The organism is Acidobacteriota bacterium (genome assembly GCA_012729555.1).
GTDB lineage: Bacteria > Acidobacteriota > UBA6911 > UBA6911 > UBA6911 > UBA6911.
The window spans coordinates 1-57,671 of sequence record JAAYCX010000013.1 but is presented as its reverse complement, the minus strand read 5'-3'; the positions used below and the strand labels follow the sequence as shown (position 1 = coordinate 57,671).

Annotated in this window: 45 protein-coding genes (1 of these 45 running past the window's edge); 12 read left to right on the top strand and 33 right to left on the bottom strand. The window is 63.7% G+C overall.

All coding sequences use genetic code 11. From position 1 onward, the window contains the following. The 3 genes in view from GXY47_04175 to GXY47_04165 are tightly spaced (at most 23 nt apart) and all read right to left on the bottom strand, a layout consistent with a single transcriptional unit that may run on beyond the window. On the bottom strand, positions 1-493 hold the 5' portion of the coding sequence (locus tag GXY47_04175; GenBank protein ID NLV30332.1) for a hypothetical protein. Its footprint begins 194 nt before the window's first position; only the first 493 of its 687 coding nucleotides appear in the window; it begins with the start codon at positions 491-493; the stop codon falls past the left edge of the window. Then, positions 486-1,361: an ABC transporter ATP-binding protein gene (locus GXY47_04170; protein ID NLV30331.1), complete on the bottom strand. Its 876-nt coding sequence runs from the start codon at positions 1,359-1,361 to the stop codon at positions 486-488. Before GXY47_04170 ends, GXY47_04175 begins: the two co-directional genes overlap by 8 nt. A 23-nt stretch (positions 1,362-1,384) precedes the next feature. Next, the gene (locus GXY47_04165) at positions 1,385-1,759 is read right to left on the bottom strand and encodes a GntR family transcriptional regulator (protein ID NLV30330.1); all 375 of its coding nucleotides are present in this window, start codon (positions 1,757-1,759) and stop codon (positions 1,385-1,387) included. A 164-nt stretch (positions 1,760-1,923) separates the two neighbouring features. On the opposite strand from GXY47_04165, the gene GXY47_04160 reads away from it, so the two are divergent. Together GXY47_04160 and GXY47_04155 are read left to right on the top strand one after the other, a co-directional pair. After that, positions 1,924-3,228, top strand: a complete 1,305-nt coding sequence (locus GXY47_04160) for a glycoside hydrolase (GenBank protein NLV30329.1) — start codon at positions 1,924-1,926, stop codon at positions 3,226-3,228. Positions 3,229-3,241: 13 nt separating this feature from the next. Next, complete coding sequence (locus GXY47_04155; protein NLV30328.1) at positions 3,242-4,585, top strand: NAD(P)/FAD-dependent oxidoreductase; 1,344 nt, start codon at positions 3,242-3,244, stop codon at positions 4,583-4,585. A gap of 18 nt (positions 4,586-4,603) precedes the next feature. Here the strand turns inward: GXY47_04155 and GXY47_04150 are convergent, their stop codons facing one another. Further along, positions 4,604-5,401 carry an aldo/keto reductase gene (locus GXY47_04150; protein NLV30327.1) on the bottom strand — a complete coding sequence of 266 codons (798 nt, stop codon included), beginning with the start codon at positions 5,399-5,401 and terminating at the stop codon, positions 4,604-4,606. A gap of 103 nt (positions 5,402-5,504) precedes the next feature. On the opposite strand from GXY47_04150, the gene GXY47_04145 reads away from it, so the two are divergent. Continuing rightward, the gene (locus tag GXY47_04145) at positions 5,505-6,089 is read left to right on the top strand and encodes an ATP-binding protein (protein NLV30326.1); all 585 of its coding nucleotides are present in this window, start codon (positions 5,505-5,507) and stop codon (positions 6,087-6,089) included. After that, entirely contained in the window at positions 6,086-6,901 is an 816-nt protein-coding gene (locus tag GXY47_04140) for a 4Fe-4S binding protein (GenBank protein NLV30325.1), read from the top strand. Before GXY47_04145 ends, GXY47_04140 begins: the two co-directional genes overlap by 4 nt. Positions 6,902-6,907: 6 nt before the next feature. Here the strand turns inward: GXY47_04140 and GXY47_04135 are convergent, their stop codons facing one another. The 4 genes from GXY47_04135 to GXY47_04120 form a co-directional block, all read right to left on the bottom strand. After that, entirely contained in the window at positions 6,908-7,393 is a 486-nt protein-coding gene (locus tag GXY47_04135) for a peroxiredoxin (GenBank protein ID NLV30324.1), read from the bottom strand. A 114-nt stretch (positions 7,394-7,507) separates the two neighbouring features. Continuing rightward, a complete protein-coding gene (locus GXY47_04130; GenBank protein ID NLV30323.1) occupies positions 7,508-8,293 on the bottom strand; it encodes a PhzF family phenazine biosynthesis protein in 786 nt (261 codons plus the stop codon). Between the two features lie 247 nt (positions 8,294-8,540). Beyond that, positions 8,541-9,797: a galactokinase gene (locus tag GXY47_04125; GenBank protein NLV30322.1), complete on the bottom strand. Its 1,257-nt coding sequence runs from the start codon at positions 9,795-9,797 to the stop codon at positions 8,541-8,543. 10 nt (positions 9,798-9,807) lie between these two features. Beyond that, complete coding sequence (locus tag GXY47_04120; GenBank protein NLV30321.1) at positions 9,808-11,346, bottom strand: solute:sodium symporter family transporter; 1,539 nt, start codon at positions 11,344-11,346, stop codon at positions 9,808-9,810. A 183-nt stretch (positions 11,347-11,529) separates the two neighbouring features. Between GXY47_04120 and GXY47_04115 the strand changes: the two genes are divergently transcribed. Then, positions 11,530-12,099, top strand: coding sequence for a hypothetical protein (locus GXY47_04115; protein ID NLV30320.1), 570 nt, complete (start codon positions 11,530-11,532; stop codon positions 12,097-12,099). Positions 12,100-12,106: 7 nt separating this feature from the next. On the opposite strand, the gene GXY47_04110 is transcribed toward GXY47_04115, so the two are convergent. The 13 genes from GXY47_04110 to GXY47_04050 form a co-directional block, all read right to left on the bottom strand. Next, a complete protein-coding gene (locus GXY47_04110; protein ID NLV30319.1) occupies positions 12,107-13,012 on the bottom strand; it encodes a type III secretion system chaperone in 906 nt (301 codons plus the stop codon). A gap of 96 nt (positions 13,013-13,108) precedes the next feature. Next, a complete protein-coding gene (locus GXY47_04105; protein ID NLV30318.1) occupies positions 13,109-14,866 on the bottom strand; it encodes a DEAD/DEAH box helicase in 1,758 nt (585 codons plus the stop codon). Between the two features lie 210 nt (positions 14,867-15,076). Continuing rightward, positions 15,077-16,291, bottom strand: a complete 1,215-nt coding sequence (locus GXY47_04100; GenBank protein ID NLV30317.1) for a transcriptional regulator — start codon at positions 16,289-16,291, stop codon at positions 15,077-15,079. Further along, entirely contained in the window at positions 16,291-16,590 is a 300-nt protein-coding gene (locus GXY47_04095; protein ID NLV30316.1) for a type II toxin-antitoxin system HigB family toxin, read from the bottom strand. The genes GXY47_04100 and GXY47_04095 overlap by 1 nt, the downstream gene beginning before the upstream one ends. An 87-nt stretch (positions 16,591-16,677) precedes the next feature. Continuing rightward, positions 16,678-18,714 carry a BREX system Lon protease-like protein BrxL gene (brxL, locus tag GXY47_04090; protein NLV30315.1) on the bottom strand — a complete coding sequence of 679 codons (2,037 nt, stop codon included), beginning with the start codon at positions 18,712-18,714 and terminating at the stop codon, positions 16,678-16,680. A 13-nt stretch (positions 18,715-18,727) separates the two neighbouring features. Further along, entirely contained in the window at positions 18,728-21,223 is a 2,496-nt protein-coding gene (gene pglZ / locus GXY47_04085; protein ID NLV30314.1) for a BREX-1 system phosphatase PglZ type A, read from the bottom strand. A 12-nt stretch (positions 21,224-21,235) separates the two neighbouring features. After that, a complete protein-coding gene (gene pglX / locus GXY47_04080; protein ID NLV30313.1) occupies positions 21,236-24,787 on the bottom strand; it encodes a BREX-1 system adenine-specific DNA-methyltransferase PglX in 3,552 nt (1,183 codons plus the stop codon). A gap of 117 nt (positions 24,788-24,904) precedes the next feature. Further along, the gene (locus tag GXY47_04075; GenBank protein NLV30312.1) at positions 24,905-26,560 is read right to left on the bottom strand and encodes an ATPase; all 1,656 of its coding nucleotides are present in this window, start codon (positions 26,558-26,560) and stop codon (positions 24,905-24,907) included. Positions 26,561-26,568: 8 nt separating this feature from the next. Beyond that, entirely contained in the window at positions 26,569-30,078 is a 3,510-nt protein-coding gene (gene brxC, locus GXY47_04070) for a BREX system P-loop protein BrxC (GenBank protein NLV30311.1), read from the bottom strand. A 15-nt stretch (positions 30,079-30,093) separates the two neighbouring features. Then, complete coding sequence (locus GXY47_04065; GenBank protein ID NLV30310.1) at positions 30,094-30,684, bottom strand: DUF1788 domain-containing protein; 591 nt, start codon at positions 30,682-30,684, stop codon at positions 30,094-30,096. Positions 30,685-30,701: 17 nt separating this feature from the next. Beyond that, positions 30,702-31,316 carry a DUF1819 family protein gene (locus GXY47_04060; GenBank protein NLV30309.1) on the bottom strand — a complete coding sequence of 205 codons (615 nt, stop codon included), beginning with the start codon at positions 31,314-31,316 and terminating at the stop codon, positions 30,702-30,704. Positions 31,317-31,365: 49 nt separating this feature from the next. Next, entirely contained in the window at positions 31,366-31,584 is a 219-nt protein-coding gene (locus tag GXY47_04055; GenBank protein ID NLV30308.1) for a hypothetical protein, read from the bottom strand. A gap of 110 nt (positions 31,585-31,694) precedes the next feature. Continuing rightward, a complete protein-coding gene (locus GXY47_04050) occupies positions 31,695-32,678 on the bottom strand; it encodes a WYL domain-containing protein (GenBank protein ID NLV30307.1) in 984 nt (327 codons plus the stop codon). Between the two features lie 303 nt (positions 32,679-32,981). Between GXY47_04050 and GXY47_04045 the strand changes: the two genes are divergently transcribed. Together GXY47_04045 and GXY47_04040 are read left to right on the top strand one after the other, a co-directional pair. After that, on the top strand, positions 32,982-33,821 hold the full coding sequence (locus tag GXY47_04045) for a hypothetical protein (protein NLV30306.1): 840 nt from the start codon (positions 32,982-32,984) through the stop codon (positions 33,819-33,821). A 190-nt stretch (positions 33,822-34,011) separates the two neighbouring features. Next, positions 34,012-34,533 carry a hypothetical protein gene (locus GXY47_04040; GenBank protein NLV30305.1) on the top strand — a complete coding sequence of 174 codons (522 nt, stop codon included), beginning with the start codon at positions 34,012-34,014 and terminating at the stop codon, positions 34,531-34,533. Between the two features lie 264 nt (positions 34,534-34,797). Here the strand turns inward: GXY47_04040 and GXY47_04035 are convergent, their stop codons facing one another. Beyond that, positions 34,798-35,805, bottom strand: coding sequence for a hypothetical protein (locus tag GXY47_04035; protein ID NLV30304.1), 1,008 nt, complete (start codon positions 35,803-35,805; stop codon positions 34,798-34,800). 339 nt (positions 35,806-36,144) lie between these two features. On the opposite strand from GXY47_04035, the gene GXY47_04030 reads away from it, so the two are divergent. Further along, a complete protein-coding gene (locus tag GXY47_04030) occupies positions 36,145-37,089 on the top strand; it encodes a hypothetical protein (GenBank protein NLV30303.1) in 945 nt (314 codons plus the stop codon). 125 nt (positions 37,090-37,214) lie between these two features. Continuing rightward, complete coding sequence (locus GXY47_04025) at positions 37,215-38,237, top strand: hypothetical protein (protein NLV30302.1); 1,023 nt, start codon at positions 37,215-37,217, stop codon at positions 38,235-38,237. Between the two features lie 52 nt (positions 38,238-38,289). Here GXY47_04025 and GXY47_04020 read toward each other — a convergent pair whose 3' ends face one another. The 3 genes from GXY47_04020 to GXY47_04010 form a co-directional block, all read right to left on the bottom strand. After that, complete coding sequence (locus tag GXY47_04020; protein NLV30301.1) at positions 38,290-39,198, bottom strand: hypothetical protein; 909 nt, start codon at positions 39,196-39,198, stop codon at positions 38,290-38,292. Between the two features lies 1 nt (position 39,199). Continuing rightward, positions 39,200-42,343: a DEAD/DEAH box helicase gene (locus GXY47_04015; protein NLV30300.1), complete on the bottom strand. Its 3,144-nt coding sequence runs from the start codon at positions 42,341-42,343 to the stop codon at positions 39,200-39,202. 116 nt (positions 42,344-42,459) lie between these two features. After that, positions 42,460-42,618: a hypothetical protein gene (locus GXY47_04010; protein NLV30299.1), complete on the bottom strand. Its 159-nt coding sequence runs from the start codon at positions 42,616-42,618 to the stop codon at positions 42,460-42,462. Positions 42,619-43,673: 1,055 nt separating this feature from the next. On the opposite strand from GXY47_04010, the gene GXY47_04005 reads away from it, so the two are divergent. Then, a complete protein-coding gene (locus GXY47_04005; GenBank protein NLV30298.1) occupies positions 43,674-44,309 on the top strand; it encodes a hypothetical protein in 636 nt (211 codons plus the stop codon). 18 nt (positions 44,310-44,327) lie between these two features. Here GXY47_04005 and GXY47_04000 read toward each other — a convergent pair whose 3' ends face one another. Then, positions 44,328-45,086 (bottom strand): DUF169 domain-containing protein, encoded by a 759-nt coding sequence (locus tag GXY47_04000; protein ID NLV30297.1) that lies wholly within the window; start codon positions 45,084-45,086, stop codon positions 44,328-44,330. Positions 45,087-45,184: 98 nt separating this feature from the next. Then, positions 45,185-46,054, bottom strand: a complete 870-nt coding sequence (locus GXY47_03995; GenBank protein ID NLV30296.1) for a UbiA family prenyltransferase — start codon at positions 46,052-46,054, stop codon at positions 45,185-45,187. Positions 46,055-46,339: 285 nt separating this feature from the next. Between GXY47_03995 and GXY47_03990 the strand changes: the two genes are divergently transcribed. Further along, on the top strand, positions 46,340-47,902 hold the full coding sequence (locus tag GXY47_03990; protein NLV30295.1) for a tannase/feruloyl esterase family alpha/beta hydrolase: 1,563 nt from the start codon (positions 46,340-46,342) through the stop codon (positions 47,900-47,902). 55 nt (positions 47,903-47,957) lie between these two features. Then, complete coding sequence (locus tag GXY47_03985; protein ID NLV30294.1) at positions 47,958-50,615, top strand: glycoside hydrolase family 2 protein; 2,658 nt, start codon at positions 47,958-47,960, stop codon at positions 50,613-50,615. Between the two features lie 145 nt (positions 50,616-50,760). On the opposite strand, the gene GXY47_03980 is transcribed toward GXY47_03985, so the two are convergent. From GXY47_03980 to GXY47_03955, 6 genes are all read right to left on the bottom strand, one after another. Continuing rightward, positions 50,761-52,272, bottom strand: a complete 1,512-nt coding sequence (locus GXY47_03980) for an aldo/keto reductase (GenBank protein NLV30293.1) — start codon at positions 52,270-52,272, stop codon at positions 50,761-50,763. A 75-nt stretch (positions 52,273-52,347) separates the two neighbouring features. After that, positions 52,348-53,865 (bottom strand): aldo/keto reductase, encoded by a 1,518-nt coding sequence (locus GXY47_03975; protein ID NLV30292.1) that lies wholly within the window; start codon positions 53,863-53,865, stop codon positions 52,348-52,350. A gap of 290 nt (positions 53,866-54,155) precedes the next feature. Next, entirely contained in the window at positions 54,156-55,478 is a 1,323-nt protein-coding gene (locus GXY47_03970) for a hypothetical protein (GenBank protein NLV30291.1), read from the bottom strand. An 18-nt stretch (positions 55,479-55,496) separates the two neighbouring features. Continuing rightward, positions 55,497-55,907, bottom strand: a complete 411-nt coding sequence (locus tag GXY47_03965) for a hypothetical protein (GenBank protein NLV30290.1) — start codon at positions 55,905-55,907, stop codon at positions 55,497-55,499. A gap of 113 nt (positions 55,908-56,020) precedes the next feature. Then, positions 56,021-56,725, bottom strand: a complete 705-nt coding sequence (locus tag GXY47_03960; GenBank protein ID NLV30289.1) for a 4Fe-4S dicluster domain-containing protein — start codon at positions 56,723-56,725, stop codon at positions 56,021-56,023. Positions 56,726-56,781: 56 nt separating this feature from the next. Continuing rightward, positions 56,782-57,671 (bottom strand): molybdopterin-dependent oxidoreductase (locus tag GXY47_03955; protein NLV30288.1); only part of this gene is annotated, 890 nt, incomplete at its 5' end.

Below are 57,671 nucleotides of genomic sequence, written 5' to 3'. Positions count from 1 at the left end.
TCGAGGCGGCGGCGATCAGGAGCGGCTGGACCACCCACTTCTGGAGGTCCCTGGCCTTTTTGGTTTCCCGGGCTCCGAAGTAAACATCGGTCGACAGGCTCATCATTCCCGCGAAGAGGAACATGCACCCGATCCTGGTCAGGAGCCAGGCGGCGTAATCGGGGCCGAGGTCCCCGCGCCGGCTGATCAGGGAACTGGCGGCCAAAAGCGCCATCCAGGTGCTCCACCCGACCACCAGCCCGTACAGGCGGTACAGCCCCAGGGTCCTCGCGGGGAGCGGCAGGGCGGACAGCATCCGGATCCTCCGGGTCTTCGCCGATTCCGAGGTGACCAGGATGCCCAGAAATATGGCCATGAAGAACATGGCCGTGGCGATCGCTTCCTCCATCCCCCCCCAAATGGAGTTGGCCGCAACCATGGCCAGGACGACGGGCCACTGGATGAAGTTTGCGACCCGGTTGTACTCCGAATCGGCCTGGATGAGTCTACGCATTCTCCCCTCCCTTGAGTATCTGGATGGCAATCTCTTCGATGCCCATGTTCGTCTCCCGGATGTTTTCCGCGCCGAGTTCCCGGAGCTGACGCCGTGTCGAGTCCGCATCGGACGAGACGACCTGGTGGTCCATCCCCTCCCTGCGGTGGCTCACCACCGATGGGAGCCTCACCTCGCCGTCGCCGTGGCGGAAGGTGATCCTGCGCCAGCGCTCGAGCAGGTCCTCCTTGCGGGCGCGCAGGCGCAGGCGCCCCTCGTCGAGGAAGGCCAGGTCGTCGGCGAGGCGGCTGATTTCGGAAAGGATGTGGGTGGCGTAGAGGATGGCGCGGTCCCCGGTTTCCAGGGTCTCGAAGAGCACCTCCAGCAGTTCGGCCCGCACGACCGGGTCCATTCCCGAGGTCGGTTCGTCCAGCAGGAGCAACCGGGGGGAGCGGGCCAGGGCCATGACGAGCGACAGCTTGACCCGGTTCCCGGTCGACAGGTCTTTGGCCCGCTTCTCGAGGGGGAGCCGCAATCGCCCGGCAAGCTCGGCCGCCCGCTCCTGCGACCAGCCGGGATAGAACTGCGCCACGAATTCGAGGTTGCGGGCCGCGGTCCAGCGTTCCCAGAAAACCTGGAGATCGCCGACATACCCGATGTCCAGTTTCCAGTCCGGGCGGTTCGGGTCGTTGGGGCGCCCGAGGATCCGCGTTTCGCCCGCATCCGCGCGCAGCAGCCCGACCAGGCACTGAAGAAAGGTGGTCTTGCCCGCCCCGTTGGGGCCGACCAGCCCGAGCACGGTGCCCGGCTCCAGGTCGAGATCCAGGGGGCCGAGCGTGAAATCCCGGAACTGTTTGGTTAGGGAACGGCATTGAAGCGCTTTTTCCATAGTGTCCTCTTTGGAATCGGGGATCAAACCTCGCGCAGGATGGTGCCGATGACGGCCTGGATGGCCTCTTTGTCCAGACCTTCGGCAAGGGCTTCCCGGATCACCGGCTGGACCGACTCCCGCAGCTTTTCCGCGGCCAGGTCCCTCCTGCGGTCCCGGGTGAATTCGCTGACGAAAAACCCCTTCCCGCGCCGGGAGTGGATCAGCCCCTCGCGCTCGAGGCTCTCGTACGCCCGCTGCACCGTGATGACGCTGATGCGCTGGTCGCTGGCCATCTTCCTGATCGAGGGGAGGTCGGCGCCCGCGCCCAGGTTGCCGGCGAGGATGTGTGCCCTGATCTGCCGGACAATCTGCGCCTGCAGCGGTTCGCTGGAGAGATCGGTCAAGTCGAGGAGCATATCCCCCCCATGGGAAGAATCGGTTTACCCGGAGGGCCGCGAACCTCACGGCCCCCATAAATGCTCTTACTGTATATAGACAATAAGTACAGTGAGGGGATTTGTCAAGGGGAAAAATCGGGGAGGGGGACAGTGGTGACTGTCCCCATGTTAAAATACCAACCATGAAAAAATCGATCTGCTCCGCAATCCTGATTCTCCTCCTCGCCGGCGGCGCGGCCTGGAGTGTCGATGAAGAGTGCGCCCAGGACGTCTCGGACCCCCGCGGAAAGATGAAGCCGTGGGAGAAGGGGGCGCGGGAAACCGGGAAATACCGCAACGTCTTCCGCGAAGCGGGCTATTCCCAGGCCGCCATCGACGTCAAGCTCGCCAAGGCGTACTACGACCTCTTCCTGGGGCAGAACCGGGTCTACTTCGCGGTCGGCGACGACATGGCCTACATCTCCGACCTGAAAAACCACGACGCCCGCACCGAGGGGCTCTCCTACGGCATGATGGTGGCGGTGCAGCTCGACAGGAAGGAGGTGTTCGACCGGCTCTGGCGCTGGACGAAGAAGTACATGCAGCACCAGGGGGGGCCGCGGGACGCCTATTTCGCCTGGAGCGTGGAGCCGAAGACGGGGAAGCACAATTCGGAAGGCTCGGCCTCGGACGGGGAGCTCTACTTCGTCACGGCGCTCCTGTTCGCCTCCAACCGCTGGGGGAACGAGACCGGGATCGACTACTACGGGGAGGCGCGCCGCATCCTCGACGCCATGTGGAGCAAGGACGGGACCGACGGGATCACGCACGTGATCCACACCGGGCACAAGCTGATCACCTTCGTCCCCGACAGGTCGGGCTACCACTTCACCGACCCCTCCTACCACCTGCCGGCGTTTTACGAGGTCTGGGCCGAGTACGCGCGCGACGGGCACGAGGAGTTCTACCGCGAGTGCGCCGTGGAGGCGCGCCGCTACCTGCACCGTGCCATCCACCCCGAGACCGGGCTGAACACCGACACCACCGACTACAGCGGCAAGCCGCTCGAGAACCGCTGGTTCCCCGGCGCCTTCCGCTACGATTCCTGGCGGGTGCCGATGAACATCGCCATGGACTATTCCTGGTACGCGAAAGACGTCGAGTGGCAGCGGGACTACGCCCGCCGCATCCAGAACTTCCTCTTCTGCCGCGGGATCGACACCTTCGAGGACCAGTTCAACATCGACGGCACGCTGCCCGAATGGATCCTGCAGGCCGGGGGGTACCGCAAGCTGCGCCACTCGCTCGGGCTGGTGGCGACCTCGGCCGCCGCGTCGATCATGGGGACCCAGGCCAAGAGCTGGAAGTTCGTCGACGCGGTCTGGAACGCGAAGCTCGAGCCGTACGACGACGGTTATTTCGACCCCTATTACGACGGGCTGCTCTACCTGTTCAGCCTGATGCACCTGAGCGGCAATTACCGCGTCATCACTCCCGGGATGAACTGACCGCGGGGGAGCCATGAGCCATGCGGGAAGCGCGGACGCCGACGTTCTCGTGATCGGCGGGGGCGCGGCGGGGATGATGGCCTCCTCGGCCGCCGCCCGGGCGGGGGCCCGGGTGCTGCTCGTCGAGAAGACCGGCCGCTGCGGCCGGAAGATCCTCGTGAGCGGCAAGGGGCGGTGCAACCTCACCAACGCCGCCGAACTCCGCGACTTCATCGCCATGTACGGGCTGAACGGCCGCTTCCTCCACTCCGCCTTTTCCCGCTTCTTCCGCCCGGAGTTGCTCGCGTTCCTCCGGAGCCGCGGCCTGGAAACCCGGACGGAGCGCGGGGGCCGCATCTTCCCCGCCTCCGGGGACGCGCGCGACGTGGTGCGCCTCTTCGAACGGGAGCTGGCTGCCGCCGGGGTGCGCGTGCTCCGCCACGCCCCCGTCTCCTCCCTGGTGCCGCGCGACGGGGGAGGGTTCCGGGTGGAGAGCGGGCAGGGGCGCTTCGCGGCCGCAACCGTGGTCCTGGCGGCCGGCGGGGCTTCCTGGCCCGAAACCGGCTCGGCCGGGGATGGCTTTACCCTGGCCGCCGCGCTCGGCCACGCCGTCGTCCGGCCCCGTCCGGCCCTGGTCCCCCTGGTCGTGCGGGAGCGGGCCCTGGCCCGTTCCCTGGGCGGGGTCGACCTCCGCAACGTGCGCGCCGCGGCTTTCGCCCGGGAGGCGGCCGAGGTCGACGGCGCTTCCATCCCCGCCCGCGACTACGGGCGCGGGGAGAGGAAGCAACCCCGGCCGCCCCTCGTCGAGAGCCGCTTCGGGGAGCTGGGCTTCACCCCGTTCGGCCTGGGGGGCCCCGTCATCCTGATGATGAGCCTCGCCGTCGTCGACGCCCTCGCCTCCGGCCCGGTCTCCATCCTGATCGACCTCAAGCCCGCGCTTTCCCGGGAGCAGCTGCGCCGGCGGCTGCAGGCGGACCTCGACCTTCGTGGCGGGCGGAGCCTCCTCTCGATCTGGAAGGAGTACCTGCCGCTCCGGGCGGCCCGTCCGCTCCTCGAGCTGGCGGGGCTCGACGGGAGCGCGCCGGCCCGCGGGATCGGCGCCGCAGGGCGGGAGCGGCTGATCGGCCTGCTCAAGGCCCTCCCCTTCAACGTGGAGCGTCCGCTCCCGCTCGCCCGGGCGATCGTGACGGCCGGGGGAGTCGCCCTGGATGAAATCGACCCGCGTACCCTCGAGTCGCGGAAGGCGCCCGGGCTCTTCCTGGCCGGGGAGGTGATCGATCTCGACGCCGACACCGGCGGCTATAACCTGCAGGCCGCCTTCTCCACGGGCCACGTGGCGGGGGAGAACGCCGCCCGCGGCGCCCTTTCCTCCGGCTGAGCCCCCGGCCGGGCCCGATCAGCGGCGGCCGTAGAGGTGGTCCCCGATCCGGCGCATCCGGTCGAGTTCCTCCCCCGTCATCGGTCCCTGGTCGAGGACCGCCAGGTTCCGCCTCATCTCCTGCCGGGTCCGCGGGGCGCTCATGCAGACATCGACGGCGGGGTGGGAGAGGACGAAGCGGTAGCACTCGGCGGCGGTGGGGGGCGCCTGCCCCGGGGGCATCCCTTTCGCACGGAGGAGCTTCCCCCAGGCCGTGGCGGTGAAAGCGACCGTCCCCGGCCGGCCCCCGTCCGGGAGGGAGGGGAAGATGTCGGTCTCGGCCCCGCGGTGCACGGCGCTATAGCGCAGGTGCAGGACGCCGACCCGTTCGTCCCCCGCCAGCGACGCAAACATCCTCCGGTGGTGGCCGCTCACGCCGATGGAGCGCACCAGACCCTTGTCCCGCAGCTTCAGGGCGCCTTCGAGCAGGCGCTCCGAGGGGGGCCGGGGGAAATACCCGAGGACCAGCACGTCGGCGTATCCGGTCCGCGCCTCCCGCAGCCCCTTCATGAGGAAGCGCTCGGTCAGGAAGTTCCAGTGGGCGTAGGTGAACATGGCGAGCACCAGGCGGTGGCGCTCCCCTTTCCCGGCGATGTTGCGGATCGCCTCCCGCATCCCGGGGGAAAACCCCTTGATGACGGTGCCCCAGGTGAAGTAGTTGCAGCCGCGTTCGAACGCTTCCTCGATGGCGGCCGCCGGGGCGTGGTACCCGCTCCCGATGCCGAGCCGCCCGACCCTGAACCCCGTCCGTCCCAGGACGGTATCCTGATGGAACATGGTGCCTCCGCCCCCCTCCCCGGCCGCGCGCCCCCACCCACATCGGGCTGTCGGGGGAGCGCGGCCGATGTTATGTTAAAACATCGACGGGGAGCGCGGGTACATGATTTCGAGCGTGGAGCTGTGCATCAACCATTCGGTGAAGGTGGCGAAACTGGGGATCGACCGGCCGGTCATCCGTTTCGAGCCGGGCTACAACGTCCTCATCGGGCCCAACGGGGCGGGCAAGTCGACGGTGCTGCGCGCCGTCGCCCGCTGCCCCTTCTGCACCCTGGAGGGGAGCGGCCGGGAGGGGCTGAAATACATCTCCACCGAATCGCTCAATCCCAACATGGGCGGGGTCTTCGACGGCTGGGAGCAGATGGTCCAGGGGATCCGTGCGCTCTTTCTGTCGCATGGCCAGGGGGTGGCCGACGGGCTCCTGAACCAGGCGCACGGCGGGGAGACGGCGGTCCTCATCGACAGCCCCGAGACGGGGCAGGACCAGGAGAGCGCGGGGATGATCTACCGGGGGCTCCGGAAGATGGCCGAACGGTACCAGGTCATCATCGCCAGCAACAGCCTCGTGTTCATGCAGGGGGGGCACCTCGTCGACCTCGGGCGGGACACCCTCCCGCGCCTCGTCGCATCGACCCGGGAGCTGACGGAAAACTTCGGCGCAATGCAACCTCAGCGGGAGGAACCGTGAACCTACGCTCCATACGCCTCGTCTGTTTTTCCCCCACCGGGGGGACCCGCAGGGTGCTCGAACAGATCGCCGCGGGGACCGGCGTGGAGAGGGTGACCCGCCTGGACGTTACCCTCCCCGGAGCCCCGGCCGGTTTCGGGGAGGCGGGGGGAGACGACCTGCTGCTCCTCGGCGCGCCCGTCTACGCCGGGCGGGTGCCCGAAATCGCCATGGAGAGATTCGCGGGTCTGCGCTCGCGGGGGGGGCCGGCGGTGCTGGTCGCCGTCTACGGCAACCGGGCTATCGAGGACGCGCTCCAGGAACTGTCCGCCCTGGCCCGCGCCGCAGGGTGCGTGCCCGTCGCCGGGGCCTCCTTTATCGCCGAGCACTCCTATTCGACCGGGAAGGGCCCCATCGCCGCCGGGCGGCCCGACGACAAGGATCTCGAGCGCGCCCGGGAGTTCGGGCGCGAGATCTCCCTTCGCCTGCGGGGGGCGGAAAGAGTCCGGGACCTGCGGGAGCCGGACCTGCCGGGGAGCCCGGAACTCAGGGAACGCCCGGTTTTCCCGGTCATGGGGCCGGTGACCGACCCCGACAGGTGCACCGCCTGCGGCGCCTGCGAACAGCTCTGTCCCACCGGTTCGATCACCACCCGCGCGATCTCGGAAACGGACGAGGCCGGCTGCATCCTCTGCGCCGCCTGCGTGAAGGGGTGCGCCTTCGGCGCCCGCGCGCTCAAGGGCCCCTTCATCAGCAAAATCCGGGAGTGGCTCGGCGAGAACGCCGCGGAGCGCCGGGAGCCGGAGACCTTCATGGCGTCCCGGCGCCGTTGAGCCCCGCTATGTCTTCTGCAGCTCTTCCAGCTTGCGGGCCACCCGTTCGGCGTCGAGCACCGGGTCGACGTCCCTGTCGATGGCGCGGATCACGAGGTCCGGGCCGATGATGAAGGTCCACCGTTTCGACATCCCGAGGGCCGGCATCTTCGTGCCGTAGGCCTTGATCGCGTCGAGGCCGGGATCGGCCAGCAGGGTGAAGTTGAGGCGGTGCTTCTCCTTGAACTTCCTGAGGGCCTCCACCCCGTCGGCGCTCACCCCGAAGAGTTCCGCCCCCCGCGCGCGGATCCGATCGAGGTTGTCGCGGAAGGCGCACGCCTGCTTGGTGCAGCCGGGCGTGTCGGCCTTGGGATAGAAATAGAGCACCGTCCAGAGCCCTTTGCGTGCGGCGAGGTCGAACTCCTTCCCCGCGTCGGTCCGGAGCTTCACCGCCGGCGCCGCGTCCCCCACCTTCAGGTCGGAAGCGGGAGCGCTCCCCCCAAAGCCCAGCATCAGTATGGCCATGGCCGTCGTCCTTTTCATAGGAGGTCCTCCTCGAGGTGTTCTGCCCGCTTGTATAAGATCGCGATCGGACGGACACAAATCCCGGGACCTCCCGGGGGAGGCCTACAGGCGGATGGTCCCCTCCAGGTAGAGCGCGGCACGCCCGGAGATGGCCACCCGCCCCCCCCGGTTTTCGCAGAAGAGTTCCCCCCCGCGGCGGGACACCTGGAAGGCGTGGAGGCTGCCCTTTCCCAGCTTTGCGGCCCAGTAGGGGATCAGGACGCAGTGGGCGGAGCCGGTGACCGGGTCCTCGGGGATTCCCACCCGGGGGGCGAAGAAGCGGGATACGAAATCGCAGCGATCGCCCCGCGCGGTGACGATCACGCCGCGGCAGGGGAGCCGGCCCAGGGCCGCGATGTCGGGATCGAGGCGCCGAACCGTTTGTTCCGAGTCCAGAACCGCCAGCAGGTCCTCGGCGGAGGTGTGCGCCTCGAGGGGCAGGAGGCCCAGGGCCGCTTCGAGGTCCCGCGCCCCGATCGCGCCGAGCACGGGGCGCGCCGGGAAGTCCAGCGCCAGGAGATCCCCCTCCCTGCGGACGGTGAGCCGGCCGCTGTGGCGCGTGGTGAAGCGGACGGCGGGCTCCTTGACCCCCCGGCGGCTGAAGAGGACGAAGGCGGCCGCGAGCGTCGCGTGGCCGCACAGGGCCACCTCGGTAGTCGGCGAGAACCAGCGCAGTTCCCAGCCCCCGCCGTCCGGGAGCAGGAAGGCCGTTTCGGGCAGGTTGTTTTCGGCCGCGATCGCCTGCAGGTCGGCGTCGCCGGGCCAGCGCTCGAGGATGCAGACCCCCGCGGGGTTGCCCGCGAAGACCCGGGAGGTGAAGGCGTCGACGTGGTAAAAGGGGATGTGCATCGTTTCCTCCGGGAGGCCAACCCGCACCCCTGACCGGATACGGGGCCCGGGCCGATTCATTCCACCGGACAGACCGGATCCAATATACTGGGGAAGCGGCCGGCGCCGCAAGGGCCGGGCGGGGGTGTCGGGGCCACGGCGTTGAGCGCGATCAGGGACCGGTGGTTATCTTCGTGAGTAACATCGCATATACCTGATTTTGCTCGCGACCAGAATCGGGTGCGGGGGATGTCGCTGCCGCGGGCGGTCAGGCGACCGGCGTCACCCCCTCCGCCCGGATGCGGAGCGGTTCGACCGACCCTTTGCCGAACAGCGGGGTCAGGAGCCGGGAGTAGGCTCGGAAATCGTCGCGGTGGACATAGGCCTGGACCGTCCCGGCGAAACCCCCGCCGTGGATGCGGCAGGCGCCCCGGCCGGCGCGGGCGAGGAACTCGTTGGATAGGGCGAGGGCCAGGGCCGCCGGCTGGCTCCGGCCGGACCCCCCGGGCGGGACGGTGTTCTGCAGCAGCCCGGCGCTCGACGCGCCGCTCGCCGCCACCAGCCGGACATGATCGTCGAAGCGGCCGGCCGCCAGCGCTTCCGCCATCAGGCCGACGCGCTGGTTTTCGGCGAAGAAGTGAAGGGCCCGGAGGGCGGCCCGGTCCCCCGCGCGGCGCCGCACCTCGGGGAGGCGCGCTCGGAAGGCGCGCTCGGATACCCCGCGCAGGGTCTTTTGGCCGAACAGGGCGGCGGCCGCCCTCATCTCCGCGGGGATGGCGGCGTAGGCGTCCGTCAGCCCCTCGTGCCCCGCGCCGGTGTGGACGACCGCGAGCACGTATTCCGAGCGTGCGAAATCGGCCGGCACCCGCACCACGGCGGGGGTGTCCTCCTCCTCGAAATCGAGGGCCAGCACCCCTCCCAGGGCGGCCGCGGCCTGGTCCATCAGCCCGCACGGTTTGCCGAAGTATTCGTTTTCCGCCCGGCGGGCGATAGTGGCGACGGCGAGCGGGTCGACCCGGCCGTCGTTGTAGAGCGCGCTCAGGATCCCGCCGAGGAGGACCTCGAAGCTCGCCGAGGAGGAGAGCCCCGAGCCGATCCCCACCTCGCTGTGGATGATGGCGCTGAAGCCCCCGATGGCGAACCCTTCCTCCCTGAACCCGGCCGCCACGCCGCGGATGAGGGCGTGGGACGTCTCCCTCTCCTCCGGGCGCGGCTGGAGGTCCCCGAGGTCCACGTCGAAGAGCCCCGGCAGGGCCGAAGTGCGGAGCTTGGCCCGGTTGTCGGAGCGCGGCCCGCAGAGCGCGACGGTGTCGCGGCTGACGGAGGCGCACAGCACCCGCCCGTTGTTGTGGTCCGTGTGGTTCCCCCCCAGTTCCGTCCGCCCGGGGGAGGAGACGTAAAGGGCGGGCTGCGGTTTCTCGAAGCTTCCGGCGTATTCGCGCAGCAGGTCGCGGTAGCGCCGCTTCTGGCGGCCGGAATCCTCCGCCCCGTAAAGCCGGGCCAGCATTTTCTCCGGGACTTTCATGCTCCGCCTCCTACCAGAAGATCCAGTAAAGCACGAGGGTGACGGCGATAACGGCCGCACCGATGTATTTGACCGACGGGGCCAGGGCGATATCCTCGAACCCCGCGCGCACCGGCATCGTCCGGGGCTGCCGGAGCGGGCGGAAGGCCGTGATGAGGGCCATGAGCGCGAGGATGACGGCGAAAGTCACGGCCATCCGGTTGAGAAACGCCATGTCGGCGGCGGCGAAGAAGAGGAAGCCGTAGATGAGGGGGCTCGAGACCAGGGCCGTAACCCCCGCGGCCGGCGGGCAGCGCCTGAAAATCATGCCGAAGACGAAGGCGGCGAGGATGCCGGGGGAGACGAAGCCCTGGAATTCCTGGATGTAGTTGAAGATCCCCTGGAAGCGCGGGTTTCCCAGCTGGGGAGCGATGAGGCACCCCAGAACGACCAGCGCGACCGTCACGGCGCGCCCCATCGACACGAGCGCCTTCGGCGGGGCGTCCTTTCTCAGGTGGCGCTTGTAGAGGTCCATCGTGAAGATGGTGGAGGCGGAGTTGAGCATTGAGGCGAGGGAACTGATGACGGCGCCGGCGATGGCGGCGAAGATGAGGCCGCGCACGCCGATGGGGATCAGGTTCCGGATCAGGAGCGGGTAGGCGGCGTCGGGCTGCGCGGCCAGCTCGCCGCCGTAGAGCTGGTAGGCCACGATGCCGGGGACGATGACGATGAAGGGGATCAGGAGCTTCAGGAAGGCCGCGAAGAGGATGCCCATCTGGCCCTGCCGGATCGAGCGGGCCGCCAGCGTGCGCTGGGTGATGTACTGGTTCAGCCCCCAGTAGTAGAAGTTGGGGATCCAGAGGCCGACGACCAGGGCGGTCCAGGGGAGCACCGGGTGGTCCGCGGGGAGGATCATGTGCATGCGGTCGGCGTTGACGGCCATGAACCGCTCCACCCCCCCGACGGCGTGGAGGCCGATCCCCACGACGACGAGGCCGCCGGCGAGCAGCGCCCCCCCCTGGAAGAGGTCGGCCCAGGCGACGGCCTTCAGGCCGCCCCAGGTCGCGTAGAGGGCCGCGATCCCGCCGATCAGCCACACGGCGGTCGTGAGCTTCATGTCGAAGATGGTATGGATCGTCAGCGCCCCGGAATAGATGACGGCCGAGATGGTCACGCCGACGTAGATGACCAGGGTGTAGAACGCCATCAGTCCCCGGGCGGCGGTCGAATAGCGGTACTCGAGGTACTCGGGCATGGTGAAGATGCCGCTCCGGAGAAAGCGCGGCAGGAAGAAGAAGGCGACGAAGACGAGGGTGATGGCCGCCATCCACTCGTAGCTGGCGACGGCGAAGCCGACATTTCCCGCCCCCTGGCCCGCCTGCCCCACGATCTGCTCGGTCGAGATGTTGGCCGCGATGAGCGAGAGCCCTATCATGGGCCAGAGGAGACCGCGCCCGGCCAGGAAGAAGTCTTCCCCCGATTCCTCCCGGCGGCTCTTGTACATGCTCACGCCGATGACTATCAGGAAGAAGAGGAGAAAGGAGGCGATATCGAAAAGGCTCAGTTCCATGCCCGGTCCTCCGCTGGTTTTGATTTTGCGCCCCACGATATCACAGCGGGGGACGTTTCGGGCGTTTCCGTGCACATTTTCCCCTCCGATGCTACTATGGATGCAGGAGCCGATCACCGAACGGAGGGAAACATGCACATCCTGGAGATCTTTCACGATTACGTTTGACCCTGGTGCTATTTCATTACCGGGGGTATTGAAAAACTGAAGCAGGAATACGACATCTCCCTTCTCTGGCGCGCCTACCCGCTCCACCCGGAAACGCCCGCGGAGGGGACGCCGATGGAAGAATTCATGGGCCCGGGCGCGGACCTGGAAAGAATGAGGAGGCGGCTGGCGCAGGCCGCGGAGAAGTACGGGGTCCCCTTCCAGGGGGCGGACCGGCTCTACAACACGCGCCTGGCGCAGGAACTGGCGCTCTGGGCCGCGGCCGAACGGCGGGGGGACGAGTTCCTCCAGGCCGTTTACCGCGCCTACTTCGTGGAGGGGAAAAACATCTCCTCCCCGGCGGTACTGGCCCGCACGGCCGGTTCGGTGGGGCTCCCGGAGGAGCGGGCGGCCGACATCCTCAGCCTGCGCACCTTCAGCCAGGCGGTGGACGCCGACTGGGCCCTTGCGGAGGGGGAAAGGGTGCGCGTCGTCCCCACCCTGATCCTCGGCGGCGAACGGCTCTCGGGGGCGCAGGGCTACTCCGCACTCGCGGAGTTCGTGGAAAAGCACGGGGTGGCGAAAAAGGCGGACGCGGGCGGCTGACCGGGCGTCAGTGGACCATGGTGCTTTTGGGCGTTTTCAGGTAGGACCGCCTGCGGCCGAATTCCTCGTTGAGCTGTTTGTGCACCCCGTCGACCACGCTGCAGAAATGGTTCATGGTCTGGGCCAGGACTTCGTACCGCAGCGGCGCGGCCGGGATTTCGGTCACGGCGCCGATGGTCCGGTTGAGAATGAAGAAGTGCATGGACCCGAAGCCCGAGTTCAGCTCGTTGAGCCGGGTGAGCAGGCCGCGGCTTTCGCGCGCGCCGTGCACCAGCGGGGCGTACAGGCGGACGGCGGGGGGGCTGCCCAGGATGCGGATGAACATGCTCACGTTGTCGAAAACGAGCCCGATGTCCCCGTCCTCGTCGTAGTCGAGGTCGGGGATCCCCGTGAATTTGCGGAGGCAGACGAGCAGACGCCTGGAGATTCTCCCGGGGTTGATCTGCTGCCGCTTCTCGATCCGCCGGATCCCCAGTCGAGAAAAGTCGAGCGCCCTCCCTTCGGCATCGAAGGCGGCGTATTCCAGCATTTCCGGGCGCGGGATCCGGAGCACCCCCGCCAGGGCCGCGATCGTCTGTTCCGAGACCCGCGTCACCTCCACGGGGGCGGGGAAGTCGATGAAGAAGTTGGGGGATCCGTCGGGGGCGGTTTCGGGCGCCGACGGTTTCGGGGTGTCGGCCGGTTTCTCCCAGCCCGCGCTGACCAGCTGGGCCGCCTGGGCCCGGCTCAGCCGATCCCCGGGGGAGAGGCTGGCGTTGCTCGAGATTTCCGCCCGTATCCCGTCCGTTCCCTGCGCCACGAACTGCACGAAACGGGTGGTGGCCGGGTCGGAAAGGACCAGCAACTGGTCGGGTCCCAGCTCGGCCAGCACCTCCGCCAGTTTCCGGGCGAACGACGGCCATTCCTGGGTCATGATTGCGGTTCCAGCTTCAAAATTCCTGTCTCTCACTCTACCTCTCCACCTCCCTTTCCCTTCCAGTGTATCGCATTCGGCCGCCGCTGGCACCACCTAGATGCCTTTCCGGCGTTCCCGCGCCTTTTTCCCCTTTTCTTTCTTCCCGTCCTTTTTTTTGCCCCCCGCCGGGCGCGGCGCGCCCCCGGGTTCCAGGCGCGTGATCCCGAGCTGCCGGTTGCAGACCCAGACCTTCTTCAGCAGCATGAAGATGTCCTTCGGCATCCCCTCCGGCAGGTCCACGGTACTGTAGTCCTCGTGGATCCGGATCCGGCCGATATGTTCGCCGTCGAGCCCCGATTCGTTGCTGATGGCGCCGACGATGTTGGCGGGCTGGACGCCGTGGGCCTCCCCCACCTCGAGGCGGAAGCGTTCCGTTCCGGCCTCGGGCGGCCCCAGCGGCCTTGAGCGCCCGGAGCCCGATTTTTCCCTCGGCCCCTTCGGCCCGACCGGACGCTTCGAGACCCTGGCTGGCTCGGGCGGGAGCTCCTCCGGCACCAGTTCCTTTTCCCCCTGGACCATGCGCGCGAGCGCCGCGGCGACCTCGAGCGGGGGGGTGTCGTGCTCGAGGCAGTACTGCTCGAGCAGGCGCGCGAAGAATTCCGTTTCCCCGGCGGCCAGGGTGTCGGTGATGCGCTGCTTGAAGCGGTCGATGCGCCGGTTGGAGATCGTCTCGGCCGACGGGAGCGTCATCCGGTCGATCTTCTGGCGCGTAGCCTTTTCGATGGCCCCGAGCATGCGCCGCTCGCGCGGGGAGACGAAGAGGATGGCGTCCCCGGCCCGGCCCGCCCGGCCCGTGCGCCCCACGCGGTGGACGTACGATTCGGGGTCGTGGGGGATGTCGTAGTTGACGACGTGACTGACGCGGTCCAGGTCGAGGCCGCGGGCGGCGACGTCGGTGGCCACCAGGATGTCGAGCTTCCCCTTTTTCAGCCTCTCCACCGTCTTCTCGCGCGTCTTCTGGGCGATGTCGCCGGAGAGGGGGGCGGCGGCGTACCCGCGCGCCTCCAGTTTCTCGGCCAGCTCCGCGGTGGCGGTTTTCGTCCGGACGAAGACCAGCATGCCATCGAACGGCTCCGATTCCAGGATCCGGGTCAGGGCCTCCAGCTTGTGCACCCCGTCGACGAGCCAGTAGCGGTGGCGGATGGTGTCGGCCGTGGTGGTGCGCACGGCGATCGTGACCTCGAGCGGATCGTGAAGGTACTTCCTGGCGATCCGGCGGATGGCCGCGGGGAGGGTGGCCGAAAAGAGGGCGATCTGCCGCCCGGCGGGGGTCTGCCCGAGGATCCACTCCACGTCGTCGATGAAGCCCATGCGCAGCATCTCGTCCGCCTCGTCGAGTACCAGGCACCGGATCGCGTCGAGCGCCAGGGTCTTGCGGCGGATGTGGTCCATGACGCGGCCGGGGGTCCCCACGACGACGTGGACCCCGCGCTTGAGCTGCCGGAGCTGCAGGTCGTACCCCTGCCCGCCGTAGACGGGGAGGACGCGGAACCCCTCGAGGTGGGAGGCGTAGCGCAAAAACGCCTCCGACACCTGGATCGCCAGCTCGCGCGTCGGCGCGAGCACCAGCGCCTGCGGCTCCGCCCGCCCGAGGTCGAGCCGGGCGAGCAGCGGCAGGGCGAAGGCCGCCGTCTTCCCGGTGCCCGTCTGGGCCTGCCCCAGCACGTCCCGCCCCTCGAGCAGGGGCGGGATGATGCCCGCCTGGATCGGCGTCGGGGTCTCGTACCCCACGTCGTCGAGCGCCTCGAGGAGGGGCCCGGCGAGGTTGAAGCTGCGGAAGCCGGTGACTTCCGGCGGCGTATCGGATGACATGTACACTCCTTGGCTGCGGGGAAACGGTTCGGCGCGCGTGATTAGGAACTGCGGTGCATCAGGCGGGGCAACGATTCGTTACGCAATGACCCTGGTCCTTCACTTCCCGAAATCCGGTCGGTCCCGGGACCCATGGAACCGCCGAAGAACTATGAGCCCCGGCGCGCCCGCATTCAAGGGTGAACTTCCGGAGGGCGGTGAGGATTTGTCTCAGCAGGCCAGGGCCCGGGTGGCCTCACCGACGCCGACGAAATGGGTCAGCAGCCGGTAGTTGCGCTTTTCGCGGCGCACGCGCCCGGCGACGATCGCCGGGTGTATTTCGAGGCGATGGGCCAGCCTGGTGACCGCGGCAATATCAGGACTGCGCAGGATCCCGCTCTCTTCCCACTCCTCGGGGGGGATCAGCGCATCCTGTGCCCACTCGTCTGCTTCCTTTTCCTGGCGGCTCAGCTTTCGCCCGAATCCTTCTATGCTCAAGTCATCCACGAACCCGGCGGCGTCGCTGCCCTGCAGGTGGAGGGCGATATGGGCGAGTTCATGGCAGAGACTGAACCAGAAATAATCCAGCCTGTCGTATCTCAAAGTCAGGCCGATCACGGGCGCGCTACCCGCGGGCTGGAGCACCGCGCCGTCGAGATAGGTGTGCGGCAAGTGAGGGAGGTGAATCAATTGGATTCCGTGATTTCTCAAAAACTCCCGAGCCAGCCTCGGCCCGTGCTCGGACCAACTCAGACGGGCCACCCTGCGGCAGAAATCAAGAGTCACCAAGCCCGCCTCATACTCAGCTTCGGGAGGGTTTCCCCGGGCAAGGGCGAGTAGACGCCAGCACCATGCTTTCAGCGCATAGGGGCACGATTTCGTATTCTGCCGGGCGTTCGCCGTTTTGCGAAAGAGCGGCTGTGGCAAGGCATCGAATCCTCCGGCCCGGTTGATAAAGTCGCGCATGATCTCTTCCGCATGCTCTTTGCTTTCCCGCTGGTCCGGGATCCATCCGAGACCTGCCATAGCCCGGATGGGGAAGCGGTTCCAGTCCAAACCTGCCGGAGATTCCGGAAGATCGGCTCCAGGTTTTTGCAGCAGGACTTCCGCGGGGATGCCCAGGTGGAAATGAAGCGATCGGATCATCTGGAGCGTCAGGGGACGCTTGCCGGAGAGGACTTCGGATACCTTGCTCCGGGAACCGATATGGGGTTCAAGGTCCCGTTTGGACAGTCCCTGTTGTTCCATCCGGAATCGGATAGCGTCCACGGCCGAGGGCATGTCTATCGGGAAGTGTTTGGTTTCGTAAACCTCGATCAAAGTCGAGAGCACCTCGAGTTCGTCTCCTTCCGGGGTGCCCGGCCGTGCATTCACAAGGACATCTACCCGCGCAAGTGCGTCCCGGTAGTCGGCGTCCGTTCTGATCGGTCGGATCTCAGAGTCCATTAGATGCTCTCCGGGTCGATTTGGTCGTATTGCCGATGGGTACCGACAAATCGGATGTACACCACTTCCCATTCAAAAACGATGCGAACTACGAGCCGGTATTTGTTTCCGGCGATGTTGAAGACGATGCGCCCATCTTTCAGTATGCTCGCACTGGGGTATCGCAGCTTTACTTCCGCCGGGCTCTTCCATTTAGCGTGGAAAGCTTCGTAATACCATGATTTTAGAGGGCGTTCGCTGTCTGCGTGCCCGGGCCGGGACCAGAAGTCTGTTAGAGCTGCCTTCGCAATCACCCGCATTCAGTCTACCTGGGTTCCCATAATGTGTCAATATATGTATGATCCCAAAATGGGAACATGCATCGCCCATGCCGCGTCCATCTATCATTAAGCGGAGGCGTCTGTTTTTATGTAAGTCACCTCAAACGCCTTGCATTGGCGGTATTGCTGCAGCCGGTTGGAATAACTGAAGGCTTCGTTCATCTCGTAGTGCTGGAAGATATCGAGCCCCCTGTCCAGGGAGATCTTCCAGCCGTGGTCGGTCAGGATATGCCGGGCATGGATGGCTCCCGTCCCGCTGAATTCCCAGGTGAAGTTCACGCCTGCCGTTTCGCTGGAATCCTTGATCTTCTGCAGGCTCTCCTTCTGGAGATCCCCCTTGAACTCGTCCTCGGTTGTCACCAGGTGGACGTCCACCTCGGCATCCGGTTCCTTGTGCCTGACGATCGTTTCCAACAGCTCCATGAAATTGCGAATCTGATAAAACAGGCGGATATAGGGGTCCGTCACCGTAATTCTTTTTGCGCCTTTTAGATAGGGACCCAGCAGGGTGTCAAAGGAGACCCCCTTCTGGTTTTCCTGGAAGGTGAGGTGCTTCTCCTCGAGAGGCTTCGCCGCTGCAGGCTGAGGGCGGGTGTCTGACTCGGTGCCCTGTTCGGAAGCTCCCGAATCCACGGTTCTGGCGTAATGGTGGGGATATTCCTCCTCCTCGAGCGTCGTAACCCGTTTCGATTTCTGATTGGCGTCCAGGTAGGAGAAAACCACCGGGACGTAGGTGGAATCCATCCGCATCAGCTGGTCCTTGACGCGCTTTCGTCCCTCGATGGCCAGGCGCAGCAGCTCCTCGACCTCCTCGCGGGTGGCGCCATCGTGGGGAAAGAGGATCTTCATCAGGCCCGAGAAGGTCTTGTGGATGCCGTCCCGGTCCCTGGTGGAAATATCGGGTGAAAGCGAGAAGAAGTCCCCGTAGCGGTCCGAATAATCATGGTCCCGCAGCGAACGAAGAATCTCCGCGAGATAATCCACCACAAAGCCGTAGCCGTCGGAGAACATCTCGCCGCGGATGATATCCACCTCCCACCCCGGAATGTAACAATGGATGCGGTCGAGGAAGGCGGAATCGTGGAACTTGTCGGGCAGTTCGCAGAAGAGGTCGGAGTGCTTGAGCATGTAGGGCACGGCATGCTGGGTGTTGCCCACAAATACCATTGAGGCTTCAGCGCCCAGCGTTTCCACCCCCCGGGAGAAGGACTTGTTGGCCATATAGTTTTTCATGATATCGACGAGCGCTTTATCGACCCGCTTCTGCCTTCCGGCAAACTCGTCGAAGGCCACGCAATCCCAGTACCCCACCAGGCCGATCTTGCCCGAGGCATTATTCACGAACAGCTTGGGAACGGTCACCTCCCCTCCGGAGATGAGAATCCCGTGAGGAGAAAATTCCGAATATATGTGGGACTTTCCGGTGCCCTTGGGGCCGAGTTCGATCAGGTTGTAATTGCGCTCGCAATAGGGAATCAGCCTGATCAACTGCGTGAGCTTGCTGCGTCTTCCGAACATTTCAGGATTGAACCCGATGCTCTGGATCAGGAGGTCAATCCACTCCTCGGTCGTGAACTGCCTGCGGGCGGCAAGATAGCCCTCAAAATCGAAGTGTGAGAGCTGAATCGGCTTGAGTGAGGACAGAATCCAGGGACTGGCGTTTTTTTCTTCGGTGAACTCGTACTCGATGTCGGCGATGCACCAGACGCCGCTGACCAGCAGCTTGGGATGGGCCTTTACGGTCCCGGAATCGACCAGCACCTTCTTGACGCCAAGATTCGCGAATTCGGCCTCGTAGACGTCGGCCTTGTCGTTGAGCGCCACGCTGATCTTGTCGATGATCTTGTAGCGCCCCTTCTCCTTGATATTGGACCGGACCAGACCCGCCTCGTTGCGATGGACGTAATGCTTTCGCAGGATTTCCTTTACGGTTTCGATGCCGGACTGGATGGTGGCCTCGTCGCTGGTGGCGCAATACTGTCCCAGCAGGTATTCCAGCACGTAGGAGGGAACAATGGCGTTGCCTTTGACCGTCTTGACGAGGTCCTTGCGGACAACGAGTCCCGGGAAATGGGTGTTTATCTTCTGGTCAAGTTCGTTCATGGTCACCTGTTCCTTAAAAATCGAAATCGCTGGTAAAAGAGCGGCGGATCAAATACCGGAGCGACTTGTATTCCCTGTAATGTGAAGTTCCGGCGAGCTTTTCGTCCAGGCGGAGCAGGACCTCACGACCGTTGGCCTCGTCGGCCTTGCGGGTGAGCAGGAAACGCACCTGCAGTTCGCGCTCCCGGGGATTGTCCGACCTCAGGTCAAAAGTCAAATCGTGCTGTTCGGAAATCAGGTCTCCGGTCTCGGTGTAGATGCCCGCCCGGAGAACACGCGGCTGGATCTTGTCCGTCACCGGCTCACTCTGGTACATCGTTACCCCCAGCTGACCGGAGGTGATCACCGAGCTGGCTCCACGAAGGATGTCCACCTCTACGGCGGACACATCGCTCTGGCGCTTCTTGTTGATCCTCAGTACGGGGACCACCACCTCCTGCAACGACGCTCCGCCATGCACATAGCGGCTGCCGGAACCTTTCAGGCGCAGCCGGTTGATCGACTTGGGGATCTGGATCTCCATCTTTCCCGCAAGGCCGAGCTGCGTCGAGGAGAACGTGTGCAGGCTGGGAGACTCAGCCAGACCCTGGCCGAGCACGAAGCGCCGGTCCCGCACCAGGATCCGATCCCCGGCGGCATCCGCTCCGGCGAAATCGCTCTCATCGATGGTACGATTCTGGTAAATGAAGCCATGGTCGGAGGTTACCAGCAAATTGTTGGCATTGGCCCCGGTCAACTTCTTGAACAACCGGATCAGTTCCTCCAGAGTATCCTCCACCGCCTCGAAAATCCGCTCCTCGGACTCCCGTTTGTCGCCGGTGGCGTCGATCCGGTTGTGATAGACATAGATCACATCGTGGTCGCGCACCAGCGCCCGGCAGTCCTCCCCCTTCATCGCCATCAGTTCCTCGGCCTTGCAGACCACGGCTCTTTCTACGGCCGCAATGAGGATCTTGCCGCGGTTGGCCGTTCCCTGGGAAGATTGACCATCCACCAGAACCGCGCCCGTATCGTTATCCGCGAGCGCGAGCTCCTTGTGGGGCAGAAGTGCCGCCATGCCGAGCTGGGTGTAGCTGGGCAGCATGGAGATCATTGGCTCCAGTTCCGCTCCATACCGGTCTTCCTGACGGATCAGGCTCAGCAATTCGTCACCGATCTCGTAGCGCAGGGCGTCGGAAATGACGACGCAGACCTTGTTGTCCCTGCCTAGGAACGGCTGCACCCAATGGGTGAAGAATTCGTCCTGCCTGGGGAAGGGGAGGGCCTCCCAGCGCGGTGTTTCCTCCACGCGTGCCTGAAAGGAGTCGCCCAGTTTCAGCAGGTAATTGTTTGAGTAAAGATTTTCGACCTGTTCGCTCAACGAGGCGGTCAGGGACGCCTGCCCCGACATGCGCACATGGTAGGTGAACTTGCGGTAGAGCTGATCCAGCTGATACCAGAAACGGCTGTAGCGCTGCACGCCATCGGCCAGGCTGTCCATGTCGATCCGGGTCTCGTCCATGGCATGAATCAACCGGGAGCCGTAATCCACCGCCTCATAATGATGACGGTACTGGTGATACCAGTGACCCGTCCGCCGCTGCCGGACCCAGAGGGACACGTCGCCGCTCGAAACCGTGCGGGAGGCGACGGCCCGCACCAGGTCACTGATGATCTTCTGGTCGATCAGGCGAAAGTAATCCAGTTCGATCAATTCCCGGAAATCCCGTCTGGCCAGGTCCTGCTCGATCGAGAGAACTTCGGCGCATTCTTCCGACAGGGTTTCGAACCCCTTTTCAAACTGGCGGCTGTCCTTCCAGCGCTTGAGCAGCACCAGGGCGTCGCCGGTCAGTTTCACCTGGCCATCGGTGCCCATCGCGTAACATGACTTGAACAGCTCGATGACAAAATCCCGGATTCCCGGCTCCTCCGACCTATACCCGTAGCAGCGCGTCATCTGCTCCCAGAGAAAGCCATCGAGGCGGCACCGTCCGATCAGCTTAACCTTTTCGTCCCGTCCCTCGGCGAGTTCCTGCAGGAGATTCTCCACCACCGCATCCATGCGCGGCTCGCTGCCGGCACAGACCGCAAGCATCTTCATCCGAATCTTGCCGGCGGTATCGTCGGATTTCAGCAGCTTCCTGAGGGCCTCCCTTCTTTTAACCGCCTGGAAAAACTCGGCATGTCCCTCGACCACATCCGCAAATTCCAGGCCGAGCTCCAGTTCCGACAGCCAAATCCCCGCCTGATCGGTTCGGAACTCGCCATGAGCCAGCCGAACGTCCAGCAGCCAGTTCTCCAGGTGCGGCGGCTCGGGCCCTTCACGATAGAGCAAAAATTTCCGGTCCGGCTCCTCGCGCAGCACCCTGTACTTGATCCCATACTCGTTGTTGGTCAGCTCCAGCTTCTCGACGCCGGGCAGCTCGAGCGCCTCGAAGTTGCCGCGCAACTCCCGCTTGGCGTCATACCAGAAGACGATCCGGTGCCGGTCAAAGAGTTTGGTCAGGGCTTGGGCAATACGGTTTTCCATCAATGGCGCTCCTTAATCCTCTTTCGCATCCAGCCCCGGGATCTTCTTCAAGGCCGCGCCGAGTTTGGGGTAGTTGACTTTCACGCCGTCGTCGAGGTCGATCTCCACCTGCTGGGTGGCCAGCGGGTAAAGCACCTCGCGCTCGTACTCCTCCATCTCGGCGATCATCTTGGTGATCTTCTCGATCTCCTTCAGGGCTTTAGTCTTCTCGCCCTGGCTGCTGCTGGCGCTGATGCTGAAAGCTTCCAGAAAATTTCTTCGAGAAGTGAGTTTGGTTCGAAACTCGCGCAGGTATTTATTGAGTAACACGCTGACAGTATCGGAGCGGTAGCGGTGCATGTAGATCAGCGCGTTGAAGCTGCCTTTGGGGCTGCTGAAAAGCCAGTAGATGGGGCGCTTCTTGTAGCGTTTCACATGATCGGGGTAGAACTCGCCGAGGAAGTAATCTCGGATGCTGTAGCTGCGCTTGCCCTTGATGTTCAGCGCCTGCTCGACGAACCTGAGGTTATCCTCGTAGTGTTCCTCGCCGAAAGTCACGCGCAGGAACTTGCGGAAGCGCTCGGCGATATCGTCAGTGAACCAGTCGCCGTCGAGCATGGGGATGACGTTGTCGTCATCGGCCGGGAAGCTGGGCTCCGGAACCCGCTTCAGGTAGTCCTCGATGGTCTCGCCCTGGTTTGCCAGGATCAACCCCGGCTTGTCCAGCGCGTAACGGCCGAACATGCAGCCCACGGCATAAGAGGCCAGCTCGCGCATGGTATCGGCCAGCAGCAGCGCCTCCAGTTCATCCTCGCTCTTGTCGTTGCCGTAGCGGTAGTGCGGGTTGCAGGTCAGGGTGATCTCGCCCAGCGGCACCTCGGGCGTCAACTCATCCTGCAGGCCGTAGGCGTCGATGAAGATGCGGTTGTTCTCTTCCTCGAGCCGCTGCATCTCCAGTGTCGTTTCCTGCCAGTGGGCGTGTAGTTTCTGGTAGGTGGCCTTTAGAGTCGGCTGAAGGTAGTCAGGATTCAGAAGTGGCAGGCTGGTGAAATCCCAGGAGGTTTCATAGGAATCCCAGTCAGACAAAAATCCACTATTGAGACGTGAAACGCCGGGAGATTGCTTTATGTGGCATGGAACTTTTGCAATGTACCCCGCATTAAAATCAAGCGTTGGCGAGATGGCCTTAAGAAACTCCACAACAACTTTGGAGTTTAACAACCCCTCAAGGTTCAGAATGCCATCTCGCTTAAATGGAAACATTGCCTGACCTTTGTCGGCAAAAATGAATCCCTTCGGTTGAAACCTAATTGAAAATAGACCTGAGCTGAGAGCCGACCATGTCAATCCTGGCTTAAAGTAATAATTCGGATTCTTGGCCACAAAGTCAGGGTTTCCATTTAAATAGGGATATTTTGTAAGAATGCTATCCTTAATGTCTGCACCGTCGTTCTCCCAATTAACAACTAGTTCAGCGTTTCCGCCCCAGCGCCTAAAAGAGCCACCTTTATTGAATGGAAACCACCGCTTTCGAGACTCCATGGCTTCTTCGCGATCAGCACAGCAAAATCCGATTCGATTGAATGGAACTTCGCTCCAGGTTCGAACAAATCTATTATTATCACTGGTTGCTAAGCCTTGGCGTGGAGTGGCGAACTCACTCAAAGGACTCTCGTTCTCGAAAATGTTTAGGAGCGTGTCACTAAGCCAATATGCAATTGGCGCTCCTGGTATTTTACGAAAATCAGCAGAGGAGGCTCTACACAAGGCAACATCATTGCTCTTGACTGCTCTTAATAGGGTGGCGTTTTTTTCACTTTCCGAACCACCGTCGACTAGTCTTATGTAGCTTCCCTCATATTCCAGTTGACGTACATTGCTAATGACAAAGGCTGTTGTTGATACGACTTCTCCCCCAATACTATCGAAAGCCCTAGCGCCCAAATGAGCCATAGATAGAATTGTATTGTCATCCACGATGTTTAGGCGCAGTTTCTCAAATGATGAAAGGAACATCCATGTCTGCATTGTTATCATAGAGACTAAGCCACGCGACTTCGCCAGCCCCAAATTACGTTCAATAAACAATGCAAATAGATCAGAATTCCCTCTATCCCAGCAGCTTGGATACTTGGCCTTGGCCAAACTTGTCAGTTGGGGGTTCATACCTTTTGCCCCCATATACGGCGGATTGGCAATCACCACATGGTATTTCGGGCTCAGGTAATCAGCCTGCCGCAGGGCCTGCAGGACCTTCTGGTGGGTCATTCCGATAAACAGCTGCCCAGAGACGTTTTTTGACTCCAGAATACTGAGCATACCGTCCACATCGGTGACGTCGGGGCGAATCAGAGAACCGAAATTGTCTGCCTCTTCGAACTGGCGCAGGGTGGTTTGCAGCGGCGCGGTGAACAGGTCGCGTCCGACGAAGTCCATGTAGTTTTTGAGCTCGTCGTCATCGAAGTGGACGTTCTCCAGTACGCAGATGTTCGGTTTGACTCCCTTGTTGAAGAAGCGGCGCTGTTTGGCGCGGGCCTTCATGGTCAGTGCAAAGGCGGCCAGCTCCCCGGCGCGTTCGTCGATCTCGATGCCGTAGAGGTTATTCGTGAGGATCTTCTCCGGGATTTCGGCGGGTTCGTAGCCTTGCTCTTCGTAGATTGCGTAGAGCAGGTCGAAGGCGTAGGTGAGCATGTGGCCGGAGCCGCAGGCGGGATCGCAGATCTTGATCTCTTCCGGTTTGCTGATGCGCAGGAAGTCGGTCTCGGCCTGTTCGGGCTTGATGTAGTAGTCCATCTGCTCAATCAGCTTCGAGGCGGGACGATTGAGCAGCCACAGGCGGCCGAGGGAGTTTTCCACCAGGTAGCGGACGATCCAGTGCGGGGTAAAAAGCTGGGTGGCGGCGGGGATATTCTCGGGCGTGATTTTCTTGTTCTTCTTCAGGCCGTCGAACACCTCGTCTTTCTTTTCGGAGATGTAGAACTGGTAGAGCCAGCCGATCACCTCGACATCCTCGCACGCATCGGGCGTCATCGCCTCGCGGGTATAGGTGAGGATGGAGTTGCCCGAGAGGAGGTCGTCGGGCATCAGCAGTTCGGTGTAATCATCGATATGCTGGAACAGGAACGGCATTGCCTTGTTCCAGAAGTTGCAGGCGGCCACCAGCAGCAGGCGGTAGACCTCGCCCTGCGGGTCGGGGCTGGGCGATTTGCCGTTTAGCAAGGAGAAGATCTCCTGCCTTGTATTTGCGGGCACCATTTCTTCATCGATATGGCCCATCTTGGCTTCGGCAAGGATTTCGGGCTGGAACTGTCCCTCGGCGGGGGACACCACCCCGATGCGGGTGTAGCGGTTGACGTCCATGAAGCGCAGGGCGCAGAAGCGGTTGAACCAGATGTAGGCCACCCGCTCGATGACCTGTTCCTTGCCGTGGATGGCGATGGTCTCGGAAAGCTTCTTGACCGCCTTCGGATGTTCACGTCTTGGGGAACTTTCGTCCGCAAGCGCCATTTTCAGCTTGGTGGAGACCTGATCCATCAGGCTGCGTCGGGCGAACTGGGCGAATTTTTTCAGTTTGGCTGTTTCCATACACTCAAATCCTGTAAAGTTTGAAGCTAAGTACAATAAACATAATATTTATATGGAACGCTATACACGAGTAATGCACGCGTGTATAGGCGCTATGCACGCGTGCATAGAATAGCCTTATCGTGTATAGAAAGCATGTCTCTTTTCGCCCTTTTTCTTTAGTAAACCTTTAGAGGTCAATGACTTGAGTATGCGGTAGGCCTGAGGGCCGTTCAAGCGGCACAGGCTCATGACCCCCGCTCGTTTAATGCTCCCGTGCTTGTCCACATAGTTGAGTATCATCTGTTCCTGCTGGATGGGCGCAAACCCGGCCTGGCGGATATATTCGTCCTGCAGTCCGGCTTTCTGGTATAGGCGCGCACTCAACGTGTAGGTACGACCCCTTCCGGTTCCGTAGGGTTCGAGAAAGCTGGCTTCCACCAGCCTTTCGAGCGTCGCCCGGACATTGGTTTCTGACTTCTGCACCGAGGGGGCGAGTTCGGCCGTCGTCAAGCGTCGTTCTTCTCGCAGGCGGGAAAGGATGATCAGGGAATCGATCGGCATCCTTCCGAGGCTTTCCTCCTGTTCCAGCACTATTTTCAGAAAATCGAGATCGGCAGAAGCATTGGATAAAAAGACGCGTACCGTGGACGCGTTTGTCATGGAGTAGTCCGGCGCCGGCCGCCCGTAGCGCAGCATGCCTTCATAGATCCGGTCGATTCCGCGCCCGGTTCGTTCGGCAAGCCCAATGCGCTTGATGATATCGGCCAGCAGGGGATTTCGCGACCGGGGATCGGCCACCAGCAGGTTTTCGAGCGTGACCCCTTCCACAAAGCCCCCGGGGTTGCTGATGGAAAGACCGTCGCTGGAGATTCTGACGTGGACCGCTCCGAGACGGCTGTAATCCCTGTGAACCAAAGCATTTACGAAGGCTTCACGAAAGGCGCGACGGTCGAAGTTGGGGACCGGTACGCGGAAGAGCCCGACCTGGATTTCCTCTTCCTCGACCCGTGCCTTGAAGAGCAGTTCGACATCTTCAAAGGTGTCCAGAAGGGGTTTGTGGAAGAACTCGTTGACCTTGACATCCGTTCCCTGGAGCACCTGAAAGGCGACTTCATGGGCCGGCAGATGCAGTCGCAGCAGGTCAGGGGTTCCCATCAGGAGCAATCCGGCCACCGTGGGGCGCCGGATGCCATGAGATTCGCGGCAGAGTCCAAGGGCCCCATCGAGTTCATCGTCCGCCAGCGACAGCAGGGTCTGCTCGCCCCCGAACTTCTTGATGGCATTGCGGATGCGCAGCCGCTGCAGGGGATCCAGCTGGTCGACGGTCAGTTCCTCCATCGTCATGGCGGAGGGGTCCACAAGCCCGAGGGAAGACTGGCGTTGAATGAATTCATGCGGATAAAAGGGCACCGCTTCGGGGGTTCCATCCAATTTGAGGCGCCGCCGCAACAACTGCCCCTCGGAGGTCGACACCAACTGGCGGCATTTGGGAACGGCGATGCGGGCGATGGGTCCTTGTTGGAGCAGGTGCCTTTCCAGTCTGATGGAAATGGAGGGATTGGTCCTGCCGGCGATGAGCGAGGGAAGGGTGGAGATGTTTTGATGCTTTGCGTGCAGACCCGTGACCGTGCCGTCGTCTTCCACGCCCAGCAGCAGGTCTCCTCCTTCGGTGTTCGCCAGGGACACCACGGCAGCCACTAGGTCGCGATCGGGTAAACACCTCAGGTCGCTCTTAAATTCCACCGTCAGGCTTTCGCCCCGACGGATCAGGTCTTCGATATCGGTATCCATTCCCGTCCCTAGATCTGGATTCTCTTTCCTTTGCGGATTTCCTCCAGGAGCATTTTGCGCATCGATTCGAGGTAGCGCTCCACGGCGGTTTCATCGGCCAGCCATGCTCCGTCGAAAGGGACTTTGAGTGAGGCTATGGGAACCAGGCTGTACAGGGCCTTTTTGTCGGAGACCCCCCTCGAATCCGGTCCCTTCCGGGCGTCGGCGGATGAAGGCGGCTCGCTGAGGAGGGCCAGCAGCCGGGGATATTCGGTTTCAACGAAGCGATGACGCATATCCCGGATAACGGCGATCAATTTCTGGCGCTCGATGGCGGAAATGCAGTCGCCGAATGTCCGGGCGATCTCTTCCTTCTGCTTTTCGCCAATAAAGCCGAATTCGGCCATGCCGCACAGTCGATTCTGGAGGGCGGTTACAGCCTCCTGCGCCTTGGCAATTTCGCTTTTCACCTGGGCGGCAATGAGCTCCTGCAGGGCGTCCACCTGGGTCTTGAGCTGCTGAATGCGGTTTCCTCTGAAGCACTCCGGATCGGACAGCGTGCTAACGATCTGGGCGGCTTCATCGCCGCCGATGCAGGAAAAGTTGGGCTCCTCGGCCGAGACAAATCTCCGGGCGTGATCGAAAATGGCTTTTTGAGGGCCGCTCATGAATCTGGTGACCGGGTCGAGGACGCTTTCTTTCAAGGCGAAAAGAGTTTCTTCCCGGCGATATACCTCGGTCAGGTACCAGGTATAGGGCTTGCCGGTGATCTCTTCGAGTGCGCGGATGACAGGAGTAAGCGCGGCCAGGAAGGGGTACTGATCCACTTGAGATCCCAGCGATTCCAGGCGGCGCACCAGATCCTGCAGGGCCGCACCCGTTTCCTTCCCCAGGGCTCTGGCCTCGCTCGATTGGGGAGGGGCGTCGAAGAACTCTTCGTAGAACTGTTTAAGCGTACGCACCTGCGAGGCCGTAAACTCCACCTGCGGTTCCAGAATGGCGTTGCCGTGGGCATGGGTATTGCGCAGCACCCGCTCCAGGTCTTCTTCTTCGACCAGGTTGCCGTCGGTGCGCACCTCGACCTTGCCCCGTGCGCATAGACTCGCCAGGGTGCAGAGGATGGCCGCGTAATACCAGCCATACGGTTTGCGTTCGAACTTCTCCACCAGGCTTTTCAAGGTTGTGCGTACGCCGCCGCGGCCGTTGGTCTGAATCAAGGCCAGCATTTCCTGTTCGGATTCGGCCAGCGAGGTCGCATCGTTGCCGAACAGCCCCTGATGCGAATGTTTCAGGTAATTGGCGATATCATTTTCCGTGAATTGGATACCGCGCAGCATGCGCAAATTCGGATAGGCGCGCGCAATCAGGTCATGGAAACCCAGGACCACGCGCGTCTGTGCATCTTCAGAGCCGATTTCAACAGGGTTGCCGGCGACCAGCAGTCTGGATCTGCCCAGGAGGTTCTTCACCCGTTGCTGCAGGTCCGCAAAGCGTTCGCGATTCTGGAACCCTTTGTCGGTCAGGATGCGTTTCACCGCTTCCTGCTGGGTGATGGATATGTTCTGACGGATGTATTTTTCCGTCCGCTTGTACATGAGGAGGTCGCGAACCATCAGATCGTCTGGTGGCATGATGACCAGCAGCTCGTCCCGGCCCATACTCTGCATCACCAGAATCGATTCGTTGTCCGCGTTTTCATGGAAGGGGCTGATGACATGAATGGCCAGTTCCTGCTCCCGCCCATGCAAATGGTCGTCGAGTTTTCTCGTGAAAGCGTAGTCCTGTCCGTTTTCCTGGTAGCGGATTTTTCGATGCTTGATCACATGATCGAAGATTATTTGTTCGAGTTCGGCGGCAACTTCTCTGGATTCGACCTCGGTGTTCTTGATCTCCTGTTCGACGTCTTTTTCTTCATCCGTCAGGAATTCGTAGAGCTCGCCGCTGCGCTGGATATAGGTCTGCTGTTCGAGAAGATTCAACGCCTCCTCGACCTTTTTGCGCAAGGCGGGCAGATCCTGGTCGAAATTGTCGAGCATGAGAACGCAAAGGTTGCGCACCGTCGGCTTGAATTCCTTCACATATTTGACGAGGAACAGAGACTTGAGCACCTTGATGGCGAAGGGGTTGCCCAGCTGATGTTCGGCGGCCAGAATGGACCTTTGCATCTGGGCCTTCAGAGCGGTCTGAATGCCTTCGAACATCAGGTCGAAGGTGGCCAATTGTCCGATTTCATAATCGGCTATCTGAATGGCCACCTGCTGAAAGACTCCCAGCATCGATCGTTCGCCGACCGAACTATGCTTCCCCTCGAAGGCGTTATGGCGCGAGAGGTTCTCTATGCATGACTGGAAGAGATCGAACTGGTAGGGAACAAAGGGGTATCCGCGGATGAACTCGTCGCGGTCGCGATAGGGTTTGTACTCTCGGGAGCCGTCGACAAAACTGAACAGGGTGCCGAAGTTGTTGCAGTGCCGGTGGTAGAGGTCCGAAATGAGCTCGGCGCCTTCATCGGTTTTCGCCAGCAGCCTCTTCTGAATGACTTCCGCGACGTTGGTGCTCGTCAGCAGCATCTTGGTTTCGAAACGGGCCATGATCTTCGAAAAATCGTTGCTCTGCTGCTTGTTCATTTCGCCCAGAACGGTGCTCATGTCGTTCTGGGAGGTGACGACAACCCACGCCCGGCCGCGGCACTTGGTGGCGAGGCTTTCGGCGATGGTTTGCAAGTTGGTCATGAGCTTCACGTTTTCGGCGATATACTGCCCGACTTCGTCAACAAAGAAGTTCAGACGGAAATCAGGGGACTGACGCTGAATATAGGCGTTGATCTTGTCCGCAAAATCCTCGATGGAGACCCGGTATTCGCTCCGGTATTTGTCCAGAATCCCCAGTGTCGAATCATCGTTGGTGCCGGTTACCTGGGCATATGCCTTGGCGATGTTCGTCGCTTCCAGCAGAGCCTGTTCCCGCCCCGTCTGCCAGCTTCTTCCCGAAGCCGACGCATACTCCGCCTTGAACGCTTCGTAGAGGCCGCGGCTGTCGAGGTCGCGCTCAAACTGGGCGATATGCCCCTGCTTGCCGTAATAGCCGCACATTTCGTCGAAAACCTTGACGAAAACGGCGAGCAGAGCGTCGATCTGCGTCTTGCTGATGACGTCGGCCTTCTGGTCAATATTGAAAAGGATGCTTTTCGAGGGGATGGCCACCGCCCGCTTGAGGTCGCCGCGCAGGATTTCGTTGTCTCCGCATTTGGGCAGAAACAGGTCGAGCGTCGATGCGCCGTCGATGGGCCTGTTTTCGAGCAGCAGCGCCAGGATTTTCAACAGGTGGGATTTCCCGGATCCGAAAAAGCCGGATATCCAGACGCCATTGGCGCCCTCGTAATTGATGTAAGCGTCGAGAAAGGCCTCGAGCCGCTTTTCGACCTCGTTGGTCAGGACATATTCTTCGATTTCAAGGCGAAGGCTGGCTTCATCATCGGCCTTGATGACCCCCTCGATGGGACGGTCAACAGGTTTATTGAAAATGCTTTTCAGCGGCATCGCGCATTCCTTTGGTTAAGCTTCGCAATGAAAGATGTTGAAGGCCCGGTAGTACTTATCGTCATGAAGCATTCCGAACAGATCCAGGGAGGCCCCTGATTCCAGGGAATGAGTGTAGGCGCCGGGAAAAAACATCACCGTCGGCCGGTCCTTGGCCGTGCTCTGCAGATTGTTCAAGACATTGTGGGAGCGGATATAGGGGAAGACCTCGCCCACTCCGGAAATGAAGAGCACATCAAAAGCCGCTTTCCCCAGGCTGGCCGCGATGGCCGGAACCAGGTGGGTCTCCGGATCCAGGACACCCTGGAGCAGTTCCTTGAGCTGTTCTTTTGAGATCGAATCTTCCATTTCCAGGATCCGGTCCCAGACTCCACGTTCCTTGAGTAGTTCTATGGAAAGGTCGTAAAGGTTGATTTCCAGGATGCGAACCCCGGCCTGCTCCAGCCGATGGACCAACTGGTGCCGGAGCCGGTCCATTCCCACCGCATCTTCGGGGCTGTAGGGACAGATGAAGAAGGGGACCTCATTGCCCAGGCCCTGCTTTTTGAGAAAGCGCTCGCCGGAGATCACCGAAAAAAGACACTGGAACCTTTCCTGCATGGACATTCGGGCAATTTCGGCTTTCACTGGAGCATCCTTTTCACATCCGCCTCAAATATTGGAAAATAAGAGAGTTCCATTCCATTATCCCGGGAAATCAGTTCTATCAGCCTTCGGCTGAGGGGGGCGGCATTGATTGAATGATTCACCGTCAGGAGGTCCGCCTCGCGAAGCATTTTAAAGAGCACACGGCGCCATTTGTTACGGGTATCGGGACGGAGGGCGTCAAGTTCCGGGTGCCATTCCGATTTCCGGTTGAAGAAGGCGTCAAAATCCTCGTAGTTCAAATCCCTTTTCAGGGCAGTGAATCGTTCATGCAGGACATCCACGGCGAAATCCGAGACGAATCTATACCGCCGGCAAGCGGCAAGCCAGAGCATATAGCCTTGTTCCTGATGATGGGTTTCAACAAGCAGGTGCAGCATCGGATCATTGAGGGTCTTCAGGCGTGCGACGATTTCCCGACAGATGCGGGCGGAACTGCTCTGTGTCCTGGCTTGAAGCAGGTTCTGAGCCGCAACTTGATCGCGAACTGCCTGCCAGTCCTTTAGTTCGAGGTACAGTGCAGTCACCAGCACCGATTCGGGATGAAACAAGCCTCCGGTTGCCAAAGACAGGCTGTATTTGTCGTGCATCAGATAGTACCCCTGCCCCCAGGGCCTTCCTTTTATATTTCTTAGCAATCATTCATCTTAAATGCATTGTGGCCGGGATGGAAAGCCCCATTTCGGCCAGGTAGGGGCTCGGGCTGCATTTCTCCCCGATAATGCTGTCATTGACAATGAAGTAGAGATACCGGCGCGCCCGGGTCATGGCGACATAGAAAAGCCGCCGCTCCTGTTCCAGGTCATTCTCACTCGTGGCGAGTTTGCTGGGCCAGATCCCATTATTGGCATCAAGCACGATGACCGCGTCAAATTCCTTTCCTTTTGCTGTTCATGTTCATTGTGCTCCTGCACATTGTGGGCAAGGCATTGACGAATGATGAGTTTCCAACATGGTTGTGACATCCCGGGTCACTCCGCCCCGGCGATTCTGCGCGCGGTTTCCCGGACCCGGTCGCGGAGGCGGTCGGGGCGGGCCACCCGGACTCCGGGGCCGAGGCTCAGGATCCAGCTGACCAGTTCGGGGGTGTCGGCGACCTGGAGCCGGAGGGTGAGGCGGCCGTCCCTGGACAGGGCGGCGGTCTGGCTGGGGTGCCAGATGCGGTCGCGGGCCCAGGCGGAGGTGCGGCGGTCGAAACGGAGTTCCACGTCGAGGGTCTCGGCGCCGCGCATGGCGGTCAGGGCGCCGGCGAGGTACTCCTCCACGTCGAAGGCGAGGGGCATCTGGCAGGGGAGGTTGGTCACCGTGAGGGAGCGGATGCGGTCGACGGCGAAAATCAGGACCTCCCTGCGGGTGTGGCAGCGGCCGATCAGGTAGAGAGCGCCGCCGGCGAAGCGGAGGTGGTAGGGGTCGACCTTGCGGCGCGAGGTGGTGTCGCGGGCGGCGGTGAAGTAGCGCATCTCCACCGTCCGCTTCCTCTCGATCGCGCGCCCCAGCTGTTCGATCTTGTCGCGGTGCTCGCGGTAGCTCTTGTGCGCCCCGAGCCCGGCGGAGAACCACCCCGCGAGCGACGGGAAGTACCCGTCGGCCGAGGCCGGGAGGGCGCCCCGCATCTTCAGCAGCGCCGAATCGAGCGACTCCTTGATCGGCGTCCCCGCCAGCGGCCGGGCCAGGTCGCTCGTGAACACCATCGCCATCAGCTCGGTGGCCGAAAACTGCAGGGCGGGGGCGTGGCCGAAGCCGTCCATCAGTTTCCAGCGCGCGCGCCCTTCGGCGTGTTCGGTGTAGAGCGGGAAGCAGATCGAAAGCGCCTCCAGGTCGCGGCGGACGGTACGCGGGTGACAGGCGTAATCGCCCGGGAGGGAGGCGGCGAGCTCGTCGATGGTCGCGCCCCCGGGCCGCTCCAGCATCTTGAGCAGGAACCACTGGCGCATCACTTGGTCGTTTCGGGGCATCGGCATTCTCCACGGAATCGCGTGATCAAAAGTCCAATCCGGCGCATGCCTCCCGGTCGCGCGGAGCGGGAGGGCGGTCTCGTTACCCTAAATCAACTAAGGGCTTCCGTGCAATACAATATCTTATCGACTGCCTTGGGACGGACTACGCTATTTTATCGATATAGAGCGTCTTTTCGCCCGTGGAAAGGACCGCCGATTTTTTTGGCGCAAGTGACCTGCGTTGTCACTCCGGTTCCCTATCATCGCCCCGTTTCGTCCTTTTCGGGCGAATTCTGGAACCGGTCATCTATGGGAGGAACCATGTATCGCCATTTCATCGTTTTGATCTTCAGCCTGGTTTTTGCGGGAACGGCCCTCTGTCAGGACGAGGGCCGCATCGAGTGCGGGCCCGGTACATCCTCGGTCCCGGCCTGGACAGCGCCCGGGGGGGCCCATGTCGTGGAACAACTCGTATGCGGACAGATGGTCAGCGTCACCGGTCTCGAGCGGGGATACGTGCGGATTCAAATCGGGGATCGGATCGGCTACGTGGACGCAAAATATGTTCGAATGCCCGGGTCCGCTGACCGGCGAACCGGCGATCCTGGGGATCGGGCGGCGACTCTCGATCGGATCCCCGTGGCCGGTGAAAAGGATCTTTCCAGCCAGAGGAATAGCGGATTCGATCCCGGGCGGGCGTCCACACGCTATGAAACCGCCGGGACCTTCCACTGGGTCCACGCGTTCCAGGCCGGCAATGATGCCGACTACTTGGGCTGGAATCTTTCCTTCGCTGGTAATGTCACGGAGAATTTCGGCCTCGAAGCCAACGTGATGGGCAATTACTACAATTCGCCCGTCAGCTATTACTCCGAGAGCTTTCATGGCATCCTGGGAGGGCCGAAGGTCTCCTTCCCCGCCGGGCGCGTGACCCCTTTCCTCCATTTCCTGGCTGGTTATGTTCACGGGAACGCCCGCCTGTTCGGTTTCGGCGGATCCACCAACCATCTGGCGCTGATGCCCGGTTTCGGGCTGGACGTCGATGTGAACCGCCACCTGGCGATCCGTGCCATCCAGGCTGATTATGTGGCTTTGCGTGGTGAGGGGGCATGGGCTTACAAAAACATGCGATTCGGTGGGGGAGTCGTGCTCAAGTTCTAGCCCAGGAATCCGTGAATTCTGCCTACGGCTCCGGGGCCTTCACGGTTGCGGCGGCGGGACGCTTCTTGGTGGATCAAGCCCATGAAAAATGGGTGGGTGTGACCCCGGATGTCACGCTGCTGAACAGAATCAGGGCATGGTGAATTTGCGATAAACCCGGTTATGAATTGTTTTTGACAAGGAGAATCCAATGAAGTCTGTTATCGCACTTTGTTTGATGGTGTCGCTGGTCCTTCCGGCGACCGCGCTCGCCGGCCTCGGCAGCAAGAAGGCCGCGTACCAGGGGGGAACCACGAAGGACAGGGATTTCCCGGGAGCCGGGAAGGCGGTGGAGGGGTATCTCGACACCGCGGATGAAGAGGTGCTCAAATTCGAATACGTGATCAACGGGGGAAGACGGATTTATCAGATTCCGTACCGGCATTTTGTGGATATCGAGTACGGGCAGAAGGCCGGCAGACGGGTGGGAGCTTCCATCGCCACCGCTATCCTGATCAGCCCGGTCGGGCTTTTCATGCTCTTTTCCAAGAAGCGCAAGCATTTCGTCACCATCGGTTATACAGACGACCTCGGGAAGGAGCAGGTGGCCGTATTCGAACTCGGTAAGGACGTCGTGCGCACGACGCTCCCGATCCTGGAGGCGAGGTCGGGCAAAAGAATCATGTATCAGGACGAGGAGGCAAAAAAGTCGGGGCTGGGATCGGGCCGTTGATGGTCCGTCCCCGATTTTGATTCGGAGGCGGCGGAGGAAAGGGTCGGGAGGATGGGAAAACTGGTGGACGCCTTCAAGGCGAGGCAGCGGGCGTGGGCGTGGGAGTACGGGGCCCGGCTCTACGATCTGGACTACTGCAGCGAGGTCGGGGACAACCTGTTTCAGCCCCTCTCGGAGGAGACGCGCCGGGATTTCGAATCGGGGGGCGGCGGGGAGCCGGGCCGTCCCGGGAGGAGGGGGAAGATGCGGGCGCTCCATTCCTCCTCAGGGATGCGCCGGGGCCCGGGCGAACGCGCCGGCATCGATTTCCGTTTCCAGCCGGCCGACCTCGTGGAGCAGGAGGCGGGTTTCCTGCGGGCCGGGCTGGCGGCCGTTGTGGATCAGGTCGTTGCGGATCGATTTGAGCGATTTCCAGAGCGCCTTGCGCATCGGGCCGACGGGGCCGAAGTGAGGGAGCCGATCGATCACCTCCTCGAGGGGGGTCGCGTCCTCGATTTCGCAGAGGCGCAGCTGCCCCGCCAGCTTCCGGAGCAGGATCTCGAGCTGGTGGCACGCGATCAGCGCGGCGAGCCCCGGCTTCGCTTCCGCCAGGGCCCGGGCCAGGCGGGCCTCGGACAGCGCGGCCAACGGCGCCACGAGGTTCCCCACCCGCAGCTGCAGGATGAAGTCGTCCTCCCGGTAGGCCGCCTCTATCTCGCGGTCGCGCCACTGCCCGTAGCATTTTTCATGGAGCACCCAGAGCGCCATGTCCACGTCAGCGACCCGATCGAGGCGGTGGTGGGTTTTCAGTTCCCTGAGGTTTTCGAGGTAGGCGAGATAGGTCTGCACCAGGTCGCGCCTGTGGCGGATGTCCAGCATGTGCTGGATCGGCGCGCTATAGATCGCGTAATGCTCGGGGCGCACGAAGCGGAGGATGATCGAGACCAGCTCGATAGACTTGAAGATGTGGAGCAGGCCGAGGACCGTTTCCGGCTCGTTGCTCTCCGGGAGGTTCCAGAAGTCGAAGAAGGTCTTTTCCAGGGCCGGCTCTATCTGCTCCCTGGGGGGGAACACCCAGAAGCGGCGGAACCACCAGAGGTCGGGGGACTCGAAGTGCGCCAGGTCCGCGCATGCCAGGGTGGTGCGGCAGCGCAGGTGGCGGACCTTGTCCTCGACGGCGGCCGGGTCGAAGGGGGCGCCGTACTTCAACCTGCAGATTTCGGGAAATTCCTGCAGGCACCTCCGTAAATAGTGCCCCTTGCCGTCATCCCACCGCATGAGCGCTTCCCTCACTTTTTCGGCTTCCCGTATCCGGCTTCGCGTACCCGGGGACGAACCGCGCGATCCTATGTATGGAACGGGTGGTGTCCCCCAAATGCGGGAAGCGTTATCCCCGGGGCCCGTCCCCGATCCCATGGACGCGTCATCCCCCGAAACGGTCGGCGGCTCTGGACAGCCTAACGCCATTGCCGCCGATCGCCTATATATTTATCGGCAGCCGGGACAAAAACTTCGATTTAGAAAAGCGGATAGAGCGAGCTATAGGTTGCTTGATTCGGGAGGGGGGCGGGAGTGACCCCGGATGTCACCCCCGCCTGCTACCATCCGCGCATTGTCGTCAGGGAGGTGAAAATGGAGAGGATTGCGGATGCGGTAGCGGGGGTGAGGCTGGGGGAAGGGGCGGTGTACAAAAACATGACTCTCTTCCCGTTGTGCGGGGAGGGGGTGCGGGAGGCCGGTTATGTGACGCTCGACGAGGCGCTGGAGCGGCAGGAGGCCGAGGTCACCGAGGTGAGCGAGGGGGGGAGCGTGCCCGAGCTCAAATTCGTGAATTCCGGGAAGTTCCCGGTGTTTCTCCTCGACGGGGAGGAACTCGTCGGAGCGAAGCAGAACCGGGTGCTGAACCTCAGCATCCTGGTCGCGGCCGGGAGGACGATCCTGGTGCCGGTGTCGTGCGTGGAGGCTGGGCGGTGGCACCGGCGCAGCCGGAAGTTCTGCGCGGCGCCGCGGGCGCAGTATGCCGGGGGGCGGGCGCGCAAGATGGCCCAGGTCAGCCTGTCCATGCGACGAAGCGGCCACAGGCTTTCCGACCAGGGGGCGGTCTGGGACCACATCAGCGAAATGTCGGCCCGGTTCGGCGTCCGGTCGGAGACCTCGGCCATGGGCGACATCTTCTGCCAGGAAGCGGTGAGGCTCGAGGACTACGTGGAATCGTTCCCGGTGCTGGACGGGCAGCGGGGGGCCGTCTTCGCCGTCGCCGGCCGGGTGGTCGGCGTCGACCTGTTCGACTCCGCCGAGACCTTCCGCAAGCTCTTTCCGAAACTGCTGCGCAGCTACGGCCTGGACGCCCTCGACCGTGCACGGTCGGAATCCCCGGAGGGGGGGTGTGCGAAGGAGGAGGCGGGCGACTTCCTCCGGCGGGTCGCCTCGGCGGAAGTCGGGGAGTTCCCGGCGGTCGGGGAAGGGACGGACCTGCGCCTCCAGGCCGAGGGCCTGACCGGGGCCGCGCTGGCCGCCGCCGGCCGGATCCTCCACCTCGGCGCCTTCGATCTGGGGGCGGACCGCGGATTTTGCTGACGGGGAGGGGCCGTCTGGACTATGCTCCCCCCAAGCGGGGGCGGGGAAAGGCTCAGGGCGGATGGAGGCCCGGCCTCTCCCGGACCCTGGAACGCGGGATCAATCAAACCGTAAAGGGGATACCTATGCATATTCGTCTTGTTGCCGCGCTGGCCACAGTGCTGGTGCTCACGCTGGCCGGATGCAGTAAGAAAGAGGTGGAGAGCCGGTCGACGGCGTGCGACCGCGACTGCCTTATCGAGGTTACGAAGACCTACCTGTCCGCGCTGGTGGCTCACGATCCGGGCGCCGCGCCGCTGGCGGAGAACGTGGCCTTCGTCGAGAACATCACCCGGATGAAGCCGGGCGAGGGGCTGTGGCAGTCGGCCCTCACGGGCCCGTCCAGCTTCGCCATCTACGTCCCGGACGAGAAGAACCAGGCAGCCGGATTCCTGGGCATGATGACCTACATGGCGGAACCCCCCGCCGCCCCGGGCGCCGCGGCGCCGAAGGGCGAGGGTCCCGCGGAGAAAACCGAGCAGCCCGTGCTGGTCGCGCTGCGGCTCAAGCTCGAGGGGGGGAAGATCACCGAGGCGGAACACCTGCTGGCGGGCATCACCGGGGACATGGACACTCTCAAGACCCCGCGCCCCGGGCTGCTGGCGGAGGTCCCCGCGGCCGAGCGGATGGATCATGCGGAACTCATCAGGATCGGCGCGTCCTACTACGACGCGCTCGACGACAACGACGGCACGCTGATGCCCTTCGCCGACGACTGCGAGCGGCACGAGAACGGCATGGTCACCGCCGGCGCCAACGCCGGGGCCGGCCCCAACAGCGCGGGAACCGGGAAGATCGCCCGCGACTGCGCCGGCCAGCTGACGAGCAAGGTCATGTCCTACATCGGCCCCATCGTGAACCGGCGCGTGTTTGCGGCCGATCCCGTAACCGGCCTGGTGATGGGCTTGTCCCATTTCCGGCACCCGATGGATACCCCCAGGTACGAGGTGATCAATACCGACGGGACCAGGGCCATGTTCGAAATGAAGTTTGAGCCCTTCGACCTCCCGGCCGCACACGTCTATAAGATCGGGGGGGACGGCAAGGTGCACGAGATCGAGGCCTCGGGCTTCATGGCCCCCTACAACTCCCCCACTGGCTGGGAGTGATCTCCAATCGGGGGCGGACCAGGATAAAGCGCCGAAATTGCTGGGGATGGCGTCAAGGTGAGCTTCGTCGCCTCTTCTGGGGCCCGCCCCCGATTGGTGGGTGTGGTCCGTCCCCGAATGTCAGGTCCAGGGCCCGGTTGGACGCCGAGGCATAGAGGGGTTCCAGTGCGTCCGCCAATCTCACCTTGCCGCGCCAGAAGGGGAAATTCCCGAGTTGCCTGACCAGGGCCGCCGGAACCCGGGGGATCTGCACGGCGCCGCAAAGGTCGTCAGGGATCGGCGCGCCCTCCCAGAAGGCTTCGGCGTTTTCAGGAAGCGCTTCGTTTTGGGACGCGATCGCCTCCGCCTTTTCAGACCGGGACGGGGCCTTCAGTCCCCCGACGATTTCCTCCCGGGAGCGCCCGCGCAGCTTGAACAGGAGAAAAGGGTCGCGGTCGAACTCCTCTCCGAGCAGGTAATATACGGCGGCGATGTGTTTGCATGGATTGGACCAGTCCGGGCAGGAGCATTCGGTCTCGAGGTCGCGCGCAGCCTGCGGGAAGAGGGGGGCACCCGCCTGGCCAAACACCTTCTCGATGTCCTGAGGCATCTCCCCGGCCAGCAGACGGGCGGCGTAGATGGGGGCCGCTGCGAGTGCCGCTTCCAACTTTTCCCATTGGGCGTCCGCAAGCGGCTTCATCCGGATGGTCACGCGATAAGGCCGGGGCCGAGAACCCTGCACATGTGCATGTACGATCCCTTTTTCGATATCGATGGAGAGCGCCTGCCCTTTGCGGGCATAGGCTCGTCCCCTCTGCAGGCGCGCGCCGATCTGGAAGCCTTCCAGGACGGAGATCCATCGCCTGGCCCACCAGCTCTCCCCGAACGCGCCGCGGCGAGCCTGCGACTTGATCCCCCCTTTGGCGTCGAGCGGCCGTGAAGGGGGGAAATAATAGTTGTCCCATCGGCTCCAGCGGCTCATTTCAGTCTCCGATCGCTTCGCCTCTGAGGGCGATGAGCTCCTTCAGTTCGCGCGTGGAAAGCTCTGTCAACCAGCCTTCGCCCGTGCCGACCACCGTGTCTGCGATGTCCTTTTTGTTTTCGATCATTTCATCGATCTTCTCTTCCAGCGTTCCGGCACAGAGGAATTTGTGCACCTGCACATTCCGGCGCTGCCCGATGCGGAAAGCGCGATCGGTGGCCTGGTCTTCGACGGCCGGGTTCCACCATCGGTCGAAGTGAAAAACGTGGCTGGCTTCGGTCAGATTCAACCCCGTCCCGCCCGCCTTGAGCGACAGGACGAACAGCGGCGGCCCCCCGGGCTTCTGGAAGCGTTCGACCATCCCGTCGCGCTTTTTCCGGGACACGCCGCCGTGCAGGAACAGGGCCTCCCGGCCGAAGGTCTCCTGCAGGTGCCGCTGCAGGATTTCCCCCATTTCCGAAAATTGGGAGAAGATCAGGGCCCGCTCCCCCGCTTCGAGGATTTCTTCCAGCATTTCCTCAAGGCGCGCCAGCTTTCCGGAACGTCCTTCCACTGCCGAACGGTCGCCGAGGAACTGAGCGGGATGGTTGCACACCTGCTTGAGCTTGGACAAGAGGGCCAGGATCACTCCCTTGCGCCGGATCCCCTGAGCGGAATCCAGGACCTCCTCCGCCTCATCGGCGACGGCCCGGTACAGGGATGCCTGTTCCCGGGTCAGGGAGCAGAACACCTTCATTTCATTCTTCTCGGGGAGGTCGGTGATGATCGACCGGTCGGTTTTCAGCCGCCGCAGGATGAAGGGGGCGGTCAGGCGTTTTAGGCGCTCAGCCGCGTTCACGTCGCGCATAGCCTGGATGGGGAGGAAAAAGCTGCGGCGGAATTCTTCCTTCGATCCGAGAAAGCCGGGATTGAGATATTCCATCACGGACCAGAGATCGCCCACGTTGTTTTCGACGGGAGTGCCTGTCATGGCGATGCGATATCCGGCCTGGATGGTGCGGGCGGCTCGCGCCTGCAGGGTTTCCGGATTTTTGATGTTCTGCGCCTCGTCCAGAATCATACCGCCCCAGGACACGGTCTTGAAGGGTTCCAGGTCGCGGTGCAGCAGCGCGTAGCTCGACAGGACGATGGCATGCCGATCGGCCTTTTTTTGAAATGCCTTCCCCCGGACGCGCGTTCCGCCGTGATGCACCATCACCGGCAGCCCGGGACAGAACCTGGCCGCCTCCTTCCGCCAGTTGTCGACCACGGACATCGGGCATACCAGGAGCACGGGACGGCGGCCGTTGGTTTCCCAATCTCGCTGGATCAGCGCCAGGGCCTGGATCGTCTTGCCGAGGCCCATGTCGTCGGCCAGACAGGCGCCCAGTCCCCACCGCTTCAGGAAGGCCAGCCAGGAGTAGCCACGGACCTGGTATGGACGCAGTTCGCCGCGAAATCCCGTCGGCACCGCTTCTTCCTCCAGGGTTTTTCCCCCCTCCAGGCGCGCGATCATGTCGGCGATCCAGCCGTCGGCCGATACTCCCTCGAACGGCACGCCACCGCGGTCGGTCCAGCCGCCGAGCGCCATCCGCAAGATATCGCGCACCGGGGCCTTGCCGCCGGATTTCCTTTTCCAGAACTCGAGCGCCGTCGCGATTTCGTCCGTGCCGACTTCGACCCATTGTCCGCGCAGCTTCACCAGCGGGGCTTTGAGTTTTGCCAGGGATTCGAGTTCCTGGAGGGTGATCGGCTCGCCGGCCAGGGCCAGGTCGATGTCGAATCTCAGGATCCGGTCCAGCGATAGTCCGGCAGATGTTTTCAGGGCGGGGCTTTTTATGCGCGCGCGGGCGGCGAGCCGCAATTTCGTCCCTTTTCGGGTCCACCATGAGGGGAGCATGACGCCGAAGCCCGCCTGTTCCAGGGCCTGGGCGCGCAGGGTGAGAAACTCGTGGGCTCCGGTGGCGTCCAGAGGGTAGCCGGCAGGATCCGGCCGCCTCATGCTCTCCTCGATCCGGGGGCAGATCCCGGCGGCCCGTCCAAGCACCGAGAGAAGGTACGGCCGAGGCTCGAAGGCGCGTGCGCGGAACAGGGCGGCCACCGGCTTCGGCGGCTTCCAGGCGGCGGGCGCCTCGATGAGCAGGCTGCGGTCGTCGGCCGCCTGCAGTAGATAGCGTACGTGCCAGGGGGCCCGGCTGGCGGGTTTCTCGGCTTCTGCTTCCGGCTCTTCCAGGCGGAAGCAGAAACGGAAGGGGGAGAAGGCGGACATGGACACCGGGCGGTGCCATTCGTCGATCTGGGCGGCAAAACGAGAGAGCTCCTTCGCGTCGCCCGGCATGGAGGGGTTTTCGGACCGCAGCGAATGTATCCACTGTTCATGCAGGCTCTCGAAAGGAGCTTTGCGTCCCGCCCGGCGCCGGGATCGGGCCGCCGGCGCCGGCAACTGCGATGACGCGTCCATGCGGACGAGGGTGTCCACCATGCGCTGCACGAAACGCCGCAGCAGGTCGGCCGCGGTTCCTTGAGGAGGGGCCGCGCGTGTGGCGCTGACCGCGCGCGCCGCGCCCGGCATGGCGGCCGCCAGCGCCGCCGACGTTGCGATATCCTCCGGCTGCAGGATGGGGATCCAGCGTGAAGCACAGGCCTCACCGGAATCGTCAATGCCGGGCAGATAGCTCTGCCGGGCTACCAGCGTTCCTGCAAAACGGAGCGCATGGCACCACCAGGCGAGATCCACTCCCACCATCCGGCTCGGAGCCAGGATCCGCCTGCCAATGCAGGTACCGAGCAGGTCGACGATTTCCCGGTCGTCCAGAACCCGGACCGAAACGGCCCAGGGTGCGCAGGCGCCCTTGCCTTTGCCTCCCGTCTCGGCGATCAGCGGGCTTGAGGGGACCGGTCCCGCTTTTGTCGTCGGCAGCCAGATGCAGCGAACGGGCGCCTGCGCGGGCTTTTTCGAGAGAGCCGCCGCTTTGGAGGCGTCCGGGTCGGATGGCTCCCCGAAAGGCGCGCGGAGCGCCGCAGCTCCGGAATCGTAAGGGAAGGGCGGAACATCGGCGGCGGCCCGCCTGCGTCCGGGCCGGGCTGTGGCAGGGGCGCGGTCCCGGGGGGTTTCTCCCCAGAGAACGAAATCCTCCCCGCAAAGAGCGGCGTGATAGATGATCATTTGTCTTTCGCAAACCCGTTACATGCCTGGGGTGGTGTATGGTTGTCGCCCCAGGCAAATTCATACCATGGAAAGGATACTCCGGCCGCCCACGATCTCCATCAATTCATGTACCGTCAGCCGCCGCCGCATTTTTTAAATTTCTTCCCGCTTCCGAAGGGGCAGGGATCGTTCCTGCCCGGTTTCGCCGCCCCCTGGGGACGGGATACCGGGTCCGAATCTGCGGGCTGCGAGGCCCATTTTTCCCGGGCCCGTTTGAAGACGGTTTTCAGCATCCGATGGCGCTTCTCCACTTCGGCGTGGAAGTCTTCGTTCTGCTGGATGAGTCCGTCAATAAGGGCAGGCGTCGAAGGGTGCCTGGAACCGGGTTCCTGAAGGGTTTCGAGGGTCCCTTCCTCGTAATCGTATATGGCGGCCGGGAGGTTTTTGGGGTATCGTATCCGGCCCCTGGCATCGATCGGGGCAAACTGAAGGATGACTTCGCGGCATACGCATTCCGGATTTACGCAATAATCATCGAACGCGATCCATTCCCAGCCTTCGACCGAAAAGGTGAGTAACGGGGCGAAGGGGAAGATGGCCCCGTAACCGGCCGTGGTCTCCCGTCCGCTCAGGAGCTCCGGGTCGAATTCGGCATCGAGCTGTTCCGGGTCGCATTCATCGAGCTGCTTCTGCTTGGCGCCGGTAAAGAATTCCTCGAGGTATCCCCACCCGGCCTCGTCCAGTTCCGCCACCAGCGTGCGGACGAGGGCCCGGGAATCGTGGGAGAGTGGGGATGCGGGGTCAGGGCTCAGCGAATGTTTTTCGGCATCGAGGGTGAAATGGAGGGTTGGGGCGGAAGCCGGATCTTCCGGGGCGCATTGAAAATTGAGGTGAAAGCAGGGACAGCAGGGATTGGCGCAGACCCTGATGGCCGTAATCCAGCGCCGGTTTGCCCAGGGGCCGGTCCGGAGCCCCAGGATGTGGGTCTTTCTTGCGGGATCGTAGAGCAGTACGGACATCTCGCCTTTCCTCCTCATTCAGAGGGACGGAAGAGAACTCAATGTGCTCCCGGTTCCCGGTTGCGCCTGGTTGAAATGCAGCGGCCCCTTCCGATTCCGCCGAGGGCCATAAGGCGAGGGCGCTGTCGGGTCACCGGTCAGGCTTTTCGGGTTGTGCCGTCAGCGAGACTCCTGCCCGGGGCGCCGGGTATTATAGCACAACCGATCACTGGAGCCATCAGGGGAAGTCATCTGGGTAAGAGAAAAATAAGGGTGGCTGCGGGCCTGGACGATAGGGAATAAGGGGCCGATTTGCGGCAAAACGTAAGGACAGGGCCGGAAGGGTGGGGATGATGCGTATACTCGGGATGTTGGGGGTACTGGGGGCGGTCTTTGCGGGGGGGTGCGCTCATTATACCACCGTGGAATACCCGCCCGTGGTCGAGCTGTGGAGCATCGAGACGGTGGGGATCCTGAAATTCGAGGTCCCGGAGGGGGACCCGGAGATCGGCGAGGATGCGACCCACCGCTTCATCGCCACCGTGCAGCGGGCGCAGCCGGGCATCCGGGTGCTGGAGCTGGGGACGAAACCGGAGGTGCTGGCGAAAATCGGTGCCCGGGCACTGGATCCCGCCGCGCTTCAGGCTATCGGGAAGATGAGCGGTGTCGACGCGGTCCTTTCGGGCAGCGTCGAGGTCAAGAGTCCGCGGACGGGGGTGAACATTGCCGGCCTCACGACGATCCGTACCACGGTCAAGGTCGACGCTTCGATGAAAGCGGTGCTCCACGAAACAGGCAAAGGGGCCATGCTTTGGACCAACGGGGCATCAGGCACCTGGAACCTGGGGGGCGTGACGGCATCGGAGCGGGGCGTGGGGGGAGGCATGGCCGACCCGGTCCGCAAACATGCCGAAATCATGGCCGAACTGGTACGGGTGACCACCGAGGACTTCCGCCCCACCTTCGCCCGCCGTCGGGTGGATTGATCGGGTTAACCGCCCATTTCAGGTTCTCTGCATGCGGCGGCGGATGACGTCCCAGACCGTGGTGGTCAGAAAGCAGCGGTCCATGTTGTCGAGCATGGTCAGGAACTTGGGCCAGGGGACGGAGAAGGTCAGGACCGAGGGTTTGGTGCACGACCTCATGGAGGGATCGAAACCACCCAGGACCGCCCGAGGCTCGGCGCTGTCGAGCTCCTTCATGGCAAACCCGATCAGGGTGTCGCAGCCGGAAGAGAAGGGGGCCATGACCGCGTGCGGCGTCATGCTGTCATAGCCGGCCAGCGCGTGCAGGCCCGAAACCGTGTCCGGGGTGGCGAAAAAGCAGACGACCTGCGGCCTGTCGGCTTTTTCCAGCGCGTCCCACCTCTTGACCACCAGGTATCTGCCCCGGGCGGGGAGCGGGGGATTGTGCTTCATCGTGGCCTCGACCTGGGCCGCGCTCCTGTAGAACTTCTCCGTGGTGACCAGGAAATCGACCAGGTAGGCGGCCTCCTCCCGGGTCGGGGCGTTTGCCGAAAATCCCAGGGTCCCGATGGCGCCGAAGCACCCGAGATTCTCTCCGTTGAAGGCGAGGGGTTTCCCCGCCCGGACCGCCGCCAGCTGGCCGAAGACGCAGGTGTATCCCTTGTCGCTGGGCCTGGGCATGGGGGCCGGCTCTGCGCCGCACAGGCTGTCGGAGTAAAAGCAGGCGAGGGGCCATTCGCTCCCCGGAAAATACTTTTCCCATTTCCTGATGAACAGGGCCTTGGTTTTTGCGTCCATGATCTCTCCGGCCTGCGTCCGATGAAGGACGGTATAGGTCTAATATAAACGTTTTTGCCCCGTGATGACATAGGATCTCTCGGCGATACCCGTTGCGGTTACGCGCCGGCCAGGCGCATTACCAGGAACAGGAGCATCCCGCCCGAGGCGCCCAGGTAAAGCAGGCGGATGTGCCGGCGTGCCGCGTCATCGTCGGTCTCTTCATGGCCGGAACGTACGAGGAGAAGAGCGGGGCGGGCGATGGCGATGTCCATGAGGGCGATCGGGAGGGCATACACGGGGAGGAACCAGCGCAGCAAAAAGGGGAGGGGGGTCAGGAGAATGACGAGAAGAAACAGGCTGCCGCTGATCCGCAGGGCGGTGCGCCTGCCGTAGGTGAGCGCCAGCGAACGGGACTGAATCAACCGGTCCCCCGTCATGTCCGTCGCGTCGGCCGCGATCTCTTCGCCCAGATCCAGGAGTGCTGCGATCAGGGCGAAAAACCAGACGGTGCCGTTCCAGGGCTCTCCGACGCTTACCCCGCCGTAGACGAAGGTCATGCCGACGGAGAACGCGACCATCAGGTTCCCGGGCAGGCCGCTTTTCTTGAACCACCGGTCATAGAGAAATCCCACAAGAAGCAGGAGAATGGCGAGCGCGAACGGGGCGGCGCCCAGCGCAAAGCCCAGGAGCGGTCCCGCGCCTGCGAGGAGGGCCGAAAACCCCAGGGCCTCGGTCCGTGTCACCCTGCCGGAGGGGATCGGCCGGCCTGGGGCGTTGATCCTGTCGGTTTCGACATCGAGGCAGTCGTTCAATACGAGGATGGATGCGGAAATGGAAAAAATGGAGAGGAAGGCGGCCAGCGCCACGTACATGGGGGGAAACGCGCCCAGCGCGAAAAGCTGCCCCAGCACCACGCAAACCCCCGCCGCAAACGGGAGTTCGAACCGGAGCAGGCGATAGAGGCCTCCGATTTTCATCATCTTCATGCCGGAAAGCGGTGATCGTGAAATCGGGGACCGGCCGATTTGGGGACGGACCACAAACGGATCGTCATCGCTTAACGATATCGCACAGACCGGGAGAAGCCTCGGAAATTTTCAATGTCTTCAACGAAGGGTTCGGGTCCGTCCCCGTTTTTTTGTGGTCTGTCCCCGGATTTTCGGCCAGAATGGATCCAATTTTCCGAATGGAAGGGGCCGATGGAGATGAAATCGACGATGCGGTTTGACCGGGTATCCCTGGTGCGTTTGGTGGCCGGATTGTGTCCGGTAGTGGCATTGCTTTGGGCGGCGCTTCCGACGGCGGGCGCGCAGGTCTTTGCCGACCGCGCGACGGCGCTGGTGGACTATTCAAGGGCCGACTTCGGGCCGGCCAAGGCGTGCCCGGGCATGAGCGGCTTCAGGGCGAAGGACCTCGTCCAGCTCTCCGCGGCCCCGGTGCCCGGCGCGGAGGGCGTGCCCGCCTACTGCCGGGTCTCCGGGCTGCTCGACCCGGAGATCGCCTTCGAGGTCAGCCTCCCCGACCGGTGGAACGGCCGCCTCTACATGATCGGCAACGGCGGCCACGCCGGGGAAGCGCTCGATGATCCGGGGCGCGTGTCGCAGATCCACGACGCCCTGAAGGTGGGCTTCGCCGTCGCCCAGACCAACACCGGCCACGACTCGCGCAAGGAGCCGGGCGCCACCTTCGTCATGAGCGATCCGCAAAAGGCGATCGACTATGCCTACCGCGCCGTGCATCTCACCGCCGTGACGGCCAGGGCCATTGCAAAGGATTACTTCGGCCGGAGCGTGGACTACGCCTACTGGAACTCCTGCTCCAACGGCGGGCGGCAGGGGCTGATCGAGGCCCAGCGCTTCCCGGAGGATTTCGACGGCATCGTGGCCAACGCCCCCTGGGTGGACCAGACGGGGTTCACCATCGGCGCCTTGTGGAACCAGCGCGCGCTGGACGAGGCCCCCTTGTCGGCGGCCAAGCTCCACCTGCTGGCCGAAAGGGTGATGGCCAGGTGCGACGCGATGGACGGGCTCGCCGACGGGCTGATCGACGACCCGCGCCGGTGCGATTTCGACCCGGCGCGCGACGTCCCGGCGTGCGCCGCGGGGGTCGACGAACCGGGCTGCCTCACGGCGGCCCAGGCCACGACGGTCGCCAGGATCCAGAACGGTCCGGTGAGCAAGGGGAAACCGTTCTTCCCCGGCTTCGAGCCGGGGAGTGAAGCGGTGATGCCCAACTTCTTCGGCGGCGGAGTGTCGAGCGGGTGGCTGAACATGATCGTGAGCCCGCAGCCGGGGGGGAAGTCGGCCGACTTCGGCCTGGCGGAGGACACCATGCGCTATCTCGTGCACAAGCCCCCCAAACCCGACTACGATTACAAAACCTTCGACTTCGACAAAGACATCAAAATGCTCGAGCGCTGGGGCAAGCTGGCCGACGCCAAGGACGCGGACCTCGGAAAGTTCCGCAACCGGGGGGGGAAGCTCCTCATGACCTACGGCTGGGCCGACTCCATCCTGCAGCCCCGGATGGGTGTTCGCTACTACGAGGAAGCGGTGCGCAAAAACGGCCCCGGCACGGGCGATTTCTTCCGGCTTTTCATGGTGCCGGGGATGTCGCACTGCAGCGGCGGGATCGGCCCCGATCAGCACGACCCCATGACCGTCATCATCAACTGGGTGGAAAAAGGGAAAGCGCCGGACCAGATCATCGCCAGGCGAACGGTCGACGGGAAGGTCGTGCGCACCCGGCCGCTCTGCCCCTATCCTCAGGTGGCGCGCCACACGGGGGAGGGGAGTATCGACGACGCGGCCAATTTCCGTTGCGTGGAACCGTAGGCGCCCGGCCCGCCCTGTTCAATGAAAACGGGTGGGTCCCAGGGGAGACGAGGAGATGAAAATACCGCATGGGATAAGGCGAAGGGGACTGATTTTGGGGTGCGGCGTCCTCTGCGCCCTGCTGGGATTCGGGGATCGGCAGCGCTCCCCGCTGGTGGCGAGCGCGTCGGACGCTTCCCCGCGGGAGCGGTTGCTGATCAACGACGGCTGGCGCTTCATCCAGGGGGATCCTCCGGGCGCCTCCTCCGGCCTCGGCTACGACGCGGTCAAGGCGTGGGTCCTCCCGACGGGGAACGCGTTTCTGGCCGACCCGGCGAAAGGACCGGTCCGGCCCGATGGGAATCCCGGGGTGAACACGGCCTACGCCGCCCCCGCTTTCGACGACAGCGGCTGGCGCACTCTCGACCTCCCCCACGACTACGCCGTCGAGGGGCCCTTCACCGATGCCGTCAGCGGGAGCGCCGGCCGCCTCCCCGCGCCCGGAGTGGCCTGGTACCGGAAAAGGCTGAGCATCCCGGGAAGCGACGCGGGCCGGTCCCTCTTCCTCGACATAGACGGCGCCATGTCCTACAGCATGGTCTGGTGCAACGGCCGTTTCGTGGGCGGCTGGCCCTACGGCTACGCCTCCTACCGGCTCGACCTGACCCCCTATCTCAGGCCGGGCCGGGCCAACCTGCTGGCCATCCGGCTCGACAACCCGGTCCCGAAAGACGCGGGCTGGCAGTCCGGGTCGTCGCGCTGGTACCCGGGCGCCGGAATCTACCGCAATGTCTGGCTCGAGAAGACCGGGCCGGTGCACGTGGGGCAGTGGGGCACCTTCGTCACCACGCCCGAGGTTTCCGCGGCCAGGGCCCGGATCCACCTTAAGGCCTCGATCGACAACGATTCGGCCCGGGACGCCCGGTTGCGCGTGGCCCACGAGATCTTCGAGATCGACCGGGGGGGCCGGAGGGGGCTGAAGGCGGTGGCCACGATCGGACCGGTCCTTGTGCGGGTCCCCGCGGGGGAAAGCGCCTCGGCCGAGGCGGACGGGACCCTGAGAAATCCGAAACTCTGGGGGATCGGGGAGGGACAGAACCCCCACCGCTACCTGGCGGTGACGACGGTGCGGCAGGAGGGGAAGACGGTCGATGTGTACGAAACCCCCTTCGGGATCCGTACCCTCCGATTCGACCCCGACCGGGGGTTTTTCCTCAACGGGCGGCACCTCAGGCTCAACGGCGTCTGCAACCACCACGACCTCGGGGCGCTGGGGGCGGCGGTGAACACGCGGGCCCTGGAGCGGCAGCTGGAGATGCTGGCGGAGATGGGGGTGAACGCGATCCGGACCTCCCACAACCCCCCGGCGCCCGAGCTGCTGGGGCTGGCCGACCGGATGGGGTTTCTGATCATGGACGAGGCGTTCGACGTCTGGGCCAGGGCGAAGACGGAGCTCGATTATCACCGGCTCTTCCCGGAGTGGCACGAACAGGACCTGCGCGCGCTCCTGCGGCGCGACCGCAACCACCCCTCGGTCTTCATGTGGAGCATCGGCAACGAGGTCGGGGAGCAGGGGGCCGGGGAGGAGGGCGCGGCCGTGGCGGCCCGGCTCACGGCCATCTGTCACGAGGAGGACCCGACCCGTCCCACCATCGCCGGGATGAACACGGCCGATCCCAAGGGGCCGTTTGCGGCCGCGGTCGACGCCATCGGGCTGAACTACCAGGGGGTGGGCATCTACGGCCGGCCGGCCCAGTACCCCCTCTTTCATGAGAGCCTGCCGGACAAGTTCATCGTGGGGAGCGAGACCGCCTCCACCCTCTCCAGCCGCGGCGTGTACACCTTCCCGGTGGCCCCGGGCCCCGGGACCCCGGCCACGGCCCAGGCGGGGCAGGACGTGGAAAAGCGGCAGGTCAGCTCCTACGACCTCTACTTCGCCCCCTGGTCCTACGCCCCCGACAAGGAGTTCGCCGCCCAGGACCGCTACCCCTTCCTGGGGGGGGAGTTCGTCTGGACGGGATTCGATTACCTGGGGGAACCGACGCCGTTTGACGCGTCGCGCAGCTCCTATTTCGGCATCATCGATCTGGCCGGGTTCAAAAAGGACCGGTTTTATCTCTACCAGGCCTACTGGCGCCCCGAGCTCCCGATGGCCCATATCCTGCCGCACTGGACCTGGCCCGAGCGGGCGGGACAGGTGACGCCGGTGCACGTCTACACGTCGGGGGACGAGGCGGAGCTCTTCCTGAACGGGAAGTCGCTGGGACGAAAGAAAAAAGGGGAGGCCGAGTACCGGTTGCGCTGGGACGACGCCGTCTATGAGCCGGGGGAGCTCCGCGTGGTGGCTTACAAGGAAGGCAGGGAGTGGGCGACCGATTCGGTCAAAACCGCCGGGGCCGCCGGACGGCTGCTGCTCGAGCCGGACCGGGCGACGATCTCGGGGGACGGCAGGGACTTGTCGTTCGTGACCCTCAAGGTGACGGACGGGGAGGGGAGGGTCGTTCCCCGTTCGATGAACCTGATCCGTTTCGAGGTGGAGGGGCCCGGGGAGATCGTGGCGACCGACAACGGAGACCCGACCGACATGACCCGCTTTCCGTCGACCGAGCGGAAGGCGTTCAACGGCCTGGCGCTCGTGATCGTCCGGGCGCGCCCCGGCGCGCAAGGACGGATCACGGTGACCGCCCGGTCCGAAGGCCTCAGCGAAGCCCGAACCCGCATCCACCTGAAATAGTGGACATCCACCTTTTACGCTGAACCCTTCAAAGAGTGGGTGTCCATGATTTCAATTGTGGACATCCACTCTTTTGGGAAGAGCCGATCCGTGGCAATTGGTGGATGTCCAGGATTTCATCCACGATTTCTTACGGAGGACCCCGCTAGACGGCGGGCAGGTCCAGATCGGCCGTCTCGGCCCTCCGTCCGGCGGCGTCCACCGCCACGACCCGGTATCGGTGTGCCGCCTTGTCCCCGAGCCTTTCCTCGAAGGAAAAGGGGGTCCGATCGGCCTGCGGCCTGTGGGGCACCTCCCCCGCTTTCCGGTCGTCCCGCCAGATTTCATAGCGGGCCAAGGGCTCGTCCCCCGCGTAGGCCGTCTGCCATCTGACGCTGGAAATCCGATGGCCTTCCCGCAGGTGCTGATCGGCCGCGGCTTCGCGCGGCCCTCCGAGCGGCTGGGCGGCGGCCTGGAAGTAGTTGGTTTTGCCCTCCTTGGCAGTGCGGGCCATTTTTTCGATCTCGCGTCGGTCGGAGACGGCGAACGCGTCGGGTTCGACCTGGGCGGCGAGCAGGTTCTGCTCCAGCTGGCACGCCGACGCATCGGGATCGATATGCCCGGTGCCGATAATGGCCGTGTGGACCCCGGGGGTGGTCAAGGCATATTCCACCAGCCGGTGGCTGGGGAGGGAGGGGCTTCCCACGGTCCGGACCACCATGTCGGGGCGGCTGGTCCAGGTGGCAGGTTTCGAGTACATGGCGCCGTCGGCGAACACCTTCATGGCGATGACGCCGATGTCGTTTGCCGCGGCCACCGGGATGACGTTGTACTGCATGCTGAAATTCATCCGGTCGTTGGCGTTGATGGCCACGAGCATCCCGTCCAGGACCCGACGGCGATCCCTCTGGATGATCTCCATCATGATATCGGGGGCCGCGTGGCCCGAGAAGCCGATGTGGCGGATGAGCTTTTCCTCCTTCGGATTGAGGCCGGTGAGGTTGGTGCCGTCGCGGAAGTCGACTAGCGTGGCCAGGGCGCCGATGGTCTCCGCTTTCGGGTCGGGTTTGTCGTACCCCTCGAAGGCGGCGTCGATGTCGGCCATGGTCGAGATGCTGTGCAGCAGCACCATGTTCAGGTAGGAGCCGCCGGGATACCCCCCCTGCCCGTCCCCGAAGACCTGCGACAGGGTCCGCCGCAAATCGTCCGCCGTGTGGCCGCCCTTGCCGTTGGAGACGTTGATCAGGCCCTGTTTCTGCCATCCCCCTTTGCCGAAGCGGAGGGCGGTCTTGCTCGTCAGGAAGATGGATCGACGGAGACTCTCGTTGTACCCCGCCTGCCCGGGGATCAGGTGAAGCTCGCGGAAGGCCTTGCCGTAGAAGGACTGGCTGCCGTCGTAGACGTTTGAGGTGTCGTAGTAATTCACCCCGAGATCGAAAGCCTTGAGGATGATCCTGACAGGGTCTTCGTCCGCGGGAGTCCACTGCAGGGATGCCTGTCCCCCCAGGCCGAGGGTGGTGGCCTCGAAGCCGAGGCGCCCCATCGGGCGCTTCATGAGGCGGGCGGGCCTGGCCTTTCCGAAAACAAACCAGGGTCCGAGGGCCAGTCCGGCCGAGGCCGCGGCGGCGGTCCGGATAAACCGCCGGCGGGGGACGGTGCATTCGATCATTTCAGCCATGCCGATCACTCCTTGATGAAAATCGTGGACATCCACACATTGTGTGAATGGGTGGATGTCCACGATTTGTGAGCCTCAGATGTTTGGAAGGTCCAGCTCTTCGGTCCCGGCCCTCCTTCCCGCGCGGTCCACGGCGACCACCCGGTAGCGATGGGCGGAACGGTCGGCCAGGGTTTCCTCGAAGGCGAAGGGGGTGTTCAGCCTGGCCTGCGGCTTGTGGGGCGTCTCGGCCGTTTTCCGGCCGTCGCGCCAGATTTCGTACCGCACCAGAGGTTCGTCTCCCGCGTAAGCCGTATGCCACTCAAGCCTCGCCGTGCGCCGCTCTCCCCGCATCCGCTGGCTGGCTTCCGGCGAGCGCGGGGAGCCCAGGGGCTGTGCGGCGGCCTGGAAGTAGTTGGTTTTGCCCTCCTTGGCCGAATGCGCCAGCTCTTCGATCGCGCGGCGGTCGCCCGCGCCGAGGGCGGCCGGTTCGACCTGGGCGGCAAGGAGGTTCTGCTCGAGCTGGCAGGCTGCGGAGTCGCTGTCGATGTGCCCGATGCCGATGACGGCGGTATGAACGCCGGGGGTGGTCAGGGAGTATTCCACCAGCCGGCGGCTGGGAAGCGCGGGGCTGCCCACGGTCCTGACCAGCATGTCGGCCCGGCTGGTCCAGGTCGCCGGTTTGGAATACATGGCGCCGTCGGCGAACACCTTCATGGCGATGACGCCGATATTGTTGGCCGCGGCCACGGGGATCGCGTTCAGCTGCATGCTGAAGTTCATCCGGTCGTTGGCGTTGATGGCCACGAGCAACCCGTCGAGCACCCCCCGGTGGTCGCGCTGGATCATCTCCATCGTGGTGGCCGGCGAGGCGTGGGCCGAGAAGCCGATATGGCGCAGGAGCCTTTCCTCCTTCGGGTTGAGGCCCGTGAGGTTGGTGCCGTCCCGGAAGTCGACGAGAGTGGTCAGCGCGCCGATGTGCTCCGCCTTGGGATCGGGATGGCCGTACCCCTCGTAGACTGCCTCGATGTCGGCCTGGCTCTCCAGGGCGTGAACCAGGACCATGTCGACGTAGGCCCCCCTGGGGTAGGCCCCCTGCCCGTCTCCGAAGACGAGCGACAGGGTGCGCCGGATGTCGTCCACAGTGGTCGATCCCTGGGCGCCGTCGGTCCAGCTCCAGAGCCCCTCCTTCTTCCACCCTCCCTTGCCGAAGCGGAGCATCGTCTTCGTGGTCAGGAAGAAGGAGCGGCGGAGCCGTTCGTTGTACCCCGGCCGCCCGGGGACCAGGTGAAGCTCGCGGAACGCCTTGCCGTAGTTGGACTGGCTGGGGCCGTAGACGTTCGAGGTGTCGTAATAATTGATCCCGAGGTCGAAGGCCTTGAGGATGATCCTGACGGGATCCTCGTCCGCGGGGGTCCACTGCAGGGAGGATTGGCCTCCCAGGCCGAGGGTTGTCGCCTCGAAACCGAGGCGTCCGATGGGACGCTTCATCAGGCGGTCGGGCCCGGTTTTGCCAAAGACGAAATGGGGTCCGAGGGAGAGGCTCGCGGATACGAGCGTGGCGCCCTTGAGAAATTTTCGCCTCGAAAGGGGGGTATCCGGGAAACCGGCCATGGTGCGTCCTCCTCTGGTCGGGTGCAAGTGCGCCTGCAGGACGCGCTCGGGCACCCGATGGTCTTCTAACAATATACCATTGGGCGATCCCGGGGGCCGGCCCCAAATCCTGGACACCCACCAATCGGGTGCGGGTCCGGGTTGAGGTCCTTCCATGTCAATCTGTGGGTGTCCAGGATTGGCCGACATCCAGGATCAGTGGATGTCCAGAATTGGTGGATGTCCAGGATCAGGGGCTCTCATTTGGTGGATGTCCACAATTTCCCAAAGAGTGGATGTCCAGGATTTGATTATTTCCAGGGGGTGATGGGGATGCCCCGGCCGAAGCGGAAATCGGTCGCGAACCAGGTGGTCTGGATATTCCCGCCGGCGACGATGACCTGGATGGAGCGGGCGTTGGTGAAGGGTTTGATCAGGGTGTCCGGCGGCGCCTTCATCCAGCCCGCGAACGGTTCCAGCCCCTGGAGGGCCATCGGCATGCTGGCCGTGGTGTTGACGCCGTTCCCCCAGAAGGTGGAGGCGGCCACCTCGACGTTGTCCGCCAGCCACCGGCCGAGCTCCGATTTGGATTTGAAGCCGTGCACGTCCCTGAGCAGGCCGGCCACGGTCGGGTCCATGACGATGGTCGCGGCCGAGCCGTAGAGCGAGCGCATGTAGTCGCGGATGAGCATGTGGGGCGGGTGGGCGCTCTGCGCCTCCCCCACGCTCGAGATGTAGCTCCAGCCAATGCCGACGCTGACCACGTCCTCCTCCGGCTTGAACCCCATCTCGACGCTGAGGGAATTCCAGCCGGCGGGGAGGAGTTCCTCGTTCTCGGCGATGCAGAGGTTGTTGTATTGCAGCGCGCTGCCCAGGGTCGAATAGGCTCCCACGTTGAGACGGAGGTCCCCCAGGATCTTGCCCGCCAGGGTGAAGGTGCGGCCGATGACGGAGTTGGCCTCGCTGAAGGGGCCCATCACATCGGTCCCCGAGTGGATCCCGAGCCGCCGGCGGACCGGCCCGTTGAAGACGATCATGTTCGCCATGGAGCTGGTGGAGTTCCCGAAAGAGGGGGCCTGCGTCAGCGTCGCGAGGATGGCGGGGAAGTACTCGGGCCGGGCGCCGGCCATGACGGCGTAAACCGCCGCCTTCTCCACCGTCAGTTCCCGGGAGCCCGTCCGGCTGACCACTTCTTCCGGCTTGCGGCTGGTCCCCCGCAGCATGGCCGCCACCCGCTTTTCGGTCGGGAGGACGACGGGGAGGAAGTCGGTCCACTCCCTCTCCTTGAACAGGCGCTGGAGATCGTCCTCCGTGCCGGGCGCCAGGAGCCTCGGCTCGGGCGCGGCGGCCGGCGGCATCCCGGCGCGCTTCTCTTCGGCCGTGAGCGGGGCCGTCAGGGCGTCGATGACGGCCCGCATCATCGGTTTGCCGGAGAGGAGGTCCTTCCCCTCGACGTAGGCCCGGTGGACGCTTCGGGGCTGGCCGGCCACGGGGAAGGGAACCGCCACGTAGCGGATCGGCATGCCGTTGGAATACTGGAGCTCGTAGTCCTTGAATTTCACGACATTGACGGCGGAGGCGCCGACGGTGGGGATGCGGCCTTCAAGTTCGAGGTTCCGCGCAAACCGGCTCACGGCCGATACGCAGCCGTGTCAACCGCCTATCCCGATGACGGCGCCCGCCGCCCCCGAGGCCAGGATCTCCTTCCGCAGCCCGGCGTCGTCGCCGAACGGCCCCCCGGCGGAGCGCCGGATTTCGATCTTTACCGAGGGGATGTTTCGGGCGAACCAGTCCCGCATTTCCTCGAAGACGCTGTAGGCCGCCTCGGGTCCCCCCCACTGCAGGTCGACCAGGTAGAGGGTCTTTCCTTCGAGCGAAGGGGTCCGCGGCGCGAGCGGCACCCGCTCCACCAGCTTCGTGGCGATCGCCGGGTTGAGGACCGTGACGCGCCGCTCCGCGGTGGTGTCGGGGGCTTCCTGGCCGGCGACGGGCGCCGTCCCCCCGGCGGAGATCAGGACGGCGGAAAAAAGCAGGACGGCTCCCGACAGGACGGATGTCTTCATGGCTCCCCCTCCCCTCAAAATGGCTCGATCAGGATGATGCGCTTCCGCCGCGCTGCGCCGGCGGGCATTTTCGTGCGCCCCTCCAGCCGGTCCCGGGTTTCCCCCGGATCCCCCTATTCCTGGGAGGGGGGCGGCACGGGGAAAGCGGCCTTGGGCCGGGGGGGCGGCGCCAGGTTCACGTCGTAGCCGGCGATGTCGGTCTGCGACGGCGCCTTGTCCACCAGCTTGAGCGCCTTGGCCGGGCAGACGCTGACACACGCCTGTTCTCCCCCGGGCCCCCCCTTGTGGTTCCAGTACGGGGCGTCGACGCAGAGGTCGCACTTGGTCGATTTCTTCTTCCCCGGGTCCCAGACCGTCCGGTGGGGCCTCTGGGGGCACGACTGGATGCAGCGCTTGCAGCCGATGCATTTTTCCTGGTCGATGCGGCGTACGTTCCCGTTGGCGGCATCGATGTGACAGGCGCCGGTCGGGCAGTTCTGCACGCAGACGGGGGTGACGCACTGGCGGCAGACCGACATCACGATGTCATAGGGGTACTTGGTGAAGGAGGGGGCGTCGCGGATGATCTGGATCCTCGAAAGCGAAGGGTTCGCCACCCCCTCGTGCGTCATCGAGCAGGCGTACATGCAGCTCTGGCAGCCGAAGCAGAGCCGGCTGTCGTAGACGATATACCCCTTGGACGCCGCATGGGAAACGGCGGCCTCCACGGCCGGAGGCGCCGCGGCGAGCGGCGCCCCCACCGTCAGGGCCCCCGCGGCGAGGGCGGTCCCCCCGCTCTTCAGAAAATCGCGCCTCAATACCTTCTTATCGTCGGCCATTTCCGTTCTCCCGTCTGAGTCGTCACCGGCTTCATGAATGCGGATCCTCTCCGCTCCTATGCCTTCCCGAGCGCCCGGAGCACCTTGTCCGGGGTTATCGGGGGTTCGATCCACTTGCCTATGGCGTTGGCCACGGCGCAGACCGGGAGCTGCGGGGCCGCCATGCAGTGGCTGATGCCGGAGGCGCCGTAGCAGGCGTTTCCCGACCGGCTCTCCACGGCGCAGGTCTCGATCGGCCCGAGGTCGAGGATCGTGGGCTTCCTGTACTCGATCATGTTGGTGCTGAGCTTCACCCCGCTGGCCTTGTCGTAGACGAACTCCTCCGAAAGGCCGCCCCCCTGGCTGAAGTACATCGCCTGGTGCAGCTGCCCCTCGAACGACGTCATCCGGAGCACCTTGCCGGGGTCGCAGGCCACCACGAACCGGGTCACCTCGACCTCGCCGGTCTCGGTGTCCACGGCCACTTCGCAGAAGCTCGCGTTCATGACATCGAGCACCTTCCCCCCCTGGTGCCAGGTCGTCTCGGGGGGGCGGCCGAAGAAGGTCGCGGCGATGTCCTTGTCCTGGTCGCCGAAGCCTTCGTCGGCGATGAACTGGCCGAACGGGATCTTCCGGCCCGGGTCGGACTTCAGGAAAACCATGGTGTCCTTCGTGTCGAGCTCCTCCGGTCCGGCCTTGAACTTGGGCGCGGCCAGCTCGAGCAGCGCCTTGCGGCACCGCACGGCCGCCTCCTTCATCACCCAGGCGGAGGCCGTGGTGCCGTCGCTCCCCCCCCCGACCGGGGTGAAGAACGCCCGGTTGTCGTACTGGAGGATCACATCCTCGATCCGGGCCCCCATCTCCTCGGCGACGACCAGGGCGCAGGCGTCGGCGGCGTAGACCCCCATCCAGGGCCCCTTGAGCGGCACGTACACCTTGTTGTCCCCCTGGATGGTGACGGTGGCCG

Coding starts and splice junctions, on each gene's coding strand:
- GXY47_04150 (NLV30327.1), bottom strand. CDS start 5,401: ATGTTCCATCAGGATACCGTCCTGGGACGGACGGGGTTCAGGGTCGGG.
- GXY47_04100 (NLV30317.1), bottom strand. CDS start 16,291: ATGGACTCTGAGATCCGACCGATCAGAACGGACGCCGACTACCGGGAC.
- GXY47_03980 (NLV30293.1), bottom strand. CDS start 52,272: ATGGCTGAAATGATCGAATGCACCGTCCCCCGCCGGCGGTTTATCCGG.
- GXY47_04160 (NLV30329.1), top strand. CDS start 1,924: ATGAAAAAATCGATCTGCTCCGCAATCCTGATTCTCCTCCTCGCCGGC.
- GXY47_03995 (NLV30296.1), bottom strand. CDS start 46,054: ATGAAGATGATGAAAATCGGAGGCCTCTATCGCCTGCTCCGGTTCGAA.
- GXY47_04010 (NLV30299.1), bottom strand. CDS start 42,618: ATGCTGAAAACCGTCTTCAAACGGGCCCGGGAAAAATGGGCCTCGCAG.
- GXY47_04105 (NLV30318.1), bottom strand. CDS start 14,866: ATGTCATCCGATACGCCGCCGGAAGTCACCGGCTTCCGCAGCTTCAAC.
- GXY47_04000 (NLV30297.1), bottom strand. CDS start 45,086: ATGGACGCAAAAACCAAGGCCCTGTTCATCAGGAAATGGGAAAAGTAT.
- GXY47_04165 (NLV30330.1), bottom strand. CDS start 1,759: ATGCTCCTCGACTTGACCGATCTCTCCAGCGAACCGCTGCAGGCGCAG.
- GXY47_03975 (NLV30292.1), bottom strand. CDS start 53,865: ATGGCCGGTTTCCCGGATACCCCCCTTTCGAGGCGAAAATTTCTCAAG.
- GXY47_04005 (NLV30298.1), top strand. CDS start 43,674: ATGATGCGTATACTCGGGATGTTGGGGGTACTGGGGGCGGTCTTTGCG.
- GXY47_04030 (NLV30303.1), top strand. CDS start 36,145: ATGGAGAGGATTGCGGATGCGGTAGCGGGGGTGAGGCTGGGGGAAGGG.
- brxL (NLV30315.1), bottom strand. CDS start 18,714: ATGAACGAACTTGACCAGAAGATAAACACCCATTTCCCGGGACTCGTT.
- GXY47_04135 (NLV30324.1), bottom strand. CDS start 7,393: ATGCTGGGCTTTGGGGGGAGCGCTCCCGCTTCCGACCTGAAGGTGGGG.
- GXY47_04020 (NLV30301.1), bottom strand. CDS start 39,198: ATGAGCCGCTGGAGCCGATGGGACAACTATTATTTCCCCCCTTCACGG.
- GXY47_04045 (NLV30306.1), top strand. CDS start 32,982: ATGTATCGCCATTTCATCGTTTTGATCTTCAGCCTGGTTTTTGCGGGA.
- GXY47_03960 (NLV30289.1), bottom strand. CDS start 56,725: ATGGCCGACGATAAGAAGGTATTGAGGCGCGATTTTCTGAAGAGCGGG.
- GXY47_04170 (NLV30331.1), bottom strand. CDS start 1,361: ATGGAAAAAGCGCTTCAATGCCGTTCCCTAACCAAACAGTTCCGGGAT.
- pglX (NLV30313.1), bottom strand. CDS start 24,787: ATGGAAACAGCCAAACTGAAAAAATTCGCCCAGTTCGCCCGACGCAGC.
- GXY47_04130 (NLV30323.1), bottom strand. CDS start 8,293: ATGCACATCCCCTTTTACCACGTCGACGCCTTCACCTCCCGGGTCTTC.
- GXY47_04025 (NLV30302.1), top strand. CDS start 37,215: ATGCATATTCGTCTTGTTGCCGCGCTGGCCACAGTGCTGGTGCTCACG.
- GXY47_04040 (NLV30305.1), top strand. CDS start 34,012: ATGAAGTCTGTTATCGCACTTTGTTTGATGGTGTCGCTGGTCCTTCCG.
- pglZ (NLV30314.1), bottom strand. CDS start 21,223: ATGGAAAACCGTATTGCCCAAGCCCTGACCAAACTCTTTGACCGGCAC.
- GXY47_04050 (NLV30307.1), bottom strand. CDS start 32,678: ATGCCCCGAAACGACCAAGTGATGCGCCAGTGGTTCCTGCTCAAGATG.
- brxC (NLV30311.1), bottom strand. CDS start 30,078: ATGCCGCTGAAAAGCATTTTCAATAAACCTGTTGACCGTCCCATCGAG.
- GXY47_04110 (NLV30319.1), bottom strand. CDS start 13,012: ATGACCCAGGAATGGCCGTCGTTCGCCCGGAAACTGGCGGAGGTGCTG.
- GXY47_04125 (NLV30322.1), bottom strand. CDS start 9,797: ATGAAAGTCCCGGAGAAAATGCTGGCCCGGCTTTACGGGGCGGAGGAT.
- GXY47_04065 (NLV30310.1), bottom strand. CDS start 30,684: ATGTCCATGCAGGAAAGGTTCCAGTGTCTTTTTTCGGTGATCTCCGGC.
- GXY47_04095 (NLV30316.1), bottom strand. CDS start 16,590: ATGCGGGTGATTGCGAAGGCAGCTCTAACAGACTTCTGGTCCCGGCCC.
- GXY47_04075 (NLV30312.1), bottom strand. CDS start 26,560: ATGGATACCGATATCGAAGACCTGATCCGTCGGGGCGAAAGCCTGACG.
- GXY47_04145 (NLV30326.1), top strand. CDS start 5,505: ATGATTTCGAGCGTGGAGCTGTGCATCAACCATTCGGTGAAGGTGGCG.
- GXY47_04015 (NLV30300.1), bottom strand. CDS start 42,343: ATGATCATCTATCACGCCGCTCTTTGCGGGGAGGATTTCGTTCTCTGG.
- GXY47_04155 (NLV30328.1), top strand. CDS start 3,242: ATGAGCCATGCGGGAAGCGCGGACGCCGACGTTCTCGTGATCGGCGGG.
- GXY47_03985 (NLV30294.1), top strand. CDS start 47,958: ATGAAAATACCGCATGGGATAAGGCGAAGGGGACTGATTTTGGGGTGC.
- GXY47_04120 (NLV30321.1), bottom strand. CDS start 11,346: ATGGAACTGAGCCTTTTCGATATCGCCTCCTTTCTCCTCTTCTTCCTG.
- GXY47_03965 (NLV30290.1), bottom strand. CDS start 55,907: ATGAAGACATCCGTCCTGTCGGGAGCCGTCCTGCTTTTTTCCGCCGTC.